General features: G+C 71.3%; 61 protein-coding genes and 6 pseudogenes (2 of these 67 running past the window's edge). 30 read left to right on the forward strand and 37 right to left on the reverse strand.

The features are described from left to right. On the reverse strand, positions 1–815 hold the 5' portion of the coding sequence (locus ACIBL4_RS25655) for a LacI family DNA-binding transcriptional regulator (protein ID WP_399414152.1). Its footprint begins 190 nt before the window's first position; the window shows 815 of its 1,005 coding nt (coding positions 1–815); it begins with the start codon at positions 813–815; its stop codon lies beyond the left edge, outside the window. A 266-nt stretch (positions 816–1,081) separates the two neighbouring features. On the opposite strand from ACIBL4_RS25655, the gene ACIBL4_RS25660 reads away from it, so the two are divergent. Then, positions 1,082–3,136 (forward strand): RICIN domain-containing protein, encoded by a 2,055-nt coding sequence (locus ACIBL4_RS25660; RefSeq protein ID WP_399413923.1) that lies wholly within the window; start codon positions 1,082–1,084, stop codon positions 3,134–3,136. Between the two features lie 131 nt (positions 3,137–3,267). Beyond that, a pseudogene (locus tag ACIBL4_RS25665) lies at positions 3,268–3,381 on the forward strand (glycosyltransferase); the annotation flags it as partial. A 97-nt stretch (positions 3,382–3,478) separates the two neighbouring features. On the opposite strand, the gene ACIBL4_RS25670 reads toward ACIBL4_RS25665, so the two are convergent. Together ACIBL4_RS25670 and ACIBL4_RS25675 are read right to left on the reverse strand one after the other, a co-directional pair. After that, complete coding sequence (locus tag ACIBL4_RS25670; protein ID WP_399413925.1) at positions 3,479–4,912, reverse strand: DEAD/DEAH box helicase; 1,434 nt, start codon at positions 4,910–4,912, stop codon at positions 3,479–3,481. A gap of 157 nt (positions 4,913–5,069) precedes the next feature. Then, positions 5,070–5,273, reverse strand: coding sequence for a cold-shock protein (locus ACIBL4_RS25675; protein ID WP_010032345.1), 204 nt, complete (start codon positions 5,271–5,273; stop codon positions 5,070–5,072). A 348-nt stretch (positions 5,274–5,621) separates the two neighbouring features. On the opposite strand from ACIBL4_RS25675, the pseudogene ACIBL4_RS25680 reads away from it, so the two are divergent. The 3 genes and pseudogenes from ACIBL4_RS25680 to ACIBL4_RS25690 all read left to right on the forward strand — a co-directional run. Continuing rightward, a pseudogene (locus tag ACIBL4_RS25680) lies at positions 5,622–6,312 on the forward strand (MMPL family transporter); the annotation flags it as partial. Positions 6,313–6,444: 132 nt separating this feature from the next. After that, positions 6,445–6,945, forward strand: a complete 501-nt coding sequence (locus tag ACIBL4_RS25685) for an RNA-guided endonuclease InsQ/TnpB family protein (RefSeq protein WP_399414154.1) — start codon at positions 6,445–6,447, stop codon at positions 6,943–6,945. Between the two features lie 193 nt (positions 6,946–7,138). After that, positions 7,139–7,234, forward strand: a pseudogene (locus ACIBL4_RS25690) (DNA-binding response regulator); the annotation flags it as partial. Between the two features lie 30 nt (positions 7,235–7,264). Here the strand turns inward: ACIBL4_RS25690 and ACIBL4_RS25695 are convergent. The 4 genes from ACIBL4_RS25695 to ACIBL4_RS25710 all read right to left on the reverse strand — a co-directional run bounded on the left by ACIBL4_RS25695 (position 7,265) and on the right by ACIBL4_RS25710 (position 11,124). Further along, positions 7,265–8,437: a serine hydrolase domain-containing protein gene (locus tag ACIBL4_RS25695; protein ID WP_399413927.1), complete on the reverse strand. Its 1,173-nt coding sequence runs from the start codon at positions 8,435–8,437 to the stop codon at positions 7,265–7,267. 97 nt (positions 8,438–8,534) lie between these two features. Beyond that, positions 8,535–9,242 (reverse strand): response regulator, encoded by a 708-nt coding sequence (locus ACIBL4_RS25700; protein WP_399413929.1) that lies wholly within the window; start codon positions 9,240–9,242, stop codon positions 8,535–8,537. After that, complete coding sequence (locus ACIBL4_RS25705) at positions 9,239–10,420, reverse strand: sensor histidine kinase (RefSeq protein ID WP_399413931.1); 1,182 nt, start codon at positions 10,418–10,420, stop codon at positions 9,239–9,241. The genes ACIBL4_RS25700 and ACIBL4_RS25705 overlap by 4 nt, the downstream gene beginning before the upstream one ends. A 62-nt stretch (positions 10,421–10,482) precedes the next feature. Beyond that, positions 10,483–11,124 (reverse strand): MerR family transcriptional regulator, encoded by a 642-nt coding sequence (locus tag ACIBL4_RS25710; protein ID WP_399413933.1) that lies wholly within the window; start codon positions 11,122–11,124, stop codon positions 10,483–10,485. 191 nt (positions 11,125–11,315) lie between these two features. Here ACIBL4_RS25710 and ACIBL4_RS25715 point away from each other — a divergent pair, with 191 nt between their 5' ends. Then, positions 11,316–12,236, forward strand: coding sequence for a hypothetical protein (locus ACIBL4_RS25715; RefSeq protein ID WP_399414156.1), 921 nt, complete (start codon positions 11,316–11,318; stop codon positions 12,234–12,236). Further along, positions 12,233–12,799 (forward strand): ABA4-like family protein, encoded by a 567-nt coding sequence (locus ACIBL4_RS25720; protein ID WP_399413935.1) that lies wholly within the window; start codon positions 12,233–12,235, stop codon positions 12,797–12,799. The genes ACIBL4_RS25715 and ACIBL4_RS25720 overlap by 4 nt, the downstream gene beginning before the upstream one ends. Here the strand turns inward: ACIBL4_RS25720 and ACIBL4_RS25725 are convergent. Continuing rightward, on the reverse strand, positions 12,756–13,310 hold the full coding sequence (locus ACIBL4_RS25725) for a DUF4232 domain-containing protein (protein ID WP_399413937.1): 555 nt from the start codon (positions 13,308–13,310) through the stop codon (positions 12,756–12,758). The genes ACIBL4_RS25720 and ACIBL4_RS25725 overlap by 44 nt on opposite strands. A gap of 337 nt (positions 13,311–13,647) precedes the next feature. Here ACIBL4_RS25725 and ACIBL4_RS25730 point away from each other — a divergent pair, with 337 nt between their 5' ends. The 8 genes from ACIBL4_RS25730 (at position 13,648) to ACIBL4_RS25765 (ending at position 20,752) form a co-directional block, all read left to right on the forward strand. Next, positions 13,648–14,148, forward strand: coding sequence for a GNAT family N-acetyltransferase (locus ACIBL4_RS25730; protein WP_399413939.1), 501 nt, complete (start codon positions 13,648–13,650; stop codon positions 14,146–14,148). Positions 14,149–14,238: 90 nt separating this feature from the next. Beyond that, the gene (locus ACIBL4_RS25735) at positions 14,239–15,150 is read left to right on the forward strand and encodes a LysR family transcriptional regulator (protein WP_399413941.1); all 912 of its coding nucleotides are present in this window, start codon (positions 14,239–14,241) and stop codon (positions 15,148–15,150) included. A 156-nt stretch (positions 15,151–15,306) separates the two neighbouring features. Beyond that, a complete protein-coding gene (locus ACIBL4_RS25740) occupies positions 15,307–16,476 on the forward strand; it encodes a CaiB/BaiF CoA transferase family protein (RefSeq protein ID WP_399413943.1) in 1,170 nt (389 codons plus the stop codon). A 27-nt stretch (positions 16,477–16,503) separates the two neighbouring features. Beyond that, the gene (locus ACIBL4_RS25745; RefSeq protein WP_399413945.1) at positions 16,504–17,280 is read left to right on the forward strand and encodes a crotonase/enoyl-CoA hydratase family protein; all 777 of its coding nucleotides are present in this window, start codon (positions 16,504–16,506) and stop codon (positions 17,278–17,280) included. Positions 17,281–17,286: 6 nt separating this feature from the next. Continuing rightward, positions 17,287–18,033, forward strand: a complete 747-nt coding sequence (locus ACIBL4_RS25750) for an acetoacetate decarboxylase (RefSeq protein WP_399413947.1) — start codon at positions 17,287–17,289, stop codon at positions 18,031–18,033. After that, a complete protein-coding gene (locus ACIBL4_RS25755; RefSeq protein ID WP_399413949.1) occupies positions 18,030–18,980 on the forward strand; it encodes a 3-hydroxyacyl-CoA dehydrogenase NAD-binding domain-containing protein in 951 nt (316 codons plus the stop codon). The genes ACIBL4_RS25750 and ACIBL4_RS25755 overlap by 4 nt, the downstream gene beginning before the upstream one ends. A 1-nt stretch (position 18,981) precedes the next feature. Continuing rightward, positions 18,982–20,175, forward strand: coding sequence for an acyl-CoA dehydrogenase family protein (locus ACIBL4_RS25760; protein WP_399413951.1), 1,194 nt, complete (start codon positions 18,982–18,984; stop codon positions 20,173–20,175). Between the two features lie 154 nt (positions 20,176–20,329). Further along, positions 20,330–20,752 (forward strand): hypothetical protein, encoded by a 423-nt coding sequence (locus ACIBL4_RS25765; protein ID WP_399413953.1) that lies wholly within the window; start codon positions 20,330–20,332, stop codon positions 20,750–20,752. 34 nt (positions 20,753–20,786) lie between these two features. On the opposite strand, the gene ACIBL4_RS25770 is transcribed toward ACIBL4_RS25765, so the two are convergent. Then, positions 20,787–22,748, reverse strand: a complete 1,962-nt coding sequence (locus ACIBL4_RS25770; protein WP_399414158.1) for a protein-arginine deiminase domain-containing protein — start codon at positions 22,746–22,748, stop codon at positions 20,787–20,789. Between the two features lie 207 nt (positions 22,749–22,955). On the opposite strand from ACIBL4_RS25770, the gene ACIBL4_RS25775 reads away from it, so the two are divergent. Continuing rightward, positions 22,956–23,540: a hypothetical protein gene (locus ACIBL4_RS25775; RefSeq protein WP_399413955.1), complete on the forward strand. Its 585-nt coding sequence runs from the start codon at positions 22,956–22,958 to the stop codon at positions 23,538–23,540. 39 nt (positions 23,541–23,579) lie between these two features. Continuing rightward, entirely contained in the window at positions 23,580–24,026 is a 447-nt protein-coding gene (locus ACIBL4_RS25780; protein WP_399413957.1) for a DUF6228 family protein, read from the forward strand. 190 nt (positions 24,027–24,216) lie between these two features. On the opposite strand, the gene ACIBL4_RS25785 is transcribed toward ACIBL4_RS25780, so the two are convergent. From ACIBL4_RS25785 to ACIBL4_RS25800, 4 genes and pseudogenes are all read right to left on the reverse strand, one after another. Further along, the gene (locus ACIBL4_RS25785; protein ID WP_399413959.1) at positions 24,217–24,546 is read right to left on the reverse strand and encodes a hypothetical protein; all 330 of its coding nucleotides are present in this window, start codon (positions 24,544–24,546) and stop codon (positions 24,217–24,219) included. 10 nt (positions 24,547–24,556) lie between these two features. Continuing rightward, positions 24,557–25,072, reverse strand: coding sequence for a hypothetical protein (locus tag ACIBL4_RS25790; RefSeq protein WP_399413961.1), 516 nt, complete (start codon positions 25,070–25,072; stop codon positions 24,557–24,559). 214 nt (positions 25,073–25,286) lie between these two features. After that, positions 25,287–25,382 (reverse strand): annotated as a pseudogene (locus ACIBL4_RS25795) (DNA mismatch repair protein MutT); the annotation flags it as partial. Between the two features lie 51 nt (positions 25,383–25,433). Continuing rightward, entirely contained in the window at positions 25,434–26,801 is a 1,368-nt protein-coding gene (locus tag ACIBL4_RS25800; protein WP_399414160.1) for a hypothetical protein, read from the reverse strand. A 185-nt stretch (positions 26,802–26,986) separates the two neighbouring features. Here ACIBL4_RS25800 and ACIBL4_RS25805 point away from each other — a divergent pair, with 185 nt between their 5' ends. Further along, the gene (locus tag ACIBL4_RS25805; protein WP_399413963.1) at positions 26,987–28,222 is read left to right on the forward strand and encodes a molybdopterin-dependent oxidoreductase; all 1,236 of its coding nucleotides are present in this window, start codon (positions 26,987–26,989) and stop codon (positions 28,220–28,222) included. A gap of 364 nt (positions 28,223–28,586) precedes the next feature. On the opposite strand, the gene ACIBL4_RS25810 is transcribed toward ACIBL4_RS25805, so the two are convergent. From ACIBL4_RS25810 to ACIBL4_RS25820, 3 genes are read right to left on the reverse strand one after another with little or no spacing between them, the layout of a single operon-like run. Then, positions 28,587–29,351 carry a class I SAM-dependent methyltransferase gene (locus tag ACIBL4_RS25810; protein WP_399413965.1) on the reverse strand — a complete coding sequence of 255 codons (765 nt, stop codon included), beginning with the start codon at positions 29,349–29,351 and terminating at the stop codon, positions 28,587–28,589. Beyond that, on the reverse strand, positions 29,348–30,082 hold the full coding sequence (locus ACIBL4_RS25815) for a DUF2064 domain-containing protein (RefSeq protein WP_399413967.1): 735 nt from the start codon (positions 30,080–30,082) through the stop codon (positions 29,348–29,350). Before ACIBL4_RS25815 ends, ACIBL4_RS25810 begins: the two co-directional genes overlap by 4 nt. Then, positions 30,079–30,795 carry a glycosyltransferase family 2 protein gene (locus tag ACIBL4_RS25820; RefSeq protein ID WP_399413969.1) on the reverse strand — a complete coding sequence of 239 codons (717 nt, stop codon included), beginning with the start codon at positions 30,793–30,795 and terminating at the stop codon, positions 30,079–30,081. The genes ACIBL4_RS25815 and ACIBL4_RS25820 overlap by 4 nt, the downstream gene beginning before the upstream one ends. A 122-nt stretch (positions 30,796–30,917) precedes the next feature. Between ACIBL4_RS25820 and ACIBL4_RS25825 the strand changes: the two genes are divergently transcribed. Beyond that, positions 30,918–31,670, forward strand: coding sequence for a response regulator transcription factor (locus ACIBL4_RS25825; protein ID WP_399413971.1), 753 nt, complete (start codon positions 30,918–30,920; stop codon positions 31,668–31,670). Continuing rightward, positions 31,667–32,779 (forward strand): sensor histidine kinase, encoded by a 1,113-nt coding sequence (locus tag ACIBL4_RS25830; protein WP_399413973.1) that lies wholly within the window; start codon positions 31,667–31,669, stop codon positions 32,777–32,779. The genes ACIBL4_RS25825 and ACIBL4_RS25830 overlap by 4 nt, the downstream gene beginning before the upstream one ends. Before the next feature lie 22 nt (positions 32,780–32,801). Here the strand turns inward: ACIBL4_RS25830 and ACIBL4_RS25835 are convergent, their stop codons facing one another. From ACIBL4_RS25835 to ACIBL4_RS25850, 4 genes are all read right to left on the reverse strand, one after another. Beyond that, positions 32,802–33,821, reverse strand: a complete 1,020-nt coding sequence (locus tag ACIBL4_RS25835) for an NAD-dependent epimerase/dehydratase family protein (protein WP_399413975.1) — start codon at positions 33,819–33,821, stop codon at positions 32,802–32,804. An 84-nt stretch (positions 33,822–33,905) separates the two neighbouring features. After that, on the reverse strand, positions 33,906–34,532 hold the full coding sequence (locus ACIBL4_RS25840; protein WP_399413977.1) for a glyoxalase: 627 nt from the start codon (positions 34,530–34,532) through the stop codon (positions 33,906–33,908). Positions 34,533–34,610: 78 nt separating this feature from the next. Next, positions 34,611–35,033, reverse strand: a complete 423-nt coding sequence (locus ACIBL4_RS25845) for a PIN domain nuclease (RefSeq protein ID WP_399413979.1) — start codon at positions 35,031–35,033, stop codon at positions 34,611–34,613. Next, entirely contained in the window at positions 35,030–35,245 is a 216-nt protein-coding gene (locus ACIBL4_RS25850) for a type II toxin-antitoxin system VapB family antitoxin (protein WP_010032276.1), read from the reverse strand. The genes ACIBL4_RS25845 and ACIBL4_RS25850 overlap by 4 nt, the downstream gene beginning before the upstream one ends. A gap of 269 nt (positions 35,246–35,514) precedes the next feature. Here ACIBL4_RS25850 and ACIBL4_RS25855 point away from each other — a divergent pair, with 269 nt between their 5' ends. After that, complete coding sequence (locus tag ACIBL4_RS25855) at positions 35,515–35,877, forward strand: helix-turn-helix domain-containing protein (RefSeq protein ID WP_399414162.1); 363 nt, start codon at positions 35,515–35,517, stop codon at positions 35,875–35,877. 36 nt (positions 35,878–35,913) lie between these two features. On the opposite strand, the gene ACIBL4_RS25860 is transcribed toward ACIBL4_RS25855, so the two are convergent. Together ACIBL4_RS25860 and ACIBL4_RS25865 are read right to left on the reverse strand one after the other, a co-directional pair. After that, complete coding sequence (locus ACIBL4_RS25860; protein ID WP_399413981.1) at positions 35,914–36,084, reverse strand: hypothetical protein; 171 nt, start codon at positions 36,082–36,084, stop codon at positions 35,914–35,916. 38 nt (positions 36,085–36,122) lie between these two features. Beyond that, on the reverse strand, positions 36,123–36,479 hold the full coding sequence (locus ACIBL4_RS25865) for a PRC-barrel domain-containing protein (protein ID WP_399413983.1): 357 nt from the start codon (positions 36,477–36,479) through the stop codon (positions 36,123–36,125). A 186-nt stretch (positions 36,480–36,665) separates the two neighbouring features. Here ACIBL4_RS25865 and ACIBL4_RS25870 point away from each other — a divergent pair, with 186 nt between their 5' ends. Continuing rightward, positions 36,666–37,670: an acyl-CoA desaturase gene (locus ACIBL4_RS25870; protein ID WP_399413985.1), complete on the forward strand. Its 1,005-nt coding sequence runs from the start codon at positions 36,666–36,668 to the stop codon at positions 37,668–37,670. Positions 37,671–37,713: 43 nt separating this feature from the next. After that, complete coding sequence (locus tag ACIBL4_RS25875) at positions 37,714–38,112, forward strand: DUF5994 family protein (protein ID WP_399413987.1); 399 nt, start codon at positions 37,714–37,716, stop codon at positions 38,110–38,112. A 21-nt stretch (positions 38,113–38,133) separates the two neighbouring features. On the opposite strand, the gene ACIBL4_RS25880 is transcribed toward ACIBL4_RS25875, so the two are convergent. Beyond that, on the reverse strand, positions 38,134–38,385 hold the full coding sequence (locus ACIBL4_RS25880; protein ID WP_399413989.1) for a hypothetical protein: 252 nt from the start codon (positions 38,383–38,385) through the stop codon (positions 38,134–38,136). 170 nt (positions 38,386–38,555) lie between these two features. On the opposite strand from ACIBL4_RS25880, the gene ACIBL4_RS25885 reads away from it, so the two are divergent. The 3 genes from ACIBL4_RS25885 to ACIBL4_RS25895 all read left to right on the forward strand — a co-directional run bounded on the left by ACIBL4_RS25885 (position 38,556) and on the right by ACIBL4_RS25895 (position 39,970). Next, on the forward strand, positions 38,556–39,032 hold the full coding sequence (locus ACIBL4_RS25885) for a DUF5994 family protein (RefSeq protein ID WP_399413991.1): 477 nt from the start codon (positions 38,556–38,558) through the stop codon (positions 39,030–39,032). A 126-nt stretch (positions 39,033–39,158) separates the two neighbouring features. Next, entirely contained in the window at positions 39,159–39,758 is a 600-nt protein-coding gene (locus ACIBL4_RS25890; RefSeq protein WP_399413993.1) for a DUF5994 family protein, read from the forward strand. A gap of 5 nt (positions 39,759–39,763) precedes the next feature. Continuing rightward, positions 39,764–39,970 (forward strand): hypothetical protein, encoded by a 207-nt coding sequence (locus ACIBL4_RS25895; RefSeq protein WP_399413995.1) that lies wholly within the window; start codon positions 39,764–39,766, stop codon positions 39,968–39,970. A gap of 4 nt (positions 39,971–39,974) precedes the next feature. On the opposite strand, the gene ACIBL4_RS25900 is transcribed toward ACIBL4_RS25895, so the two are convergent. Further along, positions 39,975–40,958, reverse strand: coding sequence for an AraC family transcriptional regulator (locus ACIBL4_RS25900; protein ID WP_399413997.1), 984 nt, complete (start codon positions 40,956–40,958; stop codon positions 39,975–39,977). 82 nt (positions 40,959–41,040) lie between these two features. Between ACIBL4_RS25900 and ACIBL4_RS25905 the strand changes: the two genes are divergently transcribed. Beyond that, positions 41,041–41,880: an NAD(P)H-binding protein gene (locus ACIBL4_RS25905; RefSeq protein WP_399413999.1), complete on the forward strand. Its 840-nt coding sequence runs from the start codon at positions 41,041–41,043 to the stop codon at positions 41,878–41,880. A 36-nt stretch (positions 41,881–41,916) separates the two neighbouring features. On the opposite strand, the gene ACIBL4_RS25910 is transcribed toward ACIBL4_RS25905, so the two are convergent. The 9 genes and pseudogenes from ACIBL4_RS25910 to ACIBL4_RS25950 all read right to left on the reverse strand — a co-directional run bounded on the left by ACIBL4_RS25910 (position 41,917) and on the right by ACIBL4_RS25950 (position 48,839). Continuing rightward, a complete protein-coding gene (locus ACIBL4_RS25910; protein WP_356922316.1) occupies positions 41,917–42,270 on the reverse strand; it encodes a MerR family transcriptional regulator in 354 nt (117 codons plus the stop codon). 456 nt (positions 42,271–42,726) lie between these two features. Then, positions 42,727–43,038, reverse strand: a complete 312-nt coding sequence (locus ACIBL4_RS25915) for an SCO5918 family protein (protein ID WP_399414001.1) — start codon at positions 43,036–43,038, stop codon at positions 42,727–42,729. A gap of 46 nt (positions 43,039–43,084) precedes the next feature. Further along, on the reverse strand, positions 43,085–43,432 hold the full coding sequence (locus tag ACIBL4_RS25920) for a CBS domain-containing protein (protein WP_399414003.1): 348 nt from the start codon (positions 43,430–43,432) through the stop codon (positions 43,085–43,087). 89 nt (positions 43,433–43,521) lie between these two features. Further along, positions 43,522–45,009 carry a DEAD/DEAH box helicase gene (locus tag ACIBL4_RS25925; RefSeq protein WP_399414005.1) on the reverse strand — a complete coding sequence of 496 codons (1,488 nt, stop codon included), beginning with the start codon at positions 45,007–45,009 and terminating at the stop codon, positions 43,522–43,524. Between the two features lie 198 nt (positions 45,010–45,207). Beyond that, positions 45,208–45,411 (reverse strand): cold-shock protein, encoded by a 204-nt coding sequence (locus ACIBL4_RS25930; protein WP_004986771.1) that lies wholly within the window; start codon positions 45,409–45,411, stop codon positions 45,208–45,210. Positions 45,412–45,826: 415 nt separating this feature from the next. Then, positions 45,827–46,952 (reverse strand): annotated as a pseudogene (locus ACIBL4_RS25935) (PP2C family protein-serine/threonine phosphatase). Between the two features lie 114 nt (positions 46,953–47,066). Further along, on the reverse strand, positions 47,067–47,615 hold the full coding sequence (locus tag ACIBL4_RS25940; RefSeq protein WP_399414164.1) for a TerD family protein: 549 nt from the start codon (positions 47,613–47,615) through the stop codon (positions 47,067–47,069). A 57-nt stretch (positions 47,616–47,672) separates the two neighbouring features. Then, the gene (locus ACIBL4_RS25945) at positions 47,673–48,152 is read right to left on the reverse strand and encodes a DUF5990 family protein (RefSeq protein ID WP_399414167.1); all 480 of its coding nucleotides are present in this window, start codon (positions 48,150–48,152) and stop codon (positions 47,673–47,675) included. A 42-nt stretch (positions 48,153–48,194) separates the two neighbouring features. Beyond that, positions 48,195–48,839: a hypothetical protein gene (locus ACIBL4_RS25950; protein ID WP_399414007.1), complete on the reverse strand. Its 645-nt coding sequence runs from the start codon at positions 48,837–48,839 to the stop codon at positions 48,195–48,197. A 321-nt stretch (positions 48,840–49,160) separates the two neighbouring features. On the opposite strand from ACIBL4_RS25950, the gene ACIBL4_RS25955 reads away from it, so the two are divergent. The 3 genes and pseudogenes from ACIBL4_RS25955 to ACIBL4_RS25965 all read left to right on the forward strand — a co-directional run bounded on the left by ACIBL4_RS25955 (position 49,161) and on the right by ACIBL4_RS25965 (position 50,155). After that, the gene (locus ACIBL4_RS25955; protein ID WP_399414009.1) at positions 49,161–49,535 is read left to right on the forward strand and encodes a hypothetical protein; all 375 of its coding nucleotides are present in this window, start codon (positions 49,161–49,163) and stop codon (positions 49,533–49,535) included. Between the two features lie 71 nt (positions 49,536–49,606). Further along, positions 49,607–49,735 (forward strand): annotated as a pseudogene (locus tag ACIBL4_RS25960) (MBL fold metallo-hydrolase); the annotation flags it as partial. A 63-nt stretch (positions 49,736–49,798) separates the two neighbouring features. Continuing rightward, a complete protein-coding gene (locus ACIBL4_RS25965; protein WP_399414169.1) occupies positions 49,799–50,155 on the forward strand; it encodes a nuclear transport factor 2 family protein in 357 nt (118 codons plus the stop codon). 29 nt (positions 50,156–50,184) lie between these two features. Here ACIBL4_RS25965 and ACIBL4_RS25970 read toward each other — a convergent pair whose 3' ends face one another. The 4 genes in view from ACIBL4_RS25970 to ACIBL4_RS25985 are tightly spaced (at most 53 nt apart) and all read right to left on the reverse strand, a layout consistent with a single transcriptional unit that may run on beyond the window. Continuing rightward, the gene (locus tag ACIBL4_RS25970; protein ID WP_399414011.1) at positions 50,185–51,081 is read right to left on the reverse strand and encodes a transporter substrate-binding domain-containing protein; all 897 of its coding nucleotides are present in this window, start codon (positions 51,079–51,081) and stop codon (positions 50,185–50,187) included. A 53-nt stretch (positions 51,082–51,134) separates the two neighbouring features. Continuing rightward, on the reverse strand, positions 51,135–51,893 hold the full coding sequence (locus ACIBL4_RS25975) for an amino acid ABC transporter ATP-binding protein (RefSeq protein WP_399414013.1): 759 nt from the start codon (positions 51,891–51,893) through the stop codon (positions 51,135–51,137). Further along, positions 51,890–52,693, reverse strand: coding sequence for an amino acid ABC transporter permease (locus ACIBL4_RS25980; protein WP_399414015.1), 804 nt, complete (start codon positions 52,691–52,693; stop codon positions 51,890–51,892). Before ACIBL4_RS25980 ends, ACIBL4_RS25975 begins: the two co-directional genes overlap by 4 nt. After that, positions 52,690–53,359 carry the 3' portion of an amidohydrolase gene (locus ACIBL4_RS25985; protein ID WP_399414017.1) on the reverse strand. The gene runs 536 nt beyond the window's last position, so only the last 670 of its 1,206 coding nucleotides appear in the window; its start codon lies off the right edge, out of view; the stop codon is at positions 52,690–52,692. The genes ACIBL4_RS25980 and ACIBL4_RS25985 overlap by 4 nt, the downstream gene beginning before the upstream one ends.

Raw genomic sequence — 53,359 nt, forward strand, 5'->3', positions numbered from 1 at the left:
GACTCGGGGATGTCGTCGAAGCCGATGACGCTGATGTCGCCGGGGACGCGCAGCCCGCGTTCGTGCAGGGCCCGGAGCAGGCCCAGGGCCATCTGGTCGTTGGCCGTGAACACCGCCGTGCAGTCCGGCTCGTCGGCCAGCCGCAGTCCGGCCCGGTAGCCCGACTCGGCCGACCAGTCGCCCCGGACCAGGGGCGGCGGGACGCGGCCGGCCGCGGTGAGCGTGTCGCGCCAGGCGTTGGCGCGGCGCTGCGCGGCGAAGGAGCCCTCCGGGCCGGCCAGGTGCCACACCGTCTCGTGGCCGAGGTCCAGCAGGTGCCGTACGGCGTCCCGCGCTCCGCCCGCCTGGTCGGTGTCGACCACGGTGTAGCGGTCACCGGCGTCCGAGTCGGCCACCACGACCTGCACACCGGGGGGCAGTGAGACCGTCGCCGCGTCCAGCAGATGGATCTCCATGATGACGATCACGGCGTCCACGGCGAGCTCGCCCAGGCGGGAGAAGGCGCCGTTCACCTCGTCCTGGGTGGGGACGGCGACGGGCAGCAGCGTGACGGCGTAGCCGTGCTGGGCCGCGGAGGTGGCGATGGCCTCCAGGGTGCGGATGTTGCCCATGGTGGAGAGGGAGAAGGTGATCACGCCGAGGGTGCGGAACTCGCCGCGCTTGAGCGCCCGTGCGGCGCTGTTGGGCCGGTAGCCCAGCTCCCGCATCGCGGCCAGGACCTGCCGGCGGGTGTCCTCGGTGACGCCCGGGAAGCCGTTGGAGACGCGGGAGACCGTCTGGGAGGAGACGCCGGCGAGCTGCGCGACGTCGGCCATGGAGGCGCCCTGGCGCGGACGGGCCGGACGCCTTCTCGTACGGCTCGTGCCCTGCGGTTCTCTCTCACCGTCCACTGTGCCCACCTGCCCCTCGCACCCCTCGCCGCGCAGCCGGCGCGATTTTCCGTCCGGAACGACTCCTTGACCCCTGAGATTCGGACAGTGTAGACATCCCGCCAGTGGATGTTTACGTAAACATTGCACACAGGCCCCGATCTCTGTGCCCCGCCGGGACGCGCGGACACAGAAGAGTTGGAGTACTCGGAATGGCACACCGCACCGGTAAGAGAAGGCTCCTCGGGGCCATCGGCATCACCGCCGTGGCGACCGGAACCATCCTGGCCACCAGCACCCTGCCCGCCGCGACCGCCGAGCCCGCCGCGCAGGCGGCCGGCGTCACCGTCCGCCCCGACCCCTCCTACAAGCACGAGAAGTTCGAGGGCTGGGGCACGAGCCTGGTCTGGTTCGCCAACGCCACCGGCGACTACCCGCCCGCAGTGCGCGAGAAGCTCTACAAGCTCCTCTTCGGCGACGAGGGCCTCGCCCTGAACATCGCCCGCTACAACATCGGCGGCGGCAACGCCCCGGACGTCAAGGACTACCTGCGGGCCGGCGGCGCGGTCGAGGGCTGGTGGAAGGCCCCGGCGGGCACCACCCGCGAGGACGTCGACTGGTGGGACGCGGACGACCCGGCGGACTGGAACAAGAACGCCGACAAGACACAGCGCTGGTGGGTCGACCGCATCAAGAAGGACATCACCCACTGGGAGACCTTCAGCAACTCCCCGCCCTGGTTCATGACCGAGAGCGGCTACGTCTCCGGCAACTTCGACGCGGGCAAGGACCAGTTGAAGCCGGAGTCCGTGGAGGACTTCGCCAAGTACCTGGTGGGCGCGACCGAGCGGCTGGAGAAGGCGCACGGCATCAAGGTCGACACGCTCGACCCGTTCAACGAGCCGAACACCGACTACTGGGGCACCAAACTCGGCCCCGACGGCCAGCCGACCGGCGGCCGCCAGGAGGGCGCCCACATGGGCCCCGAGCTCCAGCAGAAGGTGCTCCGTGCCCTGGCCCCGGTCCTGAAGAAGTCCAAGTCGGACGCGGAGATCTCCGCGATGGACGAGACCAACCCCGGCACGTTCGCCACCAACTGGAACTCCTACCCCCAGGAGGTCCGCGACCTGGTCGGCCAGATGAACGTCCACACCTACGGCACCGGCCAGCGCACCACCGTCCGCGACCTCGCCAAGGCCGCCGACAAGCCGCTGTGGATGAGCGAGGTCGAGGGCGACTGGGGCGACGGCCAGAGCTTCACGGACATGCGGCCCGGCCTCGGCCTCGCCCAGCGCATGGTCGACGACCTGCGCGAACTGGAGCCCAAGGCCTGGGTGTTCTGGCAGCCCGTCGAGGACTACGACAACATGAAACCGGGTGGGGAGTCCGCCAAGGGCGGCAACTGGGGAGAGATCCAGCTCCCCTTCAGCTGCACCTCGAAGGACACGCTGAAGTCCTGCCCGATCTACACGAACACCAAGTTCGACACGGCCCGCAACTTCACGCACTTCATCAAGCCCGGCGACCGGCTGATCAAGACGAACGACACGTCCAGCACCGCGGCGGTCTCCCGCAAGGGCGACGCGGCGACGGTCGTCCACGTCAACAGCGCCACCGAGTCCCGTGAGGTCACCCTCGACCTGTCGAAGTTCGGCCGGGTCTCCTCGCACGCCACCGTCACCCCGGTGGTGACCAGTGCCGACGGCAAGCTGGCGAAGCAGAAGGCGGTCCGGGTCTCCGGCAAGCAGGCCACGGTCACCGTGCCCGCCCAGTCGGTGACGTCCTTCCTCGTCAAGGGCGTCTCCGGCGTCGCGAAGGACGCGGCCGAGCTGCGCAAGGGCCACACCTACCGGCTGACCGGCGTCCAGAGCGGCAAGGACCTCACGATCGCCGGCAACGGCACGGGCCTGGTCATCAAGAGCGCCAACGCCGCCGACCCCAGCGGTCAGCAGTGGCGGGTGGAGCAGATCCGCGGCACGGACAACCGCAAGCGGTACGTCTTCACCGAGACCGCCTCGGACAAGCGCCTGGCCGTCCGGAACGGCGCCCTGGTCGCCGAGCCGGACGAGGGCCGCCGCGACGAGGCCACCGAGTGGATCATGTCCTCGACCGGAGACGGCACCTGGACCCTCGTCAACGCCGCCACCGGGCAACTCCCGGACGTCGGGGGCCAGTCCACGAACGAGGGCGCCTCGGTCGGCCTCTGGCAGCCGAACTCCGGCTCCAACCAGCGCTGGAAGGTGACGGACGTGACGGACACCCCCTAGCCCCGCGTCCCGCACGCTACGACGCCCCCGGCCTGCCGCACCGCTGGTGACGGCGGGGCCGGGGGCGTCGTGCCGAGGTCGCCCGGCTCGCACCGGTGCTCCGCCGGGTCGAGCAGGGCCGGTCGACCCTGATGTCGTGCCGGATCCGCAGGGTGCGCAGGGAGGTGGAGGGCCTCGGGGTCGTGCTCCTGGAGGCGGCCGCCGCCGGACTGCCGGTCGTCGTCGGCGACTCGGGCGAGGCGCCCTTGAGGGGCGTGGCTCCGGGTACCGCCGAACCCTCAGCCCCGCTCGGCCACGTCGATCATCCGCAGCGCGCGCGTCACGGAGCGGTCGCGGAGCGGGTCAGCGGCGGCGGCCTCGGGAAGGCCTGCCGCGGCGGGCGCGCGGGGTGGAACCCGTGCGGGTGGGGCCGCTCTCGGAGGGCGGTGGGGTGAGGACGACGGGTACGCCCGAGGGGGCCTGCGCGCCGGTGATGCGGGTCAGTTCCTCCGCGCCCGAGCGGACCCGGGTGACGCGCGGGGTGATCCCGGCGTCGGCCATCAGGCGGGCCGTCTCGCGGCGCTGGTGGGGCAGGACCAGCGTGACGACGGTGCCCGACTCGCCGGCCCGGGCGGTCCGGCCGCCCCGGTGCAGATAGTCCTTGTGGTCGGCGGGCGGATCCACGTTCACGACCAGGTCGAGGTTGTCGACGTGGATGCCGCGGGCGGCGACGTTGGTGGCCACCAGGACCGTGACCTCGCCGTCCTTGAACCGGGCCAGCGTGCGGGTGCGCTGCGACTGGGACTTCCCGCCGTGCAGGGCGGAGGCGCGCACCCCGACGGCCAGCAGCTTCTTGGCCAGCCGGTCGGCGGCGTGCTTGGTGTCCAGGAACATGATCACGCGGCCGTCGCGGGCGGCGATCTCCGTCGTGGTGGCGTGCTTGTCGTCGTCCTCCACGTGCAGCAGGTGGTGCTCCATCGTGGTGACCGCGCCGGCGGACGGGTCGACCGAGTGCACGACGGGGTCGTGGAGGTAGGTGCGGACCAGGCGGTCGACGTTGCGGTCCAGCGTGGCCGAGAACAGCAGCCGCTGGCCCCCGGGTTGCACCTGGTCGAGCAGGGCGGTCACCTGCGGCATGAAGCCCATGTCGGTCATCTGGTCGGCCTCGTCCAGCACCGTGACGGTGACACGGTCGAGTCGGCAGTCGCCGCGGTCTATGAGGTCCTTGAGCCGGCCGGGCGTCGCGACGACGACCTCGGCGCCGCCGCGCAGCGCGCTCGCCTGGCGGCCGATCGACATGCCGCCGACGACCGTGGTGAGCCGCAGGCGCAACGCCTGGGCGTAGGGGGTGAGCGCGTCGGTGACCTGCTGGGCCAGTTCCCTGGTGGGGGTGAGGACGAGGGCCAGCGGCTGCCGGGGCTCGGCCCGCTGCCCGTCGATGCGGGCCAGTACGGCGAGACCGAAGGCGAGCGTCTTGCCCGACCCGGTGCGCCCGCGGCCCAGCACGTCCCGGCCGGCCAGGGAGTTCGGCAGCGTCGCCGCCTGGATGGGGAACGGCACGGTCATGCCCTCGGCGCGCAGCGCGGTCAACAGCCGCTCGGGCAGGGCGAGTCCGGCGAAGTCGTCGACGGCGGGCAGCGCCGGCGTGAGGGTGGCGGGCGGCGCGAACTCCCCGCCGGGGGCGGTACGGCGCCGGGGGCCGCCGCGGCCCGCACCGGCCGTACGGGCGGAGACACTGCGGCCCGCCGCCTTACGGGAGTGGGGCGAGCCGTTGTTCTTGCGAGCGGTGCGATCCAAGGGGATCCTTCCTCGATGCGGCACACGTATCGGGGAATGCCCGGCGGCCGGAAGGGGCCGCACCAGGATTCGCAACACTGAGCCGGGTTTTGGATGAGAACGAGGCTGGGGCCCGCACCTCACGGTGCGGGCCCCGGTCACGTCGGACGCGTCAGCGTCAGGCAGGGACGATGTTCTCGGCCTGCGGGCCCTTCTGGCCCTGCGTGACGTCGAAGGTAACCTTCTGGCCTTCCTGAAGCTCGCGGAAGCCGGAGGTGGCGATGTTCGAGTAGTGGGCGAACACGTCAGGACCGCCACCCTCCTGCTCGATGAAGCCGAAGCCCTTTTCCGCGTTGAACCACTTCACAGTGCCAGATGCCATGCTGAATCTCCCTTAGGGGGACAAACCCGAGGCCCGCACTTTACGGACTCGGAGTTGCTGAAATGATCACCCTCGGAGAGATCCGAAAATCCTCGAAAACTAAAAAGAGTGCTCGTCGACAAAGGTCGATAGAGCACTCGAAGTCTCTGGGAACCAAAACTGCAACAACAACGACGGTAGCACAGGCCGCGCCGGATGGCCCGGGAATCTCGTACCCGAGGTGTACGGGAGGCCCGCTCGTACTGCGTGGCGAGTAGCCAGGATTGTCGGCAGCCGCACGACGACGGGACGGCCCGCGGCCGGAGAGCCTTGGCAGACGATCGACACCGGATGTGGAGACCTGCTGCCGTGGCGACTTTTCTGTATCGAGTGGGCCGACTGGCCCTTCCGGCGACGTTGGTACGTCGCCCTGGTCTGGGCGGCCGTGCTGGCCGCCGTCGGGCTCGGCGCCCTCAAGGCCCCGGGCGCCGCCGACGAGGGATTCTCGATGCCCGGCATCGAGTCCCAGAAGGCGTTCGACCTGATGGAACAGCGCTTCCCCGGGGCCACGGCCGACGGGGCGACCGCCCGGGTCGTGTTCATCGCGCCCGGCGGCGAGAGGGTGACCGCGGCCGACAACAAGCAGGCCATCGAGAAGGCCGTGATCGACCTCGGCGACGGCACGCAGGTCGCGAGCGCCGTCGACCCGTTCCAGGGGAAGACGATCAGCAGGGACGGCTCGACCGCCTTCGCGACCGTCACCTACAAGGTCGGGGCGGAGGAGCTCAGCGACGCCAGCCGGACCCATCTGGAGCGCGCCCTCGTCGAGGCGGGCGGCACCGCGCTGGAGGACAACACCGGGCCGGGCGGCTCGGCCGAGGTGATAGGCGTCACCATCGCCGTCCTCGTGCTGCTCGTCACCTTCGGCTCCCTGGCCGCCGCCGGGCTGCCCCTGCTGACCGCCCTCATCGGCGTCGGCGTCAGCATGGCCACGATCCTCACCCTGTCCCAGGCCCTCGGCCTGTCCACCACCACCGGCACCCTGGCGAAGGTGCCCGGCTGCGGGTGGGTGCGCTTCCGCCTGTCCCGCAAGGGCAAAGGCGCCTGCCTGCCCGCCGCGAAGACGTTCCGTGTCACCTTCCGTAACGGGCAGTGGCATATCGCGTTCGCCGTCCTCCCCGAGCCGCTCGACGTGCCCGGCGCGGGTGAGGTCATCGGCATCGACCGGGGTGTGAAGATCACCGCAGCCCTGTCCGACGGGCGGAAGCTGAACGGTCCGCAGCTCACCGTCAGGGAACGTGCCCGGATCCGCAAGCACCAGCGCCGGGCTGCTCGAGCCCCCAAGGGCGCCAGACTCAAGGCGCGCGAAGCTGACCGGCGTAAGGACTGGTGCGAGAAGACCAGCACCATGCTCGCCCGCGCCTATGGGCTGGTGCGGTTCGAGAAGCTGAACATCAAGAACATGACCCGCTCGGTGAAGGGGACGGTCGAGCAGCCCGGTAAGAGGGTCAGGCAGAAGGCCGGACTGAACCGGGTGATCCTCGCCCAGGGCTGGGGGCTGCTGCGGCAGCGTACGCAGGACAAGGCTCCGGGCCGGGTCGAGGACGTCCCCGCGCCCTTCACGTCTCTGCGGTGTTCCGCCTGTGGATGGATCGAGAAGAAGTCGCGCAAGAGCCAAGCCGACTTCGTCTGAGTGTCCTGCGGGTTCACCTGCAACGCTGATGAGAACGCAGCGAACAACGTCGCGGCAGGACAGGGCGGTTTCCCCCGCCCCCGGCGCTCAGCCGGTGCCGGAGGGGTGACAGCGGCCACCGGCCGTTCGAGCGCCCGTGAACCTCAACCCACCTGGGTTGGAATCCCCCTCTTTCAAGGGGGGAGGATGTCAACGGGCCATGACCGAGCTGAACGCCCGCGACCGTGCCCAACTGGTCGTCATCGCCTACCAGACGGGCCTGGTACGGGCGGCTCCGCCGACCGTGTGAAGGCTGCTGAGGCCGCCCGTGCGAGGGCTGTTACGGCCGCCCGTACACCGCCACCATGATGTTCTCCGCGACCTTGTTCATGTCCTGGCCCTTGGCGTCCGTGGAGTTGACGCTGTAGACGAGGGTGCGCGAGCCGTCGCGGGTGGAGGCGATGGCCGCGTTGTAGCCCCAGCGCCCGCCCGTCTTGCCCCACACCTCGCGGCCGCCGAGCACCTTCATCGACAGGCCGACGGAGTACGCGGCCGGCTCCCCAGTCCCGAAGTCGGTCACCCGCGGCAGCGTGAACATCTCCTCCAGGAGCGGTCCGCGCACGACGCGGCCCTGGAACAGGGCCTTGGTGAACCGTTCGAGATCCGCCGTCGTCGAGATGATGGCCCCGGCCGCCCAGCCGTCCGTGGACCCCCACACGGACACGTCGCGCAGCCCGGTCGTGCCGTCGTCCAGCCGCATGATCTGGTAACCGTGGTTGTGCCGGCCGGTGATGCGCGGGTTCTTCCCCGGCAGGTACGTGTCGTGCAGCCCGAGCGGGCGCAGGATCCGCCGGGCGACCTGACGCTCGTACGTGTCACCGGTGACGCGCTCGATCAGCAGGCCGGTGATCGTGTAGCCGATGTTGAGGTAGTGCTGCCGCCGGCCCGGCGCGAACTCGGGCTTCTTGGAGGTCGCCGAGCGGACCACGTCCCGGGGGTCGTGGACCCGGAAGCGGTCGGCGTACCACTCCTCGACCGTGGTGCCGGGGAAGTCGGAGGCCGGGATGCCGTGCGTGTGGTTCAGGAGCTGCCGGACGGTGACGTCCCCGTACGTCGCCGGGATCAGCTCGGGCAGGTAGGAGCGGGCGCTGCGGTCCAGGTCCAGTCGGCCCTCGGCGGCCAGTTGCAGGGCGACGGCCGCGGTGAAGACCTTGGTCACGGAACCGGCGCGGAAGCGGGCGCCCGGATCGGCGGGCCGGCCGGTGCGCAGATCGTGCACGCCCGAACTGCCCCGCCAGACGCCCTCGTCGCCTCCGACCCGCACGAGGGCGGCGGTCGCGTCGGCGCTGGGAAGGCCCGCGATGGCGGCGGCGAGTGCGGGGTTCCGGGGCTGGGCGGCCAGGTGGGCGGGGGCCCGGTCAGGAGGTGTGACGGCGGCGGCCGGGAGGGCGGACGGCACCGCCACGACGCCCGCGAGGAGTACGGCGGCCAGCAGGGAAGCGGTACGGGGCATGGTCAACTCCGTGGGTGTGAGCCGGTGTTGTGGGTACGGCTCCATCCTCGGGACCGGGGGTGCCGGGCGGATCGCCCGCGCAGGGGGTCTCGGAGGGTCAGTTCCTCGCCGACGCGGGGGAGGGGCCGGCCCGGTCCGCTCCCCCGGGCGGGGGATCCCCGGCCGCGACGAGCCCGGTCTCGTACGCGCAGATCACGGCCTGGATCCGGTCGCGCAGGCCCAGTTTGGCCAGCACGTTGCCGACGTGCGTCTTGACCGTGTGGTCGCTGACCACCAGCTCGGCGGCGATCTCGGCGTTGGACAGGCCGCGGGCGAGCAGCAGCAGCGTCTCGCGCTCCCGCCCGGTCAGCACGTCCAGCCGGGCGGCGGGCCGCGGGTGCCTGGTGGAGCGCGTGTACTGCTCCACCAGACGCCGGGCCACGGAGGGTGCGAGCAGCGCGTCCCCCCGGGCGACGACCCGTACCGCGTGCACGAGATCGTCCCGGCGGACGTCCTTGAGCAGGAAGCCGCTCGCGCCCGCGTGCAGTGCGTCGTACACGTACTCGTCGGAGTCGAACGTCGTGAGCATCACCGTGCGGCAGTCGCTCGCGGCGCTGATCGACCGGCAGGCCTCGATCCCGTCCATGCGCGGCATGCGCACGTCGAGCAGCGCCACATCGGGGGCATGCCGCCGCACCGCCTCGACGGCCTCGGCCCCGTCGCCCGCCTCCGCGACGACCTCGATGTCCGGCTGGACGTCCAGGATCAGCGCGAAGCCGCTGCGCACCAGCTCCTGGTCGTCGGCGACCACCACCCGGATCGTCACCGCCCGGCCTCCACCGCGGCCGCCACGGGAATCCGCACCCGCACCTCGAACCCCCGCCCGTCCGCTCCCCGCCCGGTCACCGCGCTCCCTCCGAGCGCCACCGCCCGCTCCCGGATCCCGACGAGCCCGTGCCCGCCCCGGCGACCGGCGCCCCCGGTCTGCGGCCCCCGCCCGTCATCGGTCACACACACCATCAAGTCGTCGTCCCCATAGGTCAGTTGTACGGTCACGGTACGGGCAGCGGCGTGCCGGACGGTATTGGTGAGGGCCTCCTGGACCACCCGGAAGACGGTCGTCCCGACCGCCCCCGGCACCGGCCGGACGGCCCCCGCGGTCCGGTACACCACATCCAGCCCGCTCCCGGCCCGCACCCGGTCGCACAGACCGGCCAACTCCGCGACTCCGGGCTGCGGTCCGCGCGGTCCGGTGCCATCGCTGTCGTCGTCACCCTCACGCAGCACCCCCAGCATCCGGCGCAACTGCGTCATGGCGTCCCGCCCGGTAGCGGAGATGGCGTCGAAGGCGGCCTCGGCCCGGTCCGGCGCGGCCCGCACGGCCACCGGCCCGGCTTCCGCCTGCACGATCATCAGGCTCACGGCGTGGGAGAGGATGTCGTGCATCTCCCTTGCGATCCGGGCCCGTTCGCGGGCGGCGACCTGCTCGGCCTCGACGCGGTGCGCCCGCTGACGGGCGTCCGTGAGCCGCCCGAAGACATAGGCGGCGGCGACCACGAAGACGGAGAAGGTCAGTTCCCGGGCCGACCGGGTGTTGAGCCACACGCCCGCCGGCACGGCGGCCAGCAACACGAGCCCGGTGACGAGCCGTTTGCGCGCGGGCGACAGTGCGGCAATGGTGTACACGACCACGAGCCCGGTGTACGGCAGCGGCTGCCCGGGCCCGTCCACGGTCAGCTGGTACAGCCCGTTGGCGGCCAGCACCGCGAACAGCACGGCGACGGGGGCGCGCCGCCGCCAGACCAGGGGCAGCACGGTGAGCGTGCTGAGCCCGTACGCGGCCCAGGTCGCCGGCGGCGCCCCGGCCGCACGCGGCACGACGAACGGCATGGTCATCGCGGTCTGGACCAGGAGCGCGACACCGATGTCGACGAGGAGCGGATTGGCCGCCCCCAGCTCCCGCCCGCGCTCCCACCACTCCCGTAAGCCCCCGCGTATGTCCATAGGGAGTACACGGTAACGACCCCCGGTGCGGCGCACCGGGAGTCCGGAAGGCGACCTGCCGACTAGCTCGTCCCGTCCTCCGCCCCGTACAGCCTGGCCGAGGCGTCGACATGGGCGAGGCGGCGCAGTGCGCTGAACACCGCCTCGCCCAGGACCGTGCCGATGACCACGCCCTCCACGATGTCCTCGACCGCGACCCGCCGGTCCACGTACGCGAGGTCGGCCCGGGCCACCTGTTCGGCGGCTTCGGCGTAGGTGTCGAGGAGTTCGGCGAAGGTTCCGTGGCCCAGCCGGGTCAGGGCGGCCAGGGCTCTGGAGAGGTCGGCGGCGGCGGGGTTCGAGGCGTGGGTGCGCCAGCCGCGTCGGGAGATGAGGTCGGACACCGTGGTGCGGGCGGCCGCCGCTTCGGCGTCGTCCTGGTCGGCGGGCGGGCCGCCCATGCGGTCGGCTGCCGCGCCGAGCACCTTGTGCAGGGGGCGGTCCGGGTCGTCGACGGCCGCCAGGACGTCCGCGATCTCCGCCACCTTCATGCCGCCGACGTCGAGCAGGGCGCGGATCAGCCGGAGCCGGCGTTCGTGTGTCTCGTCGTAACTCGCCTGGTTGCGGCTGGTCAGCTCGCCCCCGGGGAGCAGCCCTTCACGGACGTAGTACTTGATCGTCGGCACCGGCACCCCGGTCCTCCGGCTCAACTCTCCGATGCGCAACGCCGGTTCACTCCTCGAAATCCGCCCTGCCCGTGGGACCGGCCCTTGCCGACCCGGCTCCCATGATAGATAGTGGGGCTATCCGATAGCGGATAGTGCCGCTATCCATTAGTTGGTCATCTGACTCAGGAGTGGGCATGGAGTTCTTACGTACGTCCTGGCATCGGCCGCTGGTGGTGTTCTCGGCCGCGATGGCGGTCATGGCGGTCGTGTCCGCGGTGGGAATCGTGGTCGACGACCGTGTCCTCGTGGGGGCGCCGATCTGGGCCAAGCCGTTCAAGTTCGCGGTGTCGTTCGTGGCGTACTGCCTGTCGCTCGCCTGGATGCTGTCGCTGCTGCCCGGCCGGCGGCGCGTGGGCTGGTGGGCGGGGACCGTCGTCGCGCTGGCGAGCCTCGTCGAGATGGTGATCATCACCGGGCAGGTCGTCCGCGGCAAGCGCAGCCACTTCAACCACGAGACACCGTTCGACGAGGCCCTGTTCAACGCGATGGCCGTCACGGTCGTCGTCCTGTGGGCCGGCACGCTCGTCGTCGCCGTGCTGCTGCTGCGCGCCCGGATCGCCGACCGGGCATCCGCCTGGGCGATGCGCTCCGGGATCCTGCTGGCGCTGGCCGGGGCCGCCGTCGGCTTCCTGATGACCCAACCCGCGCCGGGGCAGGAGCGCGGCGTCTCCAAGGTGGTCGGCGCGCACAGCGTGGGCGTGCCGGACGGGGGTCCCTCGATGCCGCTGACCGGCTGGTCCACGACCGGCGGTGATCTGCGCATCCCGCACTTCTTCGGCATGCACGCCCTGCAACTCCTGCCGCTGCTCCTCATGGCGCTGACGGTCCTCGCACCGCGCTTCACCCGCCTCGCCGACGAGCGGATCCGGCTGCGTCTCGTCCTGCTCGCCTCGGGTGGGTACGCGGCCGTCTTCGCGCTGCTCCTCTGGCAGGCACTGCGCGGCCAGCCGCTGTTCCGCCCGGACGGGGTGACGCTGGGGGCGGCCGGGCTGGTCCTGCTCGCCGTAGTTCTCGGGGTGTACGGGGCTCTGCGGACGGGCCGGACCTCTCCTCCACACGGGGTGACGGACGCGACAGGCGTTCCCGCTTCGAAGGATCTCGTGTCATGACCGGATTCCTCTTCGAGCTCTCCTTCCTCCTGGCCGCACCGGTCTGGCTGCTCATGATCTTCGCGCCGGCGTGGGGGCCGACGGCTCGCATCGCCGGGTCGCCGCTGACCGTGCTGCCGGTGCTCTTCGTGTATGTCGCGCTCGCGGTACCGGTGTTCCCCGAGCTGTGGACCGCGGTCAGCAGCCCGGACCTCGGCAGCTTCCGCGAGCTGACGGCCCTCCCGGACGGGGCCGGTGCCGTCTGGGCGCAGGTCATCGCCTGGGATCTGCTGATCGGGCAGTGGATGTACCGGGAGGGCCGGCGGCTGGAGATCCCCGCCCTGCTGATGGGACCGCTGCTGGTCCTCACGATCCTGCTGTCGCCGTTCGGGCTGCTGGTGTTCCTGGGGGTGCGTGCGGTGTGGGTACAGAGGGCGAGGCCTTCCGCTGCCCCGAACAACGCGTCCGGGCGGACCTCTTCAGGTGCTCCGCGTCCCACGGCACCGCCATCACCGGCGGTGCCGTGGGACGCAGGTCGGCTCAGCCGAAGAGCGCGTCGTACACGTCGCTCTGCCAGTACGTGACGAAGTTGGCGCTGTTGAAGTACACGCCGCCGTCGGGCAGCTTCAGCGTCGCGCCCTTGCCGAGCGAGCCGTTCAGGTTCTTGTTCGAGAAGTCCACGCCCAGGGTCTTGGCGATGTGGCCCTCGTAGCCGTCAGGGCTGGAGGTCCCGATGCCGGCGTACCCGGACTCTCCGGGAGCCAGGGTCACCACGGCCTGGGGCTTGCTGGAGTCCAGCCACGGGACGGGAGCCTGGGCGCCGGCGCCGGCGGCGAGGTACGGCGCACCGTAGAGGTTGCAGGGCTTGGTGCCGGTGTTGGTGGCCGTCAGCAGCAGGGTGTTGATGGGCCGGGAGACCTTGTCGACGGTCAGCTTCGTGTTCGCCGCGGTGCAGTCGACGGTCGCGGCGGCCTTCTGCGGGGTGGCGGCGGAGGCCGTCTGGCCCGCGGCCTGGACACCGACGAGTGCGAAAGCGGCGGCGGCGACCAGGGAGGAGGCGGCCACACGGGTGGTGAAGCGCTGTGCGATACGCATGCGAGGAACTGCTTTCTCTGAGTGTCGAGTTTCCTCAGTTCCGAATTTCCGGAACGAGTTCCTCCGGTTAATGGGCGTCGACCGGACAGATGCGCGGCCGGAACCGGAAGGTGGGATCGGCGTCACCGCCCTCGAACGGGGCGGCGGGCTTCGATGACCCAAGCCTGTGCCACGTTCCGTCCCATCCGCCATTCCATTCGGATCTTTGGAACGCTGGAACGACAGCACCGGCTCTGACCAGGGGGAACGTCCCACCTGTGGGACGCCGAACGGGATGGAGGGCGGGTGTTGGAGGTGCTGACGGACCGGCATCGGACGGTTGTGCGACGATCCCCGCGTGAATGATCTACGCGTCCGCCCGGCCACCGAGGCCGATCTGCCCGTCCTCGTCCGCCTCCGCGACGACGCGGCTCGCTGGATGCCGGCCCGCGGCATCACCGGGCAGTGGCGGCCGGGGGAGTTGAGCGAGGAGCACTTCCGCCGGGTCATGGCACACGGCGAGGTGTGGCTCGCGGAGGGCGGCGGGGGCGCCGGCGGAGCCTGGGAATTGTGGTGGGAGGGCGAGGACGCCTGGGGACCACAGCCGCCCGTGGCCGGGTACGTGCACCGGCTCATGGTGGACCGGGGCACCGCCCCGCCCGGGACAGGACGACGGCTGCTGGAGGCCGCGGAACGCCGGGTGGCCGAGGCCGGACGGACCCGGGTCCGTCTGGACTGCCTGGCGGGCAACGCACAGCTCAATGCCTACTACCGGGCAGCCGGTTACCGCGTCGTCGGCCACAAGGAGGGCAAGCCGCAGCCGGGCGGGGCGCCCAAGTCCTTCACGCTGCTGGAGTAGGAGCTGCTGGAGTAGGAGCTGATGGAGGAGGGACTGCCCGGCCCCACGGCCCCCCGGGGACCGCAGCCCGCAGCCGTTAGGGTGAACCGCGTGGAGCTCCTGCACCTGCGCTATTTCGTCGCCGTCGCCCAAGAACTGAACTTCTCCACCGCGGCCCGCAAACTGCACATGGCCGCTTCCCCGTTGAGCCGGCGGATCAAGGACCTCGAGAACGAACTCGGGCACCGGCTGTTCGACCGCGACACCCACCATGTGCGGCTCACCCCGGCCGGCAGCGCGCTGCTGCCGATCGCCCGCGGGGTCCTGGAGCAGGTCGACTCCATCCAGTGGCGACTGGACGAGACGACCCGGCCGCGGCGGACCACCCTGCTGCTCGGTGTCCCCAGCGGCATCCATCCGGACCTGCGCGCACGCATGGCCGCCCTCGCCGAGCGGGTCGGCGACCGGTTCGAGATCAAACGCTGGCCGGGCGGCACCGAGCGGCTGGTCGGCGCGGTGTGCGACGGCAGGCTGGCGCTGACCCTGGCCCGGCTTCCGGTCGGCGGCGACCCGGCCCTGGAACAGCTGCCGGTGATGTCGGAGCGCCTCGGCGCGGTCGTGCCCAGGGACCGGTTCGCGGGGCGGGAGTCGATCGCCCTGGCCGAACTGTCCGGACTCGCCTACGCGGGCTCGCCCACGGCCGTCACCAACGCCTATTTCCGCGGTCTCGACCAGCAACTGGCCGAACTCGGCATCAAGAAACGGATCGAAATCGGCAGCGCGACGTTCGAGGGAGTTTCCGAGATAGTGTCGAGCGGCCTGGCTTTTTCGATTTCCATGCTGGATTCACGGAGCCCCGTGCAGAATTACCGTCTCGACAATGTGGCCGTTCTGCCCTTCTCGGATTTCCACCCCCGGCTGGAGACCGGTCTGCTCTGGCGCAAGGACCGGGCGCACGGCGGTGACCTGGAGGAAGTCGCCGCCGCCGCCCGCGAGATCTTCGCCGAGCCGCTTCACACCTGACCCGCGAAAAGTATTCGCCAAAGGCGGTATGACCACTGCGGTCATGCCGCCTTTCGTCTATTGGTCACTCCGTTTGTTTCCGTTTCTCAGCTCCCCCTTGCTAACTTAGTTTCCAGATACACATACATGGCGAAGCGAGGAGTTGAAGGAAGAGCGATGACGGACATCACGGACACCGCCACCGGCCCCCTGGAAGGCATCCGCGTGATCGACCTGTCGACCGTGGTGATGGGCCCCTACGCGGCACAGATCCTCGGCGACCTGGGCGCCGACGTGATCAAGATCGAGTCGCCCGCCGACACCGTGCGCGTGGGCCACTACCGCACCACGCCGGGCATGACCCCGCTGAACCTCAACGTCAACCGCAACAAGCGCAGCGTGGCCCTCAACCTCAAGGACGACACCGACCGCGAGCGGGCGCTGAAGCTGATCGACACCGCGGACGTGCTGATCACCAACATGCGGCCGGGCGCACTGCACCGCCTGGGCCTGTCCTACGACGACATCGCCGCCCGCAACCCGGGCCTCGTCTACGCGCACGCCCAGGGCTTCCGCAGCGACTCGGACCGGGCGGGCAACGCCGCCTACGACGAGACCGTGCAGGCCGCGTCCGGCCTGGTCGACATCGCCGACCGGGCGCTGGGCGAGCCCGTCTACCTGCCGACCATCATCGGTGACAAGGTCTCCTCCCTGACCATCGCCTACAGCGTGCTCGCCGCCCTGCTGCACCGGAACAGGACCGGGCAGGGCCAGCTCGTCGAGATCCCGATGACGGACACCCTCATCGCGTTCAACCTGGTCGAGCACCTGGCGGGACACACCCACGTGCCCGAGACCGGCCCCACCGGCTTCGCCCTGTCGATGCTGAAGGGCCACAAGGCGGTGCGCACCAAGGACGGCCTGGCCTGCGTCATGCCGTACAACCCGCAGAACTACCGGGACTTCTTCACCGCCGCCGGCCGCCCCGACCTCGCCGAGGACCCGCGGGTGAACGGGGACGCCATCGACAGCGCCGACCACGAGGACCTGGCCGCGCTCCTGGAGACCTGCGCCTCCGCGCTGACCACCGACGAGTGGGCCGAGGTGTGCGCGAAGCACAGCATCCCGATGGCCCCCGTGCTGGAACTCGACCGCGCCCACGAGGACCCCTACGTACGAGACGGCCACCTCCTCGACACCGTCGAGCACCCGACCGAGGGCACCGTCCGCACCATTGGCATCCCGCTGCGCTTCTCCGCCACGCCCGGCTCGATCCGCCGCCTGGCGCCGGTCGCCGGCCAGGACACCGAGGACGTCCTCGCCGAGCTCGACACCGCGGCCAGCTGACCGTCCGACCGTCACAGGAGGACAGCCATGAGCACTCCCACCACCCCCGTCGTACGCACCGAACGCATCGGCTCCACCCTGCTGATCACCCTCGACCGCCCCGAGGCCCGCAACGCCGTGAACGCCGCGGTCGCCACCGGCCTGGCCGCCGCACTGGACGAACTGGAGGCCGACCCCGGGCTGCGGGCCGGTGTCCTGACCGGCGAGGGCGGCACGTTCAGCGCCGGCATGGACCTCAAGGCCGCGCTGCGCGGCGAGTCGCCCGAGGTCGAGGGCCGCGGCTTCGGCGGACTGACCGAGGCCGAACCGGCCAAGCCCCTGATCGCCGCCGTCGAGGGCTACGCCATGGGCGGCGGCTTCGAACTGGCCCTGGCCTGCGACCTGATCGTCGCTGCCGAGGACGCCCGGTTCGGGCTGCCCGAGGTCAAGCGCGGCCTGATCGCGGCGGGCGGCGGCGTGATCCGGCTGCCCAAGCGCATCCCGCACCACCTGGCCATGGAACTCCTGCTGACCGGCGACCCCGTCGACGGCCGCCGCGCCGGTGAACTGGGCCTGGCCAACCGGGTCACCGCCACCGGGCAGGCCGTCGCCGAGGCCCTTCGGCTGGCCGAACGGCTCGCGGAGAACGCGCCGCTGGCGCTCGCGGCCGTCAAGAGCGTCGTCCGCGCCGCCGACGGAGCGCCCGACGCCGACGCCTTCACCTTCCAGCGCGGGGAGATGAAGACCCTGATGGCCTCGGCGGACGTACGCGAGGGCATGACCGCCTTCGCCGAGCGCCGCCCCGCGCGGTGGACGGGACGGTGAGCCGCCATGCAGACCGAGGACGTACGACAGCACCTCACCACCCCGCTCACCAGCCCGGCCTACGCGCCGACCGTCCCGCGCTTCACCGACCGGGAGTACCTCAACGTCGTCTACCGCACCGACCCGGACGCGCTGCGGGCCGTCGTCCCCGAACCGCTGCGGATCGGTGAACCCCTGGTCCGGTTCGAGGTCATGAAAATGGGCGACGTCAGCGGCTACGGCCCCTACACCGAAGCCGGGCAGGCGATCCCCGTCGGCTTCGAGGGCGAGCAGGGCGAGTACCTGCACGCCATGTACCTCGACAACTTCCCGGCGACTGCCTCCGGCCGCGAGGTCTCCGCCTACCCGAAGGTGCTCGGCTCTCCGTCGCTCACCGTCGACTCCGGCGCGCTCGTCGGCACCCTCGACCACGGCAGCCTGCGGGTCGCCACCGCGACCATGGGCTACAAGCACCACGAGCTGGACCGGCGCGAGGCCGAGGCCCAGATCACCGTGCCGACCTTCATGCTCAAGACGATTCCCGGCTACGACGGGCTGCCCCGGGTGCAGGAACTCGTCCGCACGCGCATCACCGACGTCACCGTCAAGGAGGCGTGGACCGGGCCCGCCCGGCTCCAGCTCTTCGCGCACGTGCTCGCCCCGCTGGCCGACCTGCCGGTGCTGGAGGTCGTCTCAGCGAGCCACATCCTCACCGACCTGACGCTGTCCGGCGTCGAGCCGGTCCACGACTACCTGAAGGGAGCCGCGTCATGACCCGCGCCTTCCGTACGGCCGCGGTGATCGGCGCCGGGACCATCGGACTGTCCTGGACGGCCCTGTTCGCCGCGCACGGCCTGACCGTCCGGGTGAGCGACCCGCGACCGGACCTCGCCGAGGCCCTGGACGAGGCCCTCGCGCAGTCCGCCCCGCACCTGGCCGCCCGCGGCCTGGACGTGACGGACCTCGCCGGCCGGGTGCACATCGCCGCCGACGTCACCGAGGCGGTCCGGGACGCGGACGTCGTCCAGGAGAACGGCCCCGAGCGCGTCGAGTTCAAGCGGGACCTGTTCGCCGGCCTGGCCCGGGAGGCACCCGGCCACGCTCTGCTGTTCAGCTCCTCGTCGGCCACTCCCTCGACCGAGTTCACCAAGGATCTGGCGGACGAGGAGGCCGCCCGCGTCCTGATCGGCCACCCTTTCAACCCGCCGCACCTCATCCCGCTCGTCGAGGTCGTGCCCGGAGAACGCACCGGCGAGGACGCCGTGAAGGCCGCGGTGGACTTCTACACCTCGGTCGGCCGCACCCCGGTCGTCGAACGCAAGGAGATCCCCGGCTTCGTCGGCAACCGGCTCCAGAACGCGCTCACCCGCGAGGCCGTGTACCTCGTCGAGCAGGGCGTGGTGACGCCCGAGGAGCTCGATGCGGTGATGACCAACTCGCTGGGCCTGCGCTGGGCCACGGTCGGGCCGTTCCTCGGCTCCCACCTGGGCGGCGGACCCGGAGGCTACCGGCACATGGCCGAGCACATCGGCGCCTCGATGAAGCGAATGTGGGCGGACCTCGGCACCCCGTCGCAGCAGGAGGAGCAACAGGAACGGCTCATCGCAGCCGTGGAACAGGCCTACGGCTCCGCCCCGTACACGCAGCTCACCGAGACGCGCGACCGAAGGCAACTCGCAGTCCTGTCCGCCCTGGACAGCGCCGACAAGGAGGAGAACTGAGATGACCACCACGCTCGAAGACCAGCTCACCGCGGACTTCTACGCCTACGAGTCGCTGCTGCCCGACGAGGAGCGGGGGATCCTCCTCAAGGCCCGCACCCTCATGCGCGACGAGATCAAGCCGCTGGTCAACACCCACTGGGCGAAGGGCGAGTTCCCCCGGGAACTCGTCGGCATCTTCCGCGACAGCGGCCTCGCCGGCCTGCCCTACGAGGGCTACGGCGAGCACCGCCCCGCCGTCTCCAACCTGCTCAGCGGCATGCTGGCGATGGAACTGAGCCGCACCGACGCCTCGGTGGCCACCTTCTTCGGCGTCCACAACGGCCTCGCGATGTACTCCGTCCACTCCGGCGGTGACCAGGAGCAGCGCGACCGCTGGCTCCCGGCGATGGCCGCGATGGACAAGATCGGCGCGTTCGCCATGACCGAACCGCTGGGCGGCTCCGACGTCGCGGGCGGCATGCGCACCACGGCCGAGCGCGAGGGCGGCACCTGGGTCCTGAACGGCGCCAAGAAGTGGATCGGCAACGCGACCTTCGCCGACTACGTCGTGGTGTGGGCGCGGGATGTCGACGACAACCACGTCAAGGGCTTCGTCGTCGAGAAGGGCACGCCCGGCTTCGAACCGGCGAAGATCGAGGGCAAGATCGCCTTCCGGATCGTCGAGAACGCCGAGATCACCCTCACGGACGTCCGGGTGCCGGAGGCGAACCGCCTGCAGAACATCAACTCCTTCCGCGACGTCGCCGAGATCCTGCGCGCCACGCGCAGCGGAGTGGCCTGGCAGGCGCTGGGCGTCATGACCGGCGCCTACGAGCTGGCCCTCGACTACGCCCGGGAGCGCCGCCAGTTCGGCCGTCCGATCGGCGGTTTCCAGCTCGTCCAGGACCTGCTGGTCAAGAGCTTGGGCAACATCACCGCGTCGTGGGGCATGCTGGCGCAGCTCGCCCGGTTGCAGGACGCCGGTGTCTTCCGCGACGAACACTCCGCCCTGGCCAAGGCGTTCGTCACCGCGCGGATGCGGGAGGTCGTGGCCTGGAGCCGGGAGATCTTCGGCGGCAACGGAATCCTCCTGGACCACGACATCGCCCGCTTCTTCGCCGACGCCGAGGCGATCTACTCCTTCGAGGGCACCCGCGAGATGAACACCCTGATCGTCGGCAAGGCGATCACGGGCCAGAGCGCCTTCGTGTGACGCGGACCAGCCGGGTCCGGACGAAGCAACCCCAGGTCTTGGACCTGGGGTTTCGTCATGCTCGGCGGCGTCGCCCGACTGTCCGGTTCGAGCGTTTCCACTGAACAGCTGCGAGTGGGACCCTGACGAGCACCCTCGGGGAAGGAAGCACCGCATGATCGAGTGGAGGCCGCTGGGCACCGGAGCCAGGCCCGTTCCGAGGCCCGTGGCGACACCGCTGGTGTGGGCCGGGGCGTTCGGCGGCGCGCTGGTGCTGGTGGCAGTCCTCAACACCGTGGTGGGGACCGGCCGTCCGGGACTGGCCCTGCTCGCGCTGTCCCTGCTGGCCGCGGTACTCGGCCTGTGCGCACGCTTCACGGCGGCCCCCGGCACGGCCGTCCTGTGCTGGCTGTTCCTCAACGGCTTCGCCATCCCGCCCGCGGGCACCCTCACCTGGGCCGGCCACCGCGACACGACATGGCTGGCCTGCCTGCTCACCGCCACGCTCGTCGGCACGTCCCTGGCCCGCGTGGCCCACGCCCGCGCGGCCTACCGCCGCCTCGCACCCGCGCGGGGCGACGGACCGTACGGCTCCTGACCGTCCGGTTCCGCCGCCCACTCCTCGTTGTGGATCAGCGCGCCGGGCGCTGCCACCACGCGGCCGTCGCGTCGCGCAGGGTGTTGGTGCCGCAGTGCACCTCGCCCATGCCGAGGTGGTACGTGTACCAGTCGTCGATGTACGACACCTTCAGGCCGACCCGCTGGTAGGCGGCGTTGACGGCCTGCGTGAAGATGTCCTTGCCGCCGATGACGGGCCCCCACTGGCGCGGGGCGAGGTAGCGGTCGCGCCCCAGGAGCACGCCGTTGACCGCTCCGGGAACGTACGCGCTGGTCATCACCGTCGCCGCGGCCTTCGCACGCGAGCCGGCCGGGTTCTCGGCGAGCCACTTCTGCTGGCCGCGGTCCCCGAGGCTGTCCACGAGGTCGGAACCGGCACCCATGCGCGTCAGCCGCGGTACGGGAATCTCGTCGCCGTCGGCGGTCATGACCTCCGATTCGCGGGTGTACAGCGCGGGCACCCGCACGATCTCCCCGTCGGTGACGCCCGTCTCCCGCTTCAGGATCTCCAGGTTGGCCGCGATGCGCCGCGCGGCCATCTCGTTGTCGGCCACCAGATGCTTGGAAGCGAGCGCCTGGTCGATGGTCTCCTTGGGCGCCGGACTGTCACTGCGGCCCGGGACGGAGAACATCTTCGTCTTGCCGTGGCCGTCGCGCTTGGCGTCGCGCAGCAGCTTCAGCCCCGCCTGCGGGTCGGCGACGCCGAGGCGCCAGCCGCGCGGGGTGTCGGCGGGCAGGAACTGCACGAACTCGTCGACGTGCCCCACGCCCAGCCAGGAGGTGTCCAGCAGCAGCGGATCCTGCAGGCCCTGCGACTTGAGCATCGTCCGCATCACCTTGGACGGCCGCGCCCCGCTGTCCTTGCGCTCGCCCATGATGATCCGCCCGGCCGGGAAGGAGCGCCCGCCGTGCGCGTAGGGCGGGATGGTCTCCAGGTTCCCCATGGAGTTGAGCGACCAGTCGTCGGGTTCGGCCCGGTCGGTCACCTGCACCACACCGATGTCCCGGCCGCGCACCTTCTCGAACAGCTCACGGCCCGCGTCCCGGTCCGGCTGGGCCGACCGCAGCATCACGCGCATCACGTGCCGCTGACCGCCCGGCCCGGTCATGCTGACGTAGGCCGGTTCGACGAAGTCCTGGGCCCAGGGGTCGGCGTACTTCTTGAATTTCACCAGGGGCGCGGTGATTCCGGCCTTCTTGACTTCCTTGCCGAGCTCGGCGACGAACTTCTGCTGAAGACGGCTGTACGGGCCCTGGCCCTGGACCTCGGTCACCATCACCTGCTGGGTGTTCTGCAGGTGATGGTGGGTCAGCAGCGGCGCGACGCGCAGGGTCACGGAGTCGGAAGTGGACTTCTGCCCGGACGTCACCGTCAGCCGGACCACCGCACGGCCGTCCCACTTCGCGCTGTCCCGGACGACGTCGGTGCCCTCGACACCGAACTCCACACCGGACCTCAACTCGGCGGCGGACAGCCGGGTCTTGGACGTCACCAGGACCCACTTCCCGGAACGCTTGAGGAAGAGGTGCGTGTGCTTGCCACCCGTGGTGACCTTCAGGCTGCCCTTGGCGTCCTCACCCAGATCCGGCATCGGGACGGAACGGACCCGGGCGAGGTCGTCGGCGTCCGCGCTGCCGTTGACCTTCGTGTCGGAGCCGTCGTTGCACGCGGCCAGCTTGGCGTCGGACAGCGGTTTGCCACCGGGCCCGGTCACCGGGCACCGCTTGGTGTCGTCATCGAGATTGGGCAGATACACGGCTCCACGCTCGACGGACCAGCTGTTCTCACCGGCCTTGTCGCTGCCGCCCGTGACATCGACCCGTCCGTCACGGTTCACATCGGCCCGCAGATCGGCACGCCCGCCCGCATCGGCGGCGACGGCCGGCCCCGCCAGCACGGATCCCGCGGCGGCGAGAGCCAGCACGACGGACCCGGCCGGGTACAGGCGCAGGCGGGAAGGTCTACGTGTACGTATACGCGTACGTGAACGCACAGCATGTTCCTCTCGGTTGGGGGGTTCGCTGTGCAAGAGGAGGAACAGCGGCTGTGCGTTCACTGTGTGGCGGGAGTTACTCCACCGCCGATCACGTGGCCATGCGCGAGTTGGGGCGTGAGGCCGCCCTGAGCGCGGTCGACGATCGGCCGACCGCAACTCCTAACACCGACTCCGGGACTGACGACCTTGGAGCGGAAAACCGTCCTCATCGCCACCGGCGCCGCTCTCGCGGTGGCGGTCGGGATCGGCGGCACGGTTGTCCACCAGGAGGTCAACGAGCGCAACGAGGCGGCCACGACGTCGCACGCGTCACTGACCTACGAAGCGGACTTCTCCGACGACGCCAACCTGGCCGGCGCCGCCGAGGACCTCTTCTACGGCAAGGTCACCGCTCTCAAGGGCCAGAAGAACCTGGGCGTCGGTCCGGAGAGCCAGTACGCCGTCGAGGTCCAGCGCGTCTTCAAGGGCGATGTGACCGGCGTCGTCGTTGTCAACCAGCAGGGTGGCAAGGACGAGAACGGAGACATCGTCAACCTTCCCGAAGGCGATGCCTTGCTGGAGGTGGGCAAGAGGTATCTGTTCGCCACGAAGTACAACCGCGGCAGTCGGCCCTGGCCGTCACCCTCAGGGCTTCTCAGCCTGGTTGGGGCCGACGACGCACTGTTGACGCCCTCGTCCGCCAACCGATTGGTGGACGTCGATCTGGATCCGCCGTGGTCAGGAACACGGTCCCGCTGGCGCCACACCATCACAGCACTCCGAACCATGTAGCCGGCCAGAGCGACGAACCCAACACAGACCGAAATCCCCATGAGCTCCCCTGCCAACCCGGCTGTCCGCGTCGGAGGTGATCGCTATCGAGCGATCAGCCTGCGCTTTCACCAGCTGACACGCTCCTTCCCGGAAGAGCACGATGACCTGATGTGCGACTTCCTCGTGACGGCTCAAGGTGAGTCGGCGCGGATCGAGGTCATGGTGAGGACCTGGGACGGTGACGGCCTCGGCATTTTCCTGGCCGAGTTGGCTGAGGACTTTCGAGGTTGGAACGGCACCAGGACCTGGCGCTCTCTTGAGGACGACTTGACGCTGGCTGCCGAGCACGCAGGATCACACGTCCGATTGACATGGGGGTTGCACGTCCCTCTCCCCGACGGCGAGTGGCGTTTCGAAATGACGACCAGCCATGCTCCCGGAGAGGACATGCGCCGCCTTGCCATCGAGATGCGTACCTTCTTGGAGTCGGACCCGCTGGAGTGAGCGGAGACGCCTCGTCAGTCGTCTACGGCTGCCACAAGACGCCAAGCTGCCGATGTTTACTGAGGCAGAAGGCGCGTTTGGGAGGCGAGCTTGGGCGGGTCGCCGAGGAGGTCCCGGTCCCCCGCAAGGCGCTGCTCGAGCTGCCCGATCCGCCGCCGGCGTACGGACGTCAACACCCGTACCCACCCTCTCAGTCCAGCCGCTTCCCCATGCGCGCTGAAAACTTCTCCGTGTCCTTCGTGTGCCACCACTCGAACAGGTGGGTGCGCACAAGGAACCCGAGGTAATCCAGGGTGTCCTCGGAGAGGTCTCCGCTCACCAGGCTCGCTTCCTGCCCCTGGTAGTCGAGTGAGACTTCCCAGAGCTGCCCTGAGACGCTGATCCGGATTTTCAGAAGCAATTCAGGGGAGACGGATAGCACCTGCACCTCGAGGACTTCGAGAGAGGTTCCTCCTCCCTCGCTCTGCAGTCCTGAAAGTTTTCGGGTGAGTGCTTCCCTTACCTGCTCCGGGGTGGCCATACGGGTCCTCTCAGCACTTTGCCCCTGCGCTCGCCGAAGCCGCAGCTACGGTCGCGGTCGTGTACTCCACCGTGGCCGTAATGACTCCCTGGGGCGTCAGACCGCCCGGCTTACCTCCGAGGGGGCCCTTGTTGACGACCACCTTGAAGTTCTTCCTCGGCGGCTTCGAGGAGCAGCCGGTGCCCACCTTGTATCGGTAGTACACCCCGGGCGTCCGCTCGTAGCCGTTGAAGAGCGTGTCGCTGATCTTGTTCTTGAAGCTCGTGCTCCAGCGTCCGCGCTCAACTATGTGGTTGTAGCCCCACGTCTTCGTGCCGCAGCGCAGAGGCATCTTGCTCGGGCCGATCCAGAAGTTGTAGGCGACCTTCGAGTAGTGCTTCGACTTGCAGGGGTTGGACGCGCTCACCGCGGCTGCCGCGGGCATCTCGGTGGATGCGTTCGCGGGCGTGGGCGCGGCCAGCAGGACAGTGACTCCTGCTGCCGCGATGAACGTCGCGGTGGACTTGCGGAAATACGTAGCGCGCACGTCTTCTCTTTTCGATGCGGGGTGTGCCTGTGTGTCTCCTGTGGGCCTGCTTATGCTCCCCTTCCTGGATTTACGATTGCAAGGAACCTCGGCGTGACCATGTTCACGTTCTGGAGTGGAACCGATACGCTGCGCTGCTCATCTTGCTCGGAATGTCCTGTTCCCGTAGTGCAGCTACCAGTTGGCGTTCCAGGAGTGGGGGCGGCCGATGGCTGCGGCCCTGGTCGTCGGTGACCACTGCCGACGCGGCCACGGCGAGGCTGTTGGGGGTGGGGGCCTCGGGGTCGTCGTAGTACTCGGTACGGGTCACTGAGGTCCTTCCGTCGGCCGGGTCGTTTCCTGGAGTTGCGGCTGGGCCGTGTCACCAACCCGTCAGCAGCAGATGGTTGAGCAGCAGCGCGAGCACCGCCTGGGCCGTGAGCCACGCACGGGGATGAGGAAGCAACGCGCAGGACGGGAGGAGCCACACCGCGAAGGGGAGCCAGATGCGTTCCGTTTCCGCCTTGCTCATGCCGGACAGGTCGGCGATCAGCAGGGCGAGCAACGCGGCGGAGACGAGGAGTGCGAGGCGGGTCTCGGCAACCCGGTCGGGCGTGTCGGCGCGGTGGTGTCTGTCCGCCTGGCGGGGGAGGAGCATTCCCGCCGTCCCGCGCAGCACTCCGCCCGTCCGGCGCAGGCCCGCCGCCGTCGCTAGCCCCGTGATGAGCACCGTGCAGGCCAGATCGGCCCAGACCCAGTAGCCGTAGGGGCGGATGCCGCCCGCGCCCTGGTGGTAGCGCGTCACCAGCAGGCGGTACGCCTCCCACCAGTCGAACCCGGCGAGCGTGAACGCCGCCGGGACCACGGCCAGTCCGGCGAGCAGCGGCACCAGTAGGGCGGGGCGTCCGCGGACTCCGTGCCGGCCGAGCACCAGGACCGCCGCCGCGATCAGCGCGACGAGTGTGAGGCCGTAGGAGAGGTAGCAGGTCAGGCCGAACAGCAACCCCGACGCCCCGGCCCGCGACAGCGAGCGCCTCGTGACCGCCAGGGCCAGCAGCGCCACCGCCCACGCCGCCACCGCCGCGAAGTACGCGTCGGCCGAGGTGCCCATCCACACCGCCGCCGGGGCCAGGACGAGGAAAGGGGCCGCCCGGCGCGCGAGGGTCTCGTCGGCCAGGGCACGGATCGTGACGAGTACGGCGACGCAGGCCGTCGCCCCGACGGTGATGCACCACATGCCCGCCCAGCCGCCGCCCCGCAGCCCGACCCGGTCGAGCAGGACGAAGGTGAGCGTGGCCGCGGGCGGGTGGCCGGCGATGTGGGCGGGCCAGTTGTCGGGGGAGTCCAGGAGGATGTGCTGGGTGAAGTCGCGCAGGGCTGCCGGGATGTCGTGGAAGCGGTCGATGACCTGGAGGTACTCGTAGCGGGTGGTGAGCCGGCGCGCGATGCCCCGGTGCCAGCCGTCGATCAGGGCCAGGGAGAAGATCCATGCCGTGGCTGACCCCCAGGTCGCAGCGAGCAGAGTCCGCCAGGGGAGCCGGGCCGCGAGGCTGGGGCCGTACGCCACGGTGGCGATCGCCAGGAGTACGGCCGCCGGGGTGCCGGGGCCCAGGTGGGGGCCCCAGGACGCCAGCAGCGGGGGCCAGTCGACGAACAGCGTGCGGCTGGTGCCCTGGATGTGGCGGCCGACCAGGACGGCGGCCGTCACGAGCAGGGCAGCGGCCCCGACGGCGTACAGGTCACGGCGCATGTCAGGGCGGAGGGCACGGGGCAGGTCGTCGCGCGGGCCACGGCGCAGGTCGGGGCGGAGGGAGCGGGTCACAGCGGAACGCTAGGCCGACAGGGCGGGCGCGGACCGCCGTCCGGGCCGGACGTCAGCGTTTCGTCATGGGTCGCGCACCCTTTTCCGGGGTGTTCCGGGCCTACGGTCGGGCCATGCGAGACGACCCACGGCTTCCCTCCTCGCCCGGCTTCTGGCGCAGCCCCCTGCGCGGCCCCTGGCTCACCTCCGTGCTGGGCCTCGTCCTGCTCGCCGGCATCACCGTGCTGTTCGTGACCGGCCTGGTCTCGTACGCCGCCTACAACCCGGGCCTGTCGCCGGTGAACGACAAGACCCCGGACAAGGGGATCCTCGGCTTCTACCTCTTCTCCTGGCCGACGCACCCGCACTGGCTGTACCGGCTGAACCAGGGCGTCCACGTCACCCTCGGCATCACCCTGATCCCCGTCCTGCTCGCCAAGCTGTGGTCCGTGGTCCCGAGGCTGTTCGCGCTGCCCCCGGCCCGCTCCCTCGCGCACGCCCTCGAGCGCATTTCGCTGGTGCTGCTGGTCGGCGGTGCGCTGTTCGAGTTCGTGACCGGTGTGCTCAACGTCCAGCTCGACTACGTCTTCCCCGGCTCCTTCTACCCGCTGCACTTCTACGGAGCGTGGGTGTTCTTCGCCGCCTTCGTCGCCCACGCGCTGCTGAAGATGCCCACGGTGCTGCGCAATCTGCGGCACCTGCGGGAGGAGAAGGACGACCTCGTGACTCCCCGCCCCGCAGCGCCGACCGTCTCCCGTCGCGGCGCCCTGTGGTTCGTCGGGGGCGGCTCGCTGCTGCTGTTCGCGACGACGGTGGGACAGAACTTCGACGGGCTCCTGCGGCGCACCGCCCTCCTCGCACCGCACGGCGGCGGCGAACCCGGCAGCGGCCCGAACGGCTTCCAGATCAACAAGACCGCCGCCTACGCCGGGATCAGCACGGCCGAGACCGGTGAGGAGGCCTGGCGGCTCGTCATCACCGGGCCCGCGGGCACCGTCCGCCTCAGCCGCGCCCAGCTCGCCGGGCTCCCCCTGCACAGCTCGGCGTTGCCCATCGCCTGCGTGGAGGGCTGGTCGACGTCGGACCAGTGGTGGCGCGGCGTGCGGCTGCGCGATCTCGCGGCGCTCGTCGGCTACGACGCCGACGACCCGCCCGACGTGTTCGTCGAGTCCCTCCAGCGGCGCGGCGCCTTCCGCAGGGCCGCCCTGCGCGCCAACCAGGTGGCCGACCCGCGTTCCCTCCTCGCCCTGTACGTCAACGGCGAGGAGCTGTCCCCCGACCACGGCTACCCGGCACGGATCATCGTGCCCGCGGCACCCGGCGTGCTGAACACAAAGTGGGTGGCCCGGATGACGTTCGGAGACCTGTGATGCGCCGCCCGCCGCTGATGCCCCGCCTACCGCTGACGCGCCCCCCGAGACTGACGCGCCGCCCACGGCTCTCCGTAGGAAGCCCCTTCCAGCTCCTCCTGCTCGCCTGCTCGTTCGCGCTCGCCGCCTACGCGGGCGTACGGCTGCTCGCCGGTGACTGGTTCGGCGTGGCGCTGTGGTTCGTGGGTGCGGCGCTGCTGCACGACCTCGTGCTGCTGCCGTTGTACGCGGCCCTGGACCGGGCGGTCGTACGAGGGCTCGGCGCGCGCCGGGAGTGGGTGCCGTACGTGCGCGTCCCGGCGGCCCTCTCCGGCCTGCTGCTCCTCGTGTGGTTCCCGCTGATCAGCGGGATGGTGGAGGGGCGCTACCGGTCCGCCACCGGGCTGCCGGCGGACGTGTTCCTCGCCCGCTGGCTGCTGATCACCGCCGTCCTCTTCGGCGGCTCGGCGCTGCTGCTGGCGGTGCGGCTGCGGCGGGTGCGCAGGGCGGCGAAGCGGCGGCCGCCGGCCGTCCACTGACCGGCGCGCGTCCAGCCCCGGGCGTACCGGAGCAGGGCGGGTGTGCCGAGCCGCGCCCAGGGGAAGGGGTCGCCGGTGCCGCGTGCGTCCGTGCGGCCGACGACCCGCACCTGGGCGCGTTCGTCGATGTCCACCGGCGCGGTCTCGGCGATCAACAGGCCGCCGGGGCGCATGAGTCGGGCCACCCGGTCCAGCAGGGCGCGCGGGTCGCCGCCGATGCCGATGTTGCCGTCCATGAGCAGGACGGTGTCCCAGCGGCCCTCGCCGGGCAGCGGTTCGAACACCGAGCGCCGCAGCGCCTGGCCTCCCGTCCGTACGGTGTGGTCGACGGCGGCGACGCTGACGTCGACGCCGAGGACGGTCCGGCCCCGGGCGGCGAGTTCCGCCACGAGCCGCCCGGGCCCGCATCCCACGTCCAGCACGGTCCCCTCACACCGGTCCAGCACGCCCCGGTCCACCGCGTCGGCCCGGGCACACCAGCGCTCCACCTCCAGCGGCAGCAGCCAGCCGTCGGCCCGCCGCAAGAACAGCGGCCCGCGACCGGCACGCAGGGCGTCGGCGTAGGGGTCGGCGGCCGCCCAGGCGACGGCGGTGACGGGCGGGGCGCTCATCGGGGCCCGGCGGGGCGGGAGGCGGGCGCCGCAGACCGAGAAAGCCGCCCCGCGAACCCATCCGGGCGGGAGGCGGGCGCCGCGGACCGAGAAGGCCGCCCCGCGATCCCGTCCGGACGGGAGGCCGGCGCCGCACACCGGGCCAGCCGCTCCGCGAACCGCCCGGCCGGGGCCAGCGCGGCGACGGCGTGGGCGTCGGCCGCCGTGTCGACGTCGCGCAGGCGGGGCAGGTCGCGCACCCGCAGGCCCGCCGCGACGAGCCGGTCCCGTTGGACGGCCCCCGTCGTGGTGGTCGACATGGGCACGCCCCTCAGCAGGGCGGGGTCGGGGCGGGCCAGGCCGAGGGCCCAGAAGCCGCCGTCCTCGGCCGGGCCGAACCAGGCGTCACAGCCGGCGAAGTCCACGGTGAGCAGCTCCGGCGTCACCTGCGGGGTGTCCATGCCGATGAGCAGGGCCGGGCCGGCGCAGCGCGCGAAGGCGTGCGCCAGCCGTTCGTCGAGACCGCCCGCGCACTGCGGTACGACGTCGAAGCCGGGCGGCAGCCAGGGGCCGGGCTCGCCGTCGAGGACGAGGACCCTGCGGCCGGCCGGAGTCGCGGCTACCGCGTCCAGGGTGTCGGCGAGGGACGCCTCGGCGAGGGACGCGGCCTGACGGGGCGTGAACGGCGGGGTGAGCCGGGTCTTGACCCGGCCGGGGCGCGGCTCCTTGGCGATGACGAGGAGTGTGGTCACCGCGTGCCCCTCTCGACGGCCGGAGCCTCGACCGGAGCGCCGTCCGGCGCCTCGCCCAGCACCCGGCTCATGTCCCGTACGGCCTGCCAGGTGCCCCGCCATGTGCCTGTCACCTTCGAGGCCCCGGTACGCGGCAGATACGGCACGTCGTGCTCGGTGATCCGCCAGCCGGCGTCGGCCGCGCGCACCACCATCTGGAGCGGATAGCCGCTGCGCCGGTCGGTGAGGCCGAGGGCGAGCAGCGGCTCGCGGCGGGCGGCGCGCAGGGGACCGAGGTCGTGCAGCCGCAGCCCGGTGCGGCGGCGCAGCATCCGCGCGAGGGCGAGGTTCCCGGCCCGCGCGTGCGCGGGCCACGCGCCCCGGCCCTGCGGTCGCCGCCGCCCGAGGGCCAGGTCGGCCCCGCCGCCTCGCACCTCGCGCACGAAGGGCACGAGGAGCGACGGGTCGAGGGAGGCGTCGCAGTCGCAGAAGCACACCACGTCGGCGGTGGCGGCCGTCAGCCCCGCGTGGCAGGCGGCGCCGAAGCCCCGGCGCGGCTCGTGCACGACGGTCGCGCCGAGCGCGCGGGCGATCCGGGCCGAGCCGTCGGTGGAGCCGTTGTCGACGACGAGTGCGCGCCAGCCCGGCGGGATCCGTTCGAGCACCCAGGGCAGGGCCTCGGCCTCGTTCAGGCAGGGCAGCACCACGTCGACGTCGAAAGATGTCGTCGTCACGGTCTCACCCTACGAACGCGAAACGGGCATTCAGGACTTCGGCTCCTTACGAAACGCGGACGTCGGCGGCGAGGAGGCGCCCGGGCAGGCCGTCGCCGGCCGTCCGGTGCGACGCTGGAGCCATGCAACAGCCCCATCAGCACGAGGAGGGCCGCGGGGAGACCCCGGGCGGGCCCACGCGGGTCCTGGTCGTCGACGACGATCCGACCGTCGCCGAGGTCGTCGCCGGGTATCTGGACCGCGCCGGCTACGTCGTCGACCGCGCCGACGACGGCCCGGCCGCCCTCACCCGCGCCGCCGCCCACTGGCCGGACCTGGTCGTCCTCGACCTGATGCTGCCCGGGATGGACGGCCTGGAGGTGTGCCGGCGGATGCGCGGACAGGGGCCGGTCCCGGTCATCATGCTCACCGCCCGTGGTGACGAGGACGACCGCATCCTGGGCCTGGAAGTCGGCGCCGACGACTACGTCACCAAGCCCTTCAGCCCCCGCGAACTGGTGCTGCGCGTGGAGTCGGTGCTGCGCCGCAGCCGGCCCGCCGTCCCCGGGCACCGGCTGGGAGCGGCCGGTCTCACCGTCGACCCGGAAGCCCGCCGGGCCACCAAGAACGGCACCGAACTCGCCCTCACCCTCCGCGAGTTCGACCTGCTGTCCTTCTTCCTGCGCCACCCCGGGCGGGCCTTCGCCCGCGAGGATCTGATGCGCGAGGTGTGGGGGTGGGACTTCGGCGACCTGTCGACCGTCACGGTCCATGTCCGCCGTCTGCGCGGCAAGGTCGAGGACGACCCGGCCCGGCCGCGCCTGATCCAGACCGTGTGGGGCGTCGGCTACCGCTTCGACCCCACGGGACTTACGGGAGAGGAGGCCGGAGCGTGAACGACACCCTCCTCATCGCCGTGTACGCCTTCGCCGGTGCCGCGGTCACCGGCCTGGCCGGAGCCGGGGCGCTGCGTCTGATCCGGCGCCGCTCGCTGACCGCCTCGCTCGCCGTGGTCGCGGCGGTCGGGGTCGTCGCGATGCTCGCGGGCACGCTCGCCGTCGCCTGGGCGATGTTCCTGTCGCCGCACGACCTGTCCGTCGTCACGACCGTCGTCGCCATGGCGGCCGTCGTCTCCCTTGCCACGGCGTTGCTGCTGGGCCGCTGGGTCGTCGCCCGCAGCCGCGAACTGGCCGTGGCCGCACGCTCCTTCGGTGACGGCGGGGACTTCGCCGCCCCCGTCGGCCCGACGACCGCCGAACTCGACCACCTGAGCCGCGAACTGGCCGCCACCAGCGCCAGACTCGCCGAGTCCCGGGAGCGGGAACGCGCGCTGGAGGCCTCCCGGCGTGAGCTCGTCGCCTGGATCTCGCACGACCTGCGCACCCCGCTGGCCGGTCTGCGCGCCATGTCGGAGGCGCTGGAGGACGGCGTCGCCGCCGACCCCGGCCGCTATCTGAAGCAGATCCGCACCGAGGTCGAACGCCTCAACGACATGGTCGGCGACCTCTTCGAACTCTCCCGCATCCACGCCGGCGCGCTCGCCCTGGCCCCCAGCCGGATCTCCCTGTACGACCTGGTGGGCGACGCGCTGGCGGGAGCCGACCCGCTCGCCCGGGAGCACGGGGTGCGGCTGGTGGGCGGCTGTATCGAGCCGGTGCCGGTGGAGGTGGACGGCAAGGAGATGAGCCGGGTGCTGGGCAACCTGCTGGTCAACGCCATCCGCCGGACCCCGGCCGACGGCACGGTCGCCGTCACCGCGGAACGCTCCACCGAGGGCGTGGTGCTGTCCGTGACGGACGGCTGCGGCGGCATCCCCGACGACGACCTGCCCCGGGTCTTCGACACCGGCTGGCGCGGCACGCACGCCCGGACGCCCCCGGCCGGAGCGGGCCTTGGCCTCGCCATCGTCCGGGGGATCGTGGAGGCGCACCAGGGCCGGGCCACCGTACGGAACATCCCCGGCGGCTGCCGCTTCGAGGTGGTGCTGCCCGCCGCCGCTTCGTAACACGGGCAGCACCACCGGTCTTTCACGAGCCGGACACGCCGTCGGCGTCCCGCATCCCGGCCCGCGCGAACTCCGCCATGCCCTCCTCGAAGGCGACCCCCGGCTTCCAGCCCAGCGCCTCCCGCAGCCGCGCGGAGTCGGCGGTGATGTGCCGTACGTCCCCGAGCCGGTACTCGCCGGTGACGACGGGTTCGGGCCCGCCGTACGCGGCGGCCAGCGCCCGGGCCATCTCGCCGACGGTGTGCGGGTCGCCGCTGCCGGTGTTGTACGCCGTGAGCACGCCCGGGGCGGCCTCCGCTTCCAGGGCCGCCGCATCGGCCTCCGCCACGTCCCGGACGTGCACGAAGTCCCTGCGCTGCCGCCCGTCCTCGAACACGCGCGGTGCCTCGCCCCGGGCGAGCGCCGAGCGGAAGAAGGAGGCGACACCGGCGTACGGGGTGTCGCGGGGCATGCCGGGCCCGTACACGTTGTGGTAGCGCAGCGACACCGCCGACCCGTCCGTGCAGCGGGCCCAGGCGGCGGCCAGGTGCTCCTGGGCCAGCTTTGTGGTCGCGTACACGTTCCTCGGGTCGGCCGGGGCGTCCTCGCCGACCAGCCCGGGGACGAGGTCCGCCCCGCACACCGGGCACGGCGGCTCGAACCGGCCGGCGTCGAGATCGGTGACGGCACGCGGCCCGGGCCGGACGACCCCGTGCCGGGGGCACGCGTAGCGGCCCTCCCCGTAGACCACCATCGACCCGGCCAGCACGAGACGCCGTACCCCCGCCTCCGCCATGGCGGCGAGCAGCACGGCGGTGCCGAGGTCGTTGTGGGAGACGTACTCCGCCGCGTCGGCGACCCCGTCGCCGAGCCCGACCTTCGCGGCCTGGTGGCACACGGCGTCCACACCGGCCAGGGCACGGCCGACGGCGGCGGGGTCCCGCACGTCGTCGGCGGCGTCCTCCCGCACGTCGAACACGACCGCCTCGTGGCCGCGCTCCCGGAGGGCGGCGACCACATGGGACCCGATGAACCCGGCACCGCCGGTGACCAGTACGCGCATACGGCCACGCTAGGCCCGCGACCCCGCCGCACCACGGGAGCGCGCCCGCACGTCACGACTCCGTAAGGTCAGAAGGTTTCACGGTCACAGCGACGCGGTCTGCGAAGCCGTCGCCCACGCGAACCCGTCCGGGTCGGTGAAGGGCCCGGCGTCGCTGTTGACGGTGAGCCGGTGCGAGCCGGTGCCGTCGGGAGAGACGCCGACGAGCTTGGCCAGGCCCCGGCGCTTGTACAGCGCCAGCTTGACGGCGCCCGACCCGGTGTCGAACTCGACGTACTTGCTGCCGAAGCTCTTCGCGACGGGGAGGCCGTGCTCGACGTAGAACCGCTTGCTCCCGCCCATGTCCGCGACCCCCAGCAGGAGCACGATCTCGTCGATCCGCCGGGTGGCCGGGCCGGTGTCCTTCTTCGACGACGATGCGATCTGCCAGATCGTCCCGTCCGGTGCCTGTACGACGCCCCCGTAACCCCACAGCGACTTGGCGGCGGGCTTCAGCGTCGCGGCACCGGCGTCCACGGCGGCCTCGACGAGGGCGTTGACGTCGGCCGGCTGCGCCACCACGAGCGACAGCGTGAACCCGCGAAACCCGGCCGTCGGAGCCTCGGAGCCCCGCACGCGCACCTGTCTGTCCAGTCCGAACGTGCTGCTGTAGAAACGGCGGGCGGCGTCGGCGTCGTCCACTTCGAGGGTGATGGATTCGATGGAAGTCATGCCACCGACGCTAGGCCCGGCACACGACCCGCGCTTCTCGATTCCTGACCGACGGAGAGCGCCGAGGCCGCCCCCGGCTCACTTACCGGCTTGGGGGCCGTACCACTGGAGGGCCTGGCCGGTGACGGCGGCGATGCACTCGAAGTCCCGATCACGGTGTAGGAGTGTCAGTCCTTGCAGCTCCGCTGTGGCGGCCACCACGAGGTCGACGGCTCCGGCGCTGCGGTGCTGTCCGCGCTCGGTAAGGATCTCCTGGACCTGCCAGGCACGGTCGTGGGCGCGGTCGTCCACGGGCACCCAGCCGAAGAGCAGGCGCATGTCCGCGATGCCCCGTGTGCGGTCGGCGGCGGAGCGAGCGCTGTAGAAGAACTCCAGCTCGGTGATGGGGCACGTGGCGATGAGACCGGCCGCCGCTGCCTGGTCCCATCCATACTGCTCCGCGTCACCGCGCAGCAGGTGGGCGAGTGCGCTGGTGTCGATCAGGAACTGCGCGGCGTTCACCGGCGGTAGTTTCCCTTGTCCTCGAAAATGTCCAGGTCGAAGGCGCCTTCCTCCGCCGCCGCCCGCAGCCGGGTGAGGGCCAGCGCCCGGCGTCGGTTCTCGAGCACTTCTCGCAGGGCGGTGTTGACTGTTTCCTTCTTGGTGCTGGTTCCGAGAGCCTTGGCCACGTCTGCCACCAGCTGGTCATCCAGGTCGATCACGGTCCGACTCATCGAATGCACCTCCACGGATATCATCGATACCCATGAATATATCTCCCCTCGCGCAGCGGCGCACCTAGCCGGACCCCGCTCGGGATTTGCTCGACGAGGATCCTGTGCTGATGAGAAGAAGAGGAAAGAGGAAACCTCTGATCAGTCATGCCCGAAGTCGCGATCGCGTGCCAGACTCGTCCCTGTACTTGATCGCGCGAGGGCGCAACTGGCCTGTACAGGTTGCTGAGTGAGGTGACGATGGACGTTCCCTTAGGTCTGGTGCGGAACTGCGTCGGCTGCGGAAAGATGCGGGCCGGACGCTGGAGTACGTTGCCCGGAGGGTGAACTACAGCAAAGGGCACCTGAGCAAGGTCGAGCGGGGCGACAAGAAGCCCACTGAGGCACTGGCTCGCCGGTGCGACGCCCTCTTCCGTACCGGTGGGCGTCTGGAGCGCCTGCTGCGTTTGACCACAGCGTATAAGCGGGCCAGGTGTGGTGAATTCCGCTGTCGGGTGCGCAAGGAAGGAGGTGTCTGTGGGGTGGGTCTCCGCGACTTGATGCGTGCTCTCGGCATTCAGGACGTCCGGGTGCGATATGACGGCTTCGAAGCGGGAGCCCGACTCGCTGACGGTGGAAGCCCACCGGTCTAGACAATAAGGAACTCAGCGGGCCGCGGACCGCCGTCGTCAGCGCACGGGCCGCCGCCCCGCGCGCCGGGACACCCGTACCGCGAAGAAGATCACGTCGACGGCGAACACCACGATGCCGATGGCCAGGAGATAGCCCAGGCCGTCCGCTGCCACACCGATGATTCCCAGGGCGACGGCCACGAGGACGATCAGAAGGAAGAGCGCCATCACCACGGACCACCTCTCCTGTGCCACGTGCCCGCCGGTCAGCCGCGGGCGAGCCGGCGTTCGCCCCCCGTCCCCGCCCGGTACGTCATGCCGTAGTGCTGGAAGATCTCCGCCTCCCGCTCGGCCGGAAGGATGTCGTCCGTCCCGATCGAGGGGGCCTTGCGCACCTGTCCCCTGGCATAGGGCACCTTGACGTAGTCCGGTCCGAGAACGGCGTCGTCGAGAGGGACGAAGACCAGGCGCCGGCGGCTGGGCAGCCCGGTCCGGACGGTGGCCACGGCGGGTTCGTCGGTGGCGGTGTCCACGTAGACCGCTTCGAGCACACCGATCTTGTGCCGCTTCGGGTCGACCACCTCGTGGTCGCGCCATTCGCGGATGTCGGCTGACCGGATCATGGCCGCACCCCCTGTCTGGTTCGCCCAATTCACCCTACTCCCGCCCGGGCCGGAGTACGGTGGGGAGGACGAGGACTTTCCGTATGCCGGAATTCTGACGGGTTCCGGACAGTGCACGCCATCCGTCCTCGCATGGGCAGCCCGTGATCCCGGCCGCGCATCCGCACACAGGCCGAGGAGCCACACATGCCATCGCCGCACAGCCCGACCACGCCCCGGGCGGCCCCGCCGGACCCCGCCCCGTCGCCCCAGGGCTACGACGGAACGTCCCCCTTCCCGCCGGACGGCCCGGCGCCCGCCCGCGACGGCGGTGAGCGGCTGTACGTCGCGGTGACCGGGGTGATCGTCGTCCTGCCGTTCGTGGCGATCGGACTCGCCGGCTGGCTGCTGTGGGGGAGTCTCATCCATCCCGCCGACATCGTGCTCGCCCTCGTCCTGTACACGATCACGGGCCTGGGCGTCACCGTCGGCTTCCACCGCGGCCTCACCCACGGCGGCTACCGGGCCGACCGCCCCGTGCGCATCGCACTCGCGGTGGCGGGCTCGATGAGCTTCCAGGGCGACGTCATCGGCTGGGTCGCCACCCACCGCCGCCACCACGCCTTCACCGACCGGCCGGGGGACCCGCACTCCCCGTACCGCTACGGCACGCATCTGCGCGGCCAGTTGCGCGGGCTGCTGCACGCGCACGTCGGCTGGCTGTTCCGCAACGACCGCACTCCCGCCGACCGGTACGCCCCCGACCTCCTCGCCGACCGCGACATCCGTGCCGTCGCCCGCGCCTTCCCGGCCCTGTCCGTCCTCACGCTCGCCCTGCCGTTCGGGCTGGGCTGGGCCATCGGCGGCACGTGGCTGTACGGCGTGACGGCCCTGCTGTGGGCGGGACTCGTGCGCATCGCGCTGCTGCACCACGTCACCTGGAGCGTGAACTCCCTCTGCCACCTGATCGGTGAGCGCCCGTTCCGCACCCGCCGCCACGACCGGGCCACCAACCTGTGGCCGCTCGCCCTGCTCTCGTTCGGCGAGAGCTGGCACAACCTCCACCACGCCGACCCCACCAGCGCCCGCCACGGCGTCGACCGCGGCCAGGTGGACCCCTCCGCCGCCGTCATCCGCCTCCTCGAACGCATCGGCTGGGTGCACGACGTGCGCTGGCCGACCGCGGAACGGGTCGCGGCCCGACGCGTCTGACACCGTCCATCCCGACCCCTCATGACCGTCGGCAGGAGCCCTCATGACCGCCCCGCCACAGCCCCCGCTTCCCTCCCACCCGGTCCTCCGGCTGCGTCTCGCGCCCCGCAGCGCCATGCCCCGGCCCATCGACGGGGCGTGGTGGCCCCGCTCCTACGACCTGCTCGCGGAACTCCCGTCGCTGCTCGCCGGGTTGCCCCGGGCGTGGGGTCACATCACCAGCGTCACCGTCAACGGGGCGACGTGGTCCACGGGACCCGGCCGGATGCTCGTCTTCAACCAGGTCGTGGGCCTGCACAGGGCCCTCGCGGCGTCCGCCCCGCACACCGCTGTCCTGCTCGCCCCCGGCCGGGGCCGCTGGGACCTGCTGGTCGTGCCGCCGGACACGACCGGGGAGGCCGCGGAACCGCTGATGGCGGCCGCCGCGAGCGACCCCGTGTGACCACAGCGGCCGGGCACCGTCTCACGCGCGACGGCGGCTGTCCTCCATGGACCGGCTGCTCTCCAGCCAGGACCGGGCGGGCTCTGCCGGGCGGCTGGTGTCCACGGTGAGGTCGAGGCGGGTTCCTCCGTCGGGGCCCGCGGGGTAGCTGCGCTGCTCGGTGGCGGCGAAGCAGTGGCGGAGGATCTCCGCGACCCGACGGGCGACCTCGGGCGAGGCGGCGACGATGCGGACCTCGGCGTGCCCGTCCGAGGGTGGTTCCGTGGACTGCATGGCGACCTCGGAGTTCGATGTCCCGGTGGGAGACGGGCCGGATCTGTCACTCTACTCCGGGCTCCGCGGGTTCTCCGGGCGCCGGCGGCCCGGGAGTACCGTTGAGCGAGGAAGCCACTCGGTTTCCGGATGCCCGCAGGACCTCCGGGCAGGGCAGGCAGGCGAGAGCGATGTCCGAACCCGACTCCCCGCGTGTGACCAGGCTCCTGCCGGACGCCGTCCACCAGGCCGTACGGCCCGGCACGGCCGTCGTACGGCTGGAGACGACACACGACCGGCAGGGCGTGCTCGACGGGGCGTGGTGGCCGCGCTCGCGTGACATCGCCGCCGAGCTCCCCGGCCTGATCACCGCACTGACCGAGTACCTCGGGCCCGTCACCCGGGTCGGCCTGGACGTCGGTGCCTGGGACGAACTGCCGACGCGGATCACCGTCGACGACCGTGTCGTCCATATCGACTCCTCCCCGGTCGGCGACGACACCGTCCTCATCACCCGGGGCGGGCAGGACCTCTTCTCCCTCCTCGTGGTCCCGCCGCACGCGACGCCCGACGCCGCGCGCGCCGCCATGGCCGAGGCCGTCCGCGCCGGCAGCGTGACGCAGGCCGAACAGATCCTCATCGATACAGGTACCGCACACCCGAACTGATGTCCCGTCCGAGGAGTACGGTGGAGACACCGAGGGCATTTCGCGCACCGGCTTCCAGGCCCGTGGCGTTTTCGGCGATCGAATATGCCGGGCCGGCCGGGGCCGGCCCGGGGCAGGGTTCGCGCCATGACTGCGACCGTTTCCCACCCCCTGACAGCCGAAGCCGATGACCGGTTCTCCTCGTCCGCTCCGCGTCTGTCGCTCGCGCCCGTAGGTCCCGCACCGCCGCTGCTGGACGGCGCCTGGTGGCCCCGCTCCCGCGATCTCGGGGCCGAACTCCCCGCCCTGATCGCCGTCTTGGACCCGCTCTGGGGGCGGATCACCCGGGTCACCGTAAATCCCACCCACTGGCCGGCCGTTCCCCGCAAGGTGCCCGTCGCCGGGCACGTGGTGAAGGTGGGCTGGTTCCTGGCCGAGCAGGACCCGCACGAACTGCTGCTGCTCTCGTACCGCACGGGCCGCTGGAACCTCCTGGTGATCCCTCCGCAGACGCCTCCCGAGTCGGCCGCCCGCCTGATGACCGCCGCGAGCGACCCACTGGGCACGGCGACCGCGAGCCGGTTGATGGAGGCGGAGGCGCGCGTGCGGACGGCGTACGAGGACGAACGGGCCGTGGAGGCGGTCTGGGACTCCGAAGGAGGACACGAGGCCCGCGCCCCGGCCGTACGTCCGAGGAGCCCGGCCGTGACCGCCGCGGCGGTGCCGCCGCAGCCGATGGGACGGTGAGAACCGTGGAGACATTCGTGACCGTGGCCGCGATCCTGGGGATGATCGCGCTCGGCGTGTTCCTCATCCACCAGCTGAACTCCCAGCACAGCGACCGCATCGCCGCCTTCCACTACGGCCGCTCCGGGTTGCCCGTCTCGGGACCGGCACCGGCGGCCGGTCGGAAGACCCGGGGCCGGTTCTCCCGGATCGGCACCCGACGGCCTGGCTGACGCTCTACGCCTGACCCGGACGGGAAGCCACTGCCTCGCGCATGCGGAACTCGCTCGGACTGATGCCGTGTTCCCGCTTGAACGCGGCGCTGAAGGCGAAGGCGTTGGCGAACCCGACACGGTCCGCCACCACGGCGAGCGTCACGTCGGGTTCGCGCAACAGGTCGGCGGCCAGGGCGAGGCGATGTTCCCGCAGGTACGTCATGGGCGGCCGGCCGACCAGGGCGGTGAAGCGCCGCGCGAGGCCGGCCCGGGAGGCCCCGGTCCTCGCCGCCAGGGCCGGCAGCGTCCAGGGGCGGGCCGGGTCGCTGTGCAGCATGCGCAGGGCGGGGCCGACCACGGGGTCGCCGTGGGCCCGGTACCAGGCGGGGACCTCGGCGCCGGGGCGGGTGAACCAGGCGCGCAGGGCGGTGATGAGCATCAGGTCCAGCGTCCGGTCCAGGAGGAGCTGCTGCCCGGGTTCCTCGCGGGCGATCTCCTCGAAGATCGTCCGGCCGACCGGGCAGGCGCCCACGTCCGCCGGGATGACCGCGAGGGACGGGAGCGCGGCGAGCAGCCGGCCCGGCGTGCCGCTGTCCACGGTGCAGAGCCCGCTGAGCAGGAGCGTGCCGTCACCCCCTGCCGCGTCCCAGGCTCCGGCGTCCGGAACGCGGTGGCGGGCCGGTTCCCCACCCTGCGGGGAGGTGCGGTGGCCGACGTGCCGGACCACCACGTCCGGTGCGGTGCCGGGGTCGTCCGCGATCACGTACGGCGTGCCGCCGCACAGCACCGCGACGTCTCCGGTGCCGATCCGGACCGGGTCGCCGCTCTGGGGGGTGATCCAGGCGGAGCCGCGCGCGAGCACCGCGAGGGCCAGCGGCGAGCCGTCCTCGAAGCGTGCCGCCCAGGAGCCGGTCAGGGACGACTGGTGGAAGACGGCGCCACGGGTGCGCACCCCGTTCAGCAGGTCCGTCAGGGGATCCGTGCTGGTCAGCCCCATGGGATCCATGCCGGTCAGCGTAGACGAACGGATATGGACGTGAGTCCGCACGGCATGTCCGAGGCGGGCGGCGGCTGGTTCGCTGGAGGCCATGAGCGACGAGATGATCCTGGTGACAGGGGCCACGGGCAAGACCGGCCGCCGCGTGGCGCGGCTGCTGGGGGAGCGGGGGGTGCCGGTGCGCGCGGTGTCCCGTTCGGCCACGCCGTCCTTCGACTGGGCGGACCGCGCCACCTGGGAGGCGGCGCTGCGCGGGGCGACGGGGGTGTACGTCGTCCACCCCGGCCTGGGCAGTCGGCAGGCCGCCGACGATGTCGCCGCGTTCGCCCGGCGGGCCGCGGCTGCCGGAGTCCGGCACGCCGTGCTGCTGTCCACACCCTCCGGCGCCTGGGACCCTGCCGGGGAGCATGTCCTGGCGGCGGAGCGGGCGCTGGAGGACGCGGGCCCGGACTGGACCGTGCTGCGGGTGCGGTGGTTCTTCCAGAACTTCAGCGAGGACTTCCTGTACGACCCGGTGCTCAGCGGCGAGGTGCGGCTGCCGGCCGGGGACGGCAAGGAGGCGTTCGTCGACGCGGAGGACATCGCCGAGGTGGCGGTCACCGCCCTGACGGAGGCCGGCCACGCCGGGAGGCACTACGAACTCAGCGGCCCCCGCCTGATGACCTTCGGGGACGCCGTCGCGGAGATCGCCCGGGCCACCGGCCGCGACCTGAGCTACGTCCCGCTCGCACCGGAGGCGTACGAGAGGGAGCAGCGGGCGCAGGGTGTGCCCGAGGAGTGGGTGCGACTGACGGTGGGCCTGTACGACCACGTCCGTTCAGGCGGCCTGGCCTCGCTCGGCGACGGTGTCCGGCAAGCTTTGGGCCGGGCTCCCCGGGACTTCTCCGAGTACGCCGGCACCACCGCCCGGCAAGGCCTCTGGAACCCCTGACCTTCCCTGGCCGGGACTCCTCACCCGTCCGGGTGATCAGCCGGATTCGGCCACGGAACCTTCGGGCGTGTCGTGCCCGGCGCGGCGACGGTACTCGGCGTTGATGCGCTGGGCTTCCTCGAGCTGGTCCTCGAGGATGACGATGCGGCAGGCGGCCTCGATCGGGGTGCCCCGGTCGACGAGCTCGCGGGCGCGCGCGGCGATGCGCAGCTGGTAGCGGGAGTACCGGCGGTGTCCGCCCTCCGAGCGCAGCGGAGTGATCAGACGGGCCTCACCGATGGCCCGGAGGAAGGCCGGGGTGGTGCCGAGCATCTCGGCGGCCCGCCCCATCGTGTACGCGGGGTAGTCGTCGTCGTCCAGACGATCGCTGAGCGGGGTATCTGCTGTCATGTCACCTCGTAGTGCAACGCACGCGTCGAGGGGCCCTGGTGCCGTACGGCACCAGGGCCCCGAAGGAAATTGAACACCATCTGTCGGCCCTAATGCTGCGCCGACCTTCTGTTTCCGCTACCGGCCCTGCAGGAGGGGGGATGCGGGGATCGCGGCTGCGTGACCGGGGACCACCTTCCAATCCGGGGTCTTGCGGTACCCGGCCGAGCGCTGCTCGGGCCGGGCGATCCTGATGGCGTCTGCTCCTCCGTCCTTCTTCGATCAGTGATCCGTGTCAACGAGAAAAAGGCTAACTGCGACGGAGCTCAATGTCTACTCTGACAAGAGTAGATTTTCGTTCGCTGTAGGCGCACATTGCCGATGGCCCGCAAGGAGGCGGGACGACGACGAGGGCCCTGCCGACGCGCGTCGGCAGGGCCCTCATCGGGATCGGGGTGGGCGGTGGTCCGCCCGTCGTCACGCGTCCAGGGGTGCGGCGCCGAGCAGTGCCGACGCGGTCTGGAGCGGGGTGGCGACGCGCACGGGCGCGGCCTCGGGGTGGGCGTGGCAGGTGAAGCCGAGGCGGGTCATGGCCCGGACGACCTCGGCGGCGGTGAAGTCGCGGGGGTCCTGCCGGGTGAGGACCTGCCCCACCTGCTTGACGGGGTAGCGGCGGCGGCCGATGGTCACGGACTCACCCGTGACGAGCTCGGGCGTGATGCCCTTCATGGAGGCCAGCACCCCGTTCTTGGTCAGGTCGAACGGGTATCGGGCGATGACACAGCGCATGATGCCCCTCAGGGAGAAGGAGGACGGGCTGACCGGGTGAGGCGGATCAGCTGGAGAGGGCGAGGACGCCCGGGGTCCGGTCGTGCTCCCGCAGGGCGGCGATCCGGGAGACGGGGGAGGCGAACGGTCCGCCGAGGACGTCCCGCAGCCGGGTCCGGTCCGTGTACGTGGCGCTGCCGCGGTGCACGGCGAGTTCGGCCCGGGTGACCGAGCCCGTGCACTGGTCGTCCGCGTCGCACAGCAGGAGGTGGTCGACCCGGGCACCGGCCATGACGGACAGGGCGACCTCGACGGTCATGTCGTCCCGGACCCGGGGGCCGGATCCGTTGATGCCGTCGCTCACGGTCACGGAGCAGGGGTCCGCCTGCCGGTGCTGCGTCTGAACCGGTGTCAAAGCTGCCTCCTCGGAGATGGGTGAGCTGCCGGCCCGACTGCCGGCCCGACTGCCGGCCCGACTGCCGGTCCGACTGCCGGTCGACGTCACTAGGCCGCCGGGTTGTAGGCGGGCCGCTGCGCGGTGCGCCGCCCCGCCTGCCCGGTGGGGCGCCCCCGGGAGGGGCGGCGGCCCCGGGAGGAGGGGGCTCCGGAGGACGTGCCGCGGCGGGGATGTGCCGGGGCCGGCGCGGTGATGACGACCGGGACACCGGACGGGGTCTGGGCGCCCGTGATCCGGCTCAGCTCCGCTTCACCCGAACGCACCGGCGTGACCTGGGGGGTGATGGCGGCCGAGGCCATCAGCCGGGTCATGCCGCGGCGCTGGCCGGGTGTCACGAGGGTGACGACGCTGCCGGACTCGCCGGCGCGGGCGGTACGGCCGCCGCGGTGCAGGTAGTCCTTGTGGTCGGTGGGCGGATCCACGTTGACGACCAGGTCGAGGTTGTCGACGTGGATGCCGCGGGCCGCGACGTTGGTCGCCACGAGCACCGTCACATGGCCGGTCTTGAACTGGGCGAGGGTCCGCGTGCGCTGGGGCTGGGACTTGCCGCCGTGCAGAGCCGCGGCGCGGACGCCGCTGCTCAGCAGGTGCTCGGTCAGCCGGTCCACGGCGCGCTTGGTGTCCAGGAACATGATCACCCGGCCGTCCCGCGCCGCGATCTCGGTCGTCGTGCGGTGCTTGTCCGCTTCGTGCACGTGCAGCACGTGGTGCTCCATCGTGGTGACCGCACCGGCGGACGGGTCGACGGAGTGGACGACGGGGTCCGTCAGGTAGGTGCGGACCAGGCGGTCGACGTTGCGGTCCAGGGTGGCGGAGAAGAGCATTCGCTGTCCCTCGGGGCGCACCTGGTCGAGCAGGGCCGTGACCTGCGGCATGAAGCCCATGTCGGCCATCTGGTCGGCCTCGTCGAGGACGGTGATGGTGACGTCGTCCAGCCGGCAGTCGCCGCGGTCGATGAGGTCCTTCAGCCGTCCCGGTGTCGCGACGACGACCTCCGCACCGGACCGCAGCGCACCGGCCTGCCTGCCGATCGACATGCCGCCGACCACGGTGGCCAGCTTCAGCCGCACGGAGCGGGCGTACGGGGTGAGCGCGTCGGTCACCTGCTGGGCGAGCTCGCGAGTGGGGACGAGGACCAGGGCGAGCGGCTGCCGGGGGGCCGCGCGCCGGCCGGCGGTACGGGCCAGCAGCGCGAGGCCGAAGGCGAGGGTCTTGCCCGACCCGGTGCGGCCGCGGCCGAGGACGTCACGTCCGGCGAGCGAGTTCGGCAGGGTCGCCCCCTGGATGGGGAACGGCACGGTCACGCCCTCGTGGCCGAGCGCGGCCAGCAGCGGCGCCGGCAGGGCGAGGTCGGCGAACGCCTCGACGGCGGGCAGCGCCGGAGTGGTCGTCACCGGCAGCGCGAACTCCCCCTGGGGAGCGGCCGGCCGGCGGTCGTAGCCCTTGGAGCGCCGCGGCGCCCCCGAGCCCTTGGCGGCAGCGCCCCGGGAGCGGTCGTAGGTACGGGGCGTGCGGGTGGTGCGTGCGCGGTTCAAGCGGAACCTTCCTCGATGTGAGCTGGTAGGCACGTATCAAGGAATTTCCGCAGCAAAACGAACGGCGCAGAGAATCGCGAGAACGAGCCTGAGAGGGTGGGCGCGGCGTGCTTGTCACGCGCCCGGAAAAGCAGCGAGCTGGGGCCCGCACCCCAAGGTGCGGGCCCCAGCTGCGAAATATGCGTTGCTGCCGCGATGTCAGGCGGGAACGATGTTCTCGGCCGTCGGGCCCTTCTGGCCCTGGGCGATGTCGAAGGACACCTTCTGGCCTTCCAGCAGCTCACGGAAGCCCTGGGCAGCGATGTTCGAGTAGTGGGCGAAGACGTCGGCGCCGCCGCCGTCCTGCTCGATGAAGCCGAAGCCCTTTTCCGCGTTGAACCACTTCACGGTGCCAGTAGCCATGTTAATTCTCCTTCGGAGACGATGTTCGGAATTCGCCCTGTGCGAATTCCGCGTCGCCGTGCTGATTACCCCGTAGGAAAATGAACCTTCTGGCAACCACACCTGCAACTGAGATCGACAGTAGCATGGCGCGACCGGCCCTGTACGGAGCACTAATTCCGGCCCGTCAGGCGATCGAGGAATACTCGCCGGGGGCCGCGCAAATTTCTCATCTCGCAAAAACAGATATTGGCTCAGCGGGGCTGCACTGTTCCTGCCACCGCCTCCGCCCGCAATGCCATGACCTCCTCCGATGACCCACGCGCCGCGGCCGTCGCCGTCAGCGCAGGGGACACCGGCGGACGTGCCGGGACCCCCTGATCGCGAGGAAGGTCACATCGGCATGCGGGTGACGGGGCGGTCGGGCCGGGCGGCGTCAGTCGAGGGCGGCGAGGTGATCGGCGTCGCCGCCGCGCCACTCGACGAGGAAGATGGTCGCGTCGTCGGTCGTCGTGCCGCCGCGTTCGTGTTTCAGGGTGTGCGAGAGCGCCCGCACCACAGCCCGGACCTCGGTGCGCTCGCGCAGGATCCGGTTGGTCCATTCGATGAGCTGCTCCTCACCGAACTGGTCCCCGCCGGCCTGGTGCTCCTCGAACAGGCCGTCGGTGAAGCACAGCACCCGGTCCCCGGGACGCAGCATCCGCTCGCTGACCACCGGTTCCTCACCGCCGAAGCCGACCGGCAGCGTGGTCGGGCTGTCCAGCCGGTCCACCACGGCACGGTCACGGATCAGGAACGGGGCCGGGTGCCCGGCGTTGACCCAGTGCAGCCGGCCCGTGGCGATGTTCAGCACCATCATCTGCGCGGTGACGAAGTGGTCGTGGCCGAACTGCTCGTTGATGGCCCGGTCCATGAACGCGTACACCTGCGACAGATCGGTATGGACCCGTCGCGTGTGCCGGTACGCGCCGACGGCCACCGTCGCCATGGTCGCCGCGTCGAGCCCGTGGCCCATCGCATCGAGCATGGCCATGTGCAGGATGTCGCCGTTGAGGGCGTAGTCGAAGCTGTCGCCGGCCACGTCGTAGGCGAGCTCCAAGATCCCGGCCACCTCGACCTACGGAACGGTCATCGACAGAGGGGGCAGCAACGACCACTGGATCTCCGCCGCCACGCTCATCGGAGCGCTGCGGCGGGCTTGGAAGAACCGGTCGGTGTAGGCGTCCTTGGTGACGATCATGTCCGCGACCAGACCGGCGAGCCGGCGGAGCAACCGCCGGTCGTCGTCCACGCTGTCCAGGGTGACGGCCATCACCCCGATCTGGTCGCTGCCGTCCAGCAGCGGCAGGTACATCCGCACGCGGCCGTCCTGCGCCGCCTGCACCGTTCTGCGGCTGAGGAACGCCTCACCGGCGGGGGAGTCCTCGACCGGTTCTGGGCCGCCGACCTTCAGTCTGCGGCCCGGCAGCGGCACGAGCCGCCCCGGCGAAGCTGAACGCGACGCGCGTCCTCGGGTGCCCGGGCGGCATCTCGTAGGCCCGGTCCAGCAGCACCCCGAGCAGCCGCTCGCCGAACCCCTCGGACCGGTCTCGCCGACGTCATCACGACTGCCCGACGCTGAGCGGCTCGGGCCTGCGAGGTACTCCGGGGCGGGCCGTCCTGGGCTGGTGATCGCGTCACGCGACGTCGACTCCGTGAGCGCGAGCGAGGCCGTCGAGGCCGTCCGCCCAACCCTGGCCGAGGGCCCGCAGCTTCCATGCGGGGCGGCCGTCGACGGTGTGCCGGTACAACTCGACGACGACCATGGCTCGGATGTCCGGATCAGTGGCGGGCAGGAAGGTCCATGCGGCCCCGGTCACGCAGTCCAGGTACAGCGCGTCGTGCGCGAGGGAGGCGCAGGTCAGCCCCGTTTCGACGTCCATGTTGACGGCGACGGCGACGCGGCTCACTCGCTGGGGCAGGGCGTCCAGGTGGACGGTGGCGCGTTCGACGGCGTGCGGGCCTTCCTGCTGCTTGCCCAGGAGCCGGGCGGCGCCGTCGGCGGCAACGGGCTGGTTGTGGAAGACGAAGTCCTCGTCACCCGCCACTCGGCCTTCGTCATCCGTGAGGAAGAGAGTGAGGTCCGCGTCCGCCCCGGCGAAGCTGAACGCGACGCGCGTCCTCGGGTGCCCGTCAGGGCGTGGACTCGATCGCCTGGCGCGTCCAGCGGCCGTAGGCGACGAAATCGAGGCGCTGGGTGTCGGGCAGGCGGGTCAGCACGGCGTGGTCTTTCGGTATCTCTCTCAGCCGGCGCTATGGGCGGTCCACGTGATGTGCGGGGGCTCGACGCGGCCGCACCGGGGACCGCCCTGCGCGTCGGTCAGGCCGAGGTGTCCGATCAGCAGTCCGTCGCGTGCCGCGGTGGCGAGTACGTCGGCGGGGACGGCGTCGAGCATCAGCTTGGCGCGGCGGAACATCGTGAAGGTGCCCGAGCCGTCGACCGTGCCCCAGGACAGGTAGACGAACCGCCGGCCCAGACGGTCCTGCACATAGGGGCCCTTGATCTCGGTGCCGGTCGGTGACGTGCTCGTGGTGCACTCCAGGGTCCAGGTCGCGGACGGTGCGTCGCCGGGCTGTGGCGCGAGGAGTTCGGCCGGACGGTCGCGGCGTTGCACGGCGACGTGGAGGTTGCCGTAGGCGGGGACCCTGCCGTCGGTTGAGGCGGGGCCGGTGAGGCCGGGCAGGTCGACGGCGTCGATGCGGATGTGCATGGTGGCCATCATCGCGCTCATCGGCCTGCCATCGTCCCCGGCCCTTCCCGCGGCTCAGTGGTCGTCGCGGATCGTAGTCGCGATGCCGTTGCTGATGACGACCTCGGCGCTGACGCCCTTCTTGGCGGCCGTCTCCAGTTCCGCCTCGGTGCACTCGGTGCCGCCCTGGCCGCCCTCGCCCGTGTTCGCGTCACCGCAGATGTCGCCGTAGCCCCAGATCTTCGTGTCCTCGGCGACGAAGAACTGCTGCTCGGTGCCCTTCAGGTCGGAGACCGTGTACTTGCCCGGCGCCAGGTAGGAGACGTTGCCGAACCAGGTCCCGTTGACGCCCTTGCCCTTGTTGATGCCCTCGATGACCGTCGAGTCCGAGTCCCGCTGAGCGGCGCGCCGCTCGGTCACCAGGGTCGCGATGCCGTTCGTCATCTCCACGTCGGCGCTCACGGCGGCCTTCTTCGTGGCGGCCTCCAGCTGGTCCAGCGTGCAGGGCGCGTCCACCTTGGACCCCGCGTCGCCGCATATTGCGCCGGCCCCGTAGACCTCGGTGTCGTCGGCGACCAGGAACTGGAGCCCTTGGCGTCGCTGGAGCTCTTGGAGTTCCTGGAGTTCCTGGAGTTCTTGGCGTCCGAGGCCTTTTCGGCGACCGCCGCCGTGCCCGTTCCGCTGTTGCCCGACGAGCTGTCGGCCGTGCTGTTCTGGCATGCCGTCATCAGCAGCCCGGCGGTGATCGCGGCGGTGGCGACGCCGGCCTTGCGGAGGTGGCGGTTCTTCACGGGAAATTCCTTCCGAGTCGGGGTGGAGCAGGTCTGTGCTGACTAGGAGGAGCCCCGCAGCCCCCGGGTCGCGCCCGTCGTGCCTTCAGGACACCGCCATGGCACGGCCGTGATACGGCAACACACCGGCTGTGGACGGTGGTTCGCCGACGCGCCGCCTTGCCTCACGGGGCTCACCACTGTGACTTCGGCGCGGTCTCTTCAAGCCCGCGGAGGTTCCGGGAGAGGCAGCTGAATAAGATGTGCACTTATGTCGAACCCTGATGAGCTGCTCGTCGCCATCTCCGCCGCGGTTGAGTCCGAGCGAAGCAATCAGATGTCACTGACCGTGGTCGTCGGCGGCGCCGTCATCACCGGCCGGCTGGCTCCCGAGGCCGTGTGGCGCGAGCGGGTGGCGGACGTCCTGAAGGACTCGGAGCGGCTCGGCCCGTTCGCCGACGTCTTCGCTCACGGCCCGGGCGAGGACCGGCCCGGCCGCGACGAGGCTCCCACACACCTGCACTTCCATCTCGCACGGATCCTGCAGGGCAGCCTCGGCATCCCCGAGACGGGCGGTATGTACCGAGTCGCGATCAAGGACGTCAGCGCCTGGACCGTGGGCGACTTCAGCTACATCGACCGCTGAGTCGTCGGCCGCCGAGTCACGGAACCCCCCGGGGGCGTGAGCGCCCGGGGCCGCACCGGGCATGATCGGTGGAGTTCGGCAGGGCGGCCGACGGCGCCGCGCTGACCGAGGCGCTCGTCAGGCGTTACCCCGACCACGGCATGCTGATCGCCGCGCAGATCGGGGCGAAGGTCGCCAAGGGCGAGATGAAGTGGGGCTGAGTCTCATGACCTGCGAGCACCCCGACTTCGCGACCTCCACGGCGCCGGGTCCGCCGCCAGTACCTGGCCTCCGCGGCCGGCGACCTGGAGGCCCTGCGCGCCACCCTCGCCCCGGACGTCGAGTGGACGGAGATGGCCGGCTTCCCCCTCGCCGGCACCTACCGCACGCCCGACGGCGTCACCGCCAACGTGATGGAGAAGCTCGGCCAGGACTGGGACGGCTGGACCGCGCACGACGACACGTATGTCGTCGACGGGGAGAACGTCGTCGTCCTGGCCCGCTGCACCGCGGCCAACAAGGCCACCGGCAAGCCGGTCGACGTGCGCGTCGCGCATCACTTCGTGGTCCGCGGCGGCCTCATCGTCCGCTTCGAGCGGTTCGCCGACACCGCCCTCGTCCGCGACGCCATGCGGGGGTAGGCACAGCGCCGCGGTGCGGGACGGCCGTGTCAGTGCCGCGTGGGTGCCAGGTCGGTGTTCATGACCTGACGGGCCAGCTTCGGCCGTTCCCTGATCAGGTCGCTCGCGATCGGGTCGTGGAAGTACTTCTTGTACAGCCTGACGTAGGTGCCGTCGTCGATCATCGCGTCGATCTGGGCGTCGAGGTCCTTCAGGAGCTTCGGATCGCCGTCCTTGCGCAAGGGGAAGGCGCTGCCCTGGAGGCTGTCCACTTCGACGGCGATGCGTATGGGCTGTTTCCGGGCGTACTCGTCGGCGTCGGCGCCGCCGAGGACGATGGCCTCGACCCCTCCGGAAAGCAGCTGTGCGATGAGCGCGGTCTGGTCCTTGAACTGCACCAGGCGGGCGCCGGACATCTCGTGGTTGACGAAGGTCTCCTGGACGGATCCGCTGACGGCGCCCACCCGCTTGCCGTCGAAGTCCGGCAGCTTGGTCTGCTTGCCGTCCTTGAGCGTCACGACGTCGGTGAAGCCCCAGTAGTACGGGGTGGTGAAGGCGACCTGCTTCTTGCGTTCGGCGGTGGCGCCGACGCCGGCCACGCCGATGTCGTACTGACCGGCCGAGAGCCCGGCGAGGATGCCCTGGAGGTTCGTGGTCTTGTACTGGACCTTCAGGCCGAGACGCTCCGCGGCCTCGTTCATCAGGTCGACGGCGAATCCGCTGGGCTTGCCGGAGGCGTCGGTGACCGCGAAGGGGGGCTGCTCGGCCTGGGTGCCGGCGGTGATCACACCGTTGTGGACCAGCTTGTACCGGGCGGCCGCGGAACCCGCCGCCTCGCTGTCCCCGCCGCAGGCGGTGAGCGAGAGGACCAGGGTGGTGGCCGCGGCGCCGATCAGCAGCGATCTGCGGGAGCGGATGTTCATGGCAGGGGGCATGGCGGAGTTCATGGCATGAGCTTTCTGCTGGAGAGGGAAGTGCACAGGACCGGTCCCAGGACCGTTCACAAGACCTGGGAGAGGAACTGGCGCAGCCGGGGATGGTCGGCGCGTTCGAAGATCCGGTCGGGGGTGTCGATCTCGGCGAGGCGGCCGTCGCACATGAAGGCGACGCGGTCGGCTGCCTCCCGGGCGAAGCCCATTTCGTGGGTGACGACGGCCATGGTCATGCCGCCCGATGCGAGATCCCGCATCACGGCGAGCACGTCCTTGACCAGTTCGGGGTCGAGCGCGGAGGTGGCCTCGTCGAAGAGCATCAGCTCCGGCTCCATGGCCAGCGCGCGGGCGATGGCGACGCGCTGCTGCTGCCCGCCGGACAGCTGGGCGGGCCGCCGGTCGGCGAAGGCGGCGAGGCCCACTCCTTCCAGCTGGCGCAGCGCGCTCTGCCGGGCCTGCTCGCGGGCCATGCCCTTGACCGAGGTCAGGGCGAGCGTGACGTTGCGCTCGACGCTCATGTGCGGGAAGAGGTTGAAGTGCTGGAAGACCATGCCGATGCGGGCCCGGGCGGCGTCGACGTCGGCGCCCGGGGCGGTCAGACAGGTCTCCCCCAGCCAGATCTCACCGGCGTCCGGGGCCTCCAGCAGGTTGAGGCATTTCAGGAGGGTGGACTTGCCCGAGCCGGAGGGGCCGATCAGGCAGAGCGTCTCCCCACGCTGGACGTCGAGGGTGATGTCGCGCAGAACGGTGTTCGCGCCGTAGCTCTTGCCGAGGCCGGTGACCTGCAGAGCGGCCGGGGTGACGGGGGCCTTGGTCACGGGGGTCATCGGGTCTCTCCTCCGGCGGCCGGGACAGGGGTCTTGGGCAGGTCCGGCTCGGTGAGGGCCGGGGAGTTCCCGGGGCGCGGGCCGTCACGCAGTCGCCTGTCGAGGTGGTTCACGAAGTAGGTCATGGGGATGGTGAGCGCGAGGTAGCACAGGCCCGCGGCGATCAGGGGCGAGGAGTTGTAGGTCCGGGAGACCTCCTCCTGCGCGATGAAGTACAGCTCGCGCTGCCCGGCGGCGAGGCCGAGGAGATAGACCAGCGAGCTCTCCTTGATGTCCTTGACGAACTGGCCGGCCATCGCGGGCAGTACGCGGCGGACGCCCTGCGGTACGACGACCAGGCGCATCGCGGAGAGGTAGCTCATGCCGAGGCTGCGGGCCGCCTGCAGCTGACCGGGGTCGACGCTCTGGATGCCGGAGCGGAAGATCTCCGCGGTGTAGGCGCCGGAGATGATGCCGATCGCCAGGATCGCGTAGCCGAACGGGTCGGTGCCGAAGGGTCGGAACCCGGCGGCGGGCAGCCCCACGCCGACCAGCATCACCGTGATGATCACCGGCAGGCCGCGGAAGACGTCGACGTACAGCCGCGCGGGCAGTCTCACCCACCAGCGGTTCGACAGCAGCAGCATCGCCGCCACGAGGGCGATGGCGACGCCGAGGACGATCGCGCCCGCGGCGATGATCAGGGTGTTCAGCAGCCCCTCGGTGATCAGCCGCGGGAAGGTCCTGGCGATCAGATCCCAGTCGAAGAACGTGTTGACCAGGGCGTTCGACGCCATGGGGATCGGGGACGGAGGTGTCATCGCGACTCCTGACCATGAGCGGGGCGGGACGTGGAGGCGTGGAACTCCTCGCGGACGGCGGTGAGGAGGTCCGGGTCGCCGAGCAGGTCCAGAACCAGCGCGGCCATGGCAGTCGTGATCGTCTCGACCGCGTCGTGCGCCCGCGGAGTGCGGGCGGCAACGCGCATCGGGACCGAGTGCCCCGGGGTGTCGCGGGGGCATATTTGCACATAGGGATGGATGACGGGCAGCTCGATCGAGACATTGCCGATGTCCGAGGAGCCGGCCGGATTCGCCGGTGACGGCGGCTCCAGTACCAGGCCGAGGCCGGCGGCGTATGCGGCGAGCCGGTCGGCCATCACCATGTTGTTGTTCCGCTCGGCGTAGCGGGGTGCCGTCTCGGTGTGCTCCACGGTGGTACCGGTCGCGAGCGCCGCCCCGTCGGCGGCCGCGAGGACCCGGGGCAGCAGCGCGTCCAGCGCGGCGGAGGTGGCCTCCCGTACGAAGATGTCCACCTCGCTGCGGTCGGGCACGACGTTCGGGGCCGCGCCGCCGTGCGCGACGATGCCGTGGATCCGTGCGGTCGGCGGGACGAACTGGCGCATCGAGTCGACCGCCGTGAGGAACAACTGGGCGGCCGCGGCCGCGGAGCGGCCGTCCCAGGGCGCCTTGGCGGCGTGGGCGGCC

Origin of the sequence: Streptomyces sp. NPDC050416, assembly GCF_044458845.1 — a bacterium.
Lineage (GTDB): Bacteria > Actinomycetota > Actinomycetes > Streptomycetales > Streptomycetaceae > Streptomyces.

Bases quoted from the DNA above. Each gene is read 5' to 3' on its own strand.
- ACIBL4_RS25800 (WP_399414160.1), bottom strand. From the start codon at position 26,801: ATGCGCCGTGACCTGTACGCCGTCGGGGCCGCTGCCCTGCTCGTGACG.
- ACIBL4_RS25860 (WP_399413981.1), bottom strand. From the start codon at position 36,084: ATGGCGCTCTTCCTTCTGATCGTCCTCGTGGCCGTCGCCCTGGGAATC.
- ACIBL4_RS25975 (WP_399414013.1), bottom strand. From the start codon at position 51,893: ATGACCCCCGTGACCAAGGCCCCCGTCACCCCGGCCGCTCTGCAGGTC.
- ACIBL4_RS25660 (WP_399413923.1), top strand. From the start codon at position 1,082: ATGGCACACCGCACCGGTAAGAGAAGGCTCCTCGGGGCCATCGGCATC.
- ACIBL4_RS25780 (WP_399413957.1), top strand. From the start codon at position 23,580: ATGAGCTCCCCTGCCAACCCGGCTGTCCGCGTCGGAGGTGATCGCTAT.
- ACIBL4_RS25865 (WP_399413983.1), bottom strand. From the start codon at position 36,479: ATGATCCGGTCAGCCGACATCCGCGAATGGCGCGACCACGAGGTGGTC.
- ACIBL4_RS25905 (WP_399413999.1), top strand. From the start codon at position 41,041: ATGAGCGACGAGATGATCCTGGTGACAGGGGCCACGGGCAAGACCGGC.
- ACIBL4_RS25810 (WP_399413965.1), bottom strand. From the start codon at position 29,351: ATGAGCGCCCCGCCCGTCACCGCCGTCGCCTGGGCGGCCGCCGACCCC.
- ACIBL4_RS25900 (WP_399413997.1), bottom strand. From the start codon at position 40,958: ATGGATCCCATGGGGCTGACCAGCACGGATCCCCTGACGGACCTGCTG.
- ACIBL4_RS25805 (WP_399413963.1), top strand. From the start codon at position 26,987: ATGCGAGACGACCCACGGCTTCCCTCCTCGCCCGGCTTCTGGCGCAGC.
- ACIBL4_RS25980 (WP_399414015.1), bottom strand. From the start codon at position 52,693: ATGACACCTCCGTCCCCGATCCCCATGGCGTCGAACGCCCTGGTCAAC.
- ACIBL4_RS25745 (WP_399413945.1), top strand. From the start codon at position 16,504: ATGAGCACTCCCACCACCCCCGTCGTACGCACCGAACGCATCGGCTCC.
- ACIBL4_RS25765 (WP_399413953.1), top strand. From the start codon at position 20,330: ATGATCGAGTGGAGGCCGCTGGGCACCGGAGCCAGGCCCGTTCCGAGG.
- ACIBL4_RS25880 (WP_399413989.1), bottom strand. From the start codon at position 38,385: ATGCAGTCCACGGAACCACCCTCGGACGGGCACGCCGAGGTCCGCATC.
- ACIBL4_RS25890 (WP_399413993.1), top strand. From the start codon at position 39,159: ATGACTGCGACCGTTTCCCACCCCCTGACAGCCGAAGCCGATGACCGG.
- ACIBL4_RS25825 (WP_399413971.1), top strand. From the start codon at position 30,918: ATGCAACAGCCCCATCAGCACGAGGAGGGCCGCGGGGAGACCCCGGGC.
- ACIBL4_RS25910 (WP_356922316.1), bottom strand. From the start codon at position 42,270: ATGACAGCAGATACCCCGCTCAGCGATCGTCTGGACGACGACGACTAC.
- ACIBL4_RS25675 (WP_010032345.1), bottom strand. From the start codon at position 5,273: ATGGCATCTGGCACTGTGAAGTGGTTCAACGCGGAAAAGGGCTTCGGC.
- ACIBL4_RS25840 (WP_399413977.1), bottom strand. From the start codon at position 34,532: ATGACTTCCATCGAATCCATCACCCTCGAAGTGGACGACGCCGACGCC.
- ACIBL4_RS25760 (WP_399413951.1), top strand. From the start codon at position 18,982: ATGACCACCACGCTCGAAGACCAGCTCACCGCGGACTTCTACGCCTAC.
- ACIBL4_RS25740 (WP_399413943.1), top strand. From the start codon at position 15,307: ATGACGGACATCACGGACACCGCCACCGGCCCCCTGGAAGGCATCCGC.
- ACIBL4_RS25755 (WP_399413949.1), top strand. From the start codon at position 18,030: ATGACCCGCGCCTTCCGTACGGCCGCGGTGATCGGCGCCGGGACCATC.
- ACIBL4_RS25835 (WP_399413975.1), bottom strand. From the start codon at position 33,821: ATGCGCGTACTGGTCACCGGCGGTGCCGGGTTCATCGGGTCCCATGTG.
- ACIBL4_RS25850 (WP_010032276.1), bottom strand. From the start codon at position 35,245: ATGAGTCGGACCGTGATCGACCTGGATGACCAGCTGGTGGCAGACGTG.
- ACIBL4_RS25875 (WP_399413987.1), top strand. From the start codon at position 37,714: ATGACCGCCCCGCCACAGCCCCCGCTTCCCTCCCACCCGGTCCTCCGG.
- ACIBL4_RS25705 (WP_399413931.1), bottom strand. From the start codon at position 10,420: ATGGACATACGCGGGGGCTTACGGGAGTGGTGGGAGCGCGGGCGGGAG.
- ACIBL4_RS25725 (WP_399413937.1), bottom strand. From the start codon at position 13,310: ATGCGTATCGCACAGCGCTTCACCACCCGTGTGGCCGCCTCCTCCCTG.
- ACIBL4_RS25930 (WP_004986771.1), bottom strand. From the start codon at position 45,411: ATGGCTACTGGCACCGTGAAGTGGTTCAACGCGGAAAAGGGCTTCGGC.
- ACIBL4_RS25695 (WP_399413927.1), bottom strand. From the start codon at position 8,437: ATGCCCCGTACCGCTTCCCTGCTGGCCGCCGTACTCCTCGCGGGCGTC.
- ACIBL4_RS25785 (WP_399413959.1), bottom strand. From the start codon at position 24,546: ATGGCCACCCCGGAGCAGGTAAGGGAAGCACTCACCCGAAAACTTTCA.
- ACIBL4_RS25970 (WP_399414011.1), bottom strand. From the start codon at position 51,081: ATGAACTCCGCCATGCCCCCTGCCATGAACATCCGCTCCCGCAGATCG.
- ACIBL4_RS25915 (WP_399414001.1), bottom strand. From the start codon at position 43,038: ATGCGCTGTGTCATCGCCCGATACCCGTTCGACCTGACCAAGAACGGG.
- ACIBL4_RS25955 (WP_399414009.1), top strand. From the start codon at position 49,161: ATGTCGAACCCTGATGAGCTGCTCGTCGCCATCTCCGCCGCGGTTGAG.
- ACIBL4_RS25885 (WP_399413991.1), top strand. From the start codon at position 38,556: ATGTCCGAACCCGACTCCCCGCGTGTGACCAGGCTCCTGCCGGACGCC.
- ACIBL4_RS25720 (WP_399413935.1), top strand. From the start codon at position 12,233: ATGACCGGATTCCTCTTCGAGCTCTCCTTCCTCCTGGCCGCACCGGTC.
- ACIBL4_RS25750 (WP_399413947.1), top strand. From the start codon at position 17,287: ATGCAGACCGAGGACGTACGACAGCACCTCACCACCCCGCTCACCAGC.
- ACIBL4_RS25945 (WP_399414167.1), bottom strand. From the start codon at position 48,152: ATGATGGCCACCATGCACATCCGCATCGACGCCGTCGACCTGCCCGGC.
- ACIBL4_RS25870 (WP_399413985.1), top strand. From the start codon at position 36,666: ATGCCATCGCCGCACAGCCCGACCACGCCCCGGGCGGCCCCGCCGGAC.
- ACIBL4_RS25950 (WP_399414007.1), bottom strand. From the start codon at position 48,839: ATGCCAGAACAGCACGGCCGACAGCTCGTCGGGCAACAGCGGAACGGG.
- ACIBL4_RS25715 (WP_399414156.1), top strand. From the start codon at position 11,316: ATGGCGGTCATGGCGGTCGTGTCCGCGGTGGGAATCGTGGTCGACGAC.